Consider the following 55,995-nt stretch of genomic DNA (forward strand, 5'->3'; position numbering starts at 1 on the left):
TCGAGCAGCAGGATGTCCGGCTTCTGGATGAGCAGGCGGGTGAGCGCGATGCGGCGCTTCTCGCCGCCCGAGAGGTTGTCGACCGCCCAGTCCGACGGCGGGCAGCGCAGCGCTTCCATCGCGATCTCGAGCTGGTTGTCCAGCGTCCAGCCATCGACCGCATCGATCTTGGTCTGGAGCTCGCCCATCTCCTCCATCAGCGCGTCGAAATCGGTGTCGTCCTTGGGATCGCCCATCTCGGCCGAGATCGCGTTGAAGCGATCGACCATGTCGGCCACTTCGCGCGCGCCGTCCTTGACGTTCTCGAGCACGTTCTTGGTCGGATCGAGCTGCGGCTCCTGCGGCAGATAGCCGACGGTGATGTACTCGCCCGGCCAGGCCTCGCCCGAGAAATCCTTGTCGATGCCCGCCATGATCTTCATCAGCGTCGACTTGCCGGCGCCGTTCGGGCCGACGATGCCGATCTTGGCGCCCTGATAGAATTGCAGGTTGATGTTGTTCAGCACCGGCTTGGGAGCGCCGGGGAAGGTCTTGGTCATGTCCTTCATGACGAAGGCGTATTGGGCGGCCACGTGGCGGTCTCCGTTCGCAGGTCTGGGTATGCAGGAAGTTTGGCGGCGATGTAGCGAGCGGACGGTCAAATGGCAACGCGGCGCCGCTCGGGCCGCCTCAACTCCGCGCTCCCGTCCCCCTGCCTGTCGTCATTCCCGGCCAGGCGGGGAGCCAGGGTAGTTCTGGATACCCGGCAGGAATGCGCGCGGCCCGGCCGGGCACGCCTTTGCGAGCTCGGCGCACGCTCCCTTGCGGCTCCGGATTCCCGCCTGCGCGGGGATGAGGGGTCCCTGGCCGCCGCCGCGGCCACTCCATCTTGCAATGTAGGAACTTGTCTGCTGCGCTTCTCCGGCGCCTGGCAGGCGGTGGCAGGGCAATGCTCAACCAACTGGTTGAACGACCGCTGCATGGTCGTGGCCAGTCAACGGAGTCAATGAATTGCAAAACCAGTCGGTTGAATATCGGCCCGGCACGGCTTCGGAAACGCGGCGGAAACCTGCGCTGCATTGCCGAACGTTTCGGCTGCGGCTAGCGTCGCCGGCCATGACCAAGCGCATCCTGCTCGCGGCGGTGGCCGCCCTCGCCCTTCCCCTCCCCGCCCTGGCCCAGAGCGTCGCGCACGATCCGGCGGCGCTGCGCGATGCCGCGCTGAAGGACGATCTCGCCTGGGAGATCACCGAGGGCCTGACCACCGAGATCGGCCAGCGCCTCGCGGCGACCGAGGCGGAAGCGCGCGCCCGCGCCTGGGCGGTGAAGAAGCTCACCGCGCTCGGCTTCCGGAACGTGCGTATCGAGACCTACCGGATGCCGGTATGGGTGCGCGGCGCGGAGACCGCCGAAGTGCTCGGCGGATCGGCGCAGAAGCTGGCCATCGCCGCGCTCGGCAATTCGGGCTCGACCGGCCCCAAGGGCGTCGAGGCCGAAATCGCCTTCTTCCCCACCCTCGCCGATCTGCAGGCCGCGCCGGCAGAAGCAGTGAAGGGCAAGATCGTCTTCATCAGCAACGCGATGACGCCCACCCAGGACGGCTCGCAATATGGCTATTATGGCGGCGCCCGCCGTCTCGGCCCGAACCTGGCGGCCAGCAAGGGCGCGGTTGCCGTGCTGATCCGCTCGATCGGCACCGACCATCACCGCAACCCGCACACCGGCGTGACCAACTGGGCCAAGGACGTGAAGCCGATCGCCGCCGCGGCGCTCTCGCTGCCCGACGCCGATCAGCTCGAGCGGCTGCTCAAGCGCGGCCCGGTGCGGCTCAGGCTGCTGGTCACGCCCGAGTTCAAGGGTGAGGCCGAATCGGGCAACGTCATCGCCGAAGTGCCCGGCAGCGATCCCTCGGCGGGGATCATCGTGGTGGGCGGCCATCTCGACAGCTGGGACCTCGGCACCGGCGCGATCGACGATGCGGCGGGCGTGGCGATCACCACCGCCGCCGCCAAGCGGATCATGGACGCGGGCCAGCCGAAGCGCACGATCCGCGTCGTGTGGTTCGGCGCGGAGGAAGTCGGCGGCTTTGGCGGCGCGGCCTATGCCAAGGCGCATGCGAGCGAGCGCCACGTGCTCGCCCAGGAATCGGATTTCGGCGCCGATCGCGTGTGGAAGTTCGAAGTGAACCTGCCCGAAGGCGCCAAGCCGATCGCCGATCGCCTGGCCACCGTCCTCTCTCCGCTGGGCATCGCGCGCGGCCGCGGCACGGCGCATGGCGGCACCGATGTCGGGCCGATCATCAATACCGGCGTGGGCGTGATCGATCTCAGCCAGTCGGGCCTGCGCTATTTCGACTATCACCACACGCCCGACGACACGCTGGACAAGATCGATCCCGAGCAGCTCCGCCAGAATGTGGCGGCCTGGACGGCGATGCTGGCAGTGACGGCGAACGCGCCCGAGGATATCGGGCCGATCGCCAAGGGCGGCGGCGAGTGAGGGAACCTTGTGGCGGCCACGCGCATTGATGGCCGCCAATGGGCAAGATTTGGGCAAAAAAATGTCCTAAATTTTGCCATCGGGTGAATTTGCGATTGACGCATACGCAACGACCGCTATGCCAACGGTTCGCGACGGCAATCGGGCCGGCTGCGAAACGTTTGAGTTCCTCTAGGAGCACCACATGAAGAAGATCCTCATTGTTGCTGCGACCGCCGGCCTGATGTCGCTCGCGGCTTGCAACGGCGGCACCACCAACACCACCGCCGAGAACGTTGCCGACTCGCACGAGGCGAATGCCGCCGCGTACGAAGCCGCTGCCGACAACACCACCAACGCCGCTGCCGAGGCGACCCTCGAGAACGCCGCGAACGTGGAAGAGAACAAGGCCGACGCCGCCGCGGCGAACGCGCACTGATCTCCGTTCGGCGCCGGCCTCATGGCCGGACCGAGGAATAGGAAGGGCGCTCCCGGAAGGGGGCGCCCTTTCCTGTTGGGGGCCATCGCGCGCTCCGCTATGCCGGTGGGATCGAAGGGGAAGGATGGATGGGCGCAGTCGCAACGAGCCATGCCGGCGGGCCGGCCAAGCCGCAGCGCTGGTGGCGGATGCTCTATGTACAGGTGCTGATCGGCATCGTGGCCGGCGCGCTGGTCGGCGCGATCTGGCCGGATTTCGGCGCATCGCTCGAGTGGCTGGGCCTGGCCTTCGTCAACCTGGTCAAGATGATCATCGCCCCGGTGATCTTCCTCACCCTGGTGACGGGCATCGCCGGGGCCCGCGAGCTGGGCTCGCTCGGCCGGGTGGTGCTGAAGGCGCTGGGCTATTTCCTGTTCTTCTCCACCCTGGCGCTGATCCTGGGCCTTGTCGTCGCCCATGTCGTCCAGCCCGGCGCGGGCATGCACATCGATCCGCACGGCCTGAGCGAGGCCAAGGTCGCCGGCTTCGAGAAGCAGGCCCATGAGACCAGCGTCACCGGCTTCGTGATGGCGATCATCCCCACCACGCTGGTTTCGGCGCTCACCGCGGGGTCGATCCTCCAGGTGCTGTTCGTCGCCATCCTGTGCGGCATTGCGCTGGCGAGCATCGGCGAGCGCGTCCGCCCGCTGGTCGACCTGCTCGAACAGGCATCGGAAATGGTGTTCCGCATCGTCGCCATGCTGATGCGCGCCGCGCCGGTGGGGGCGTTCGGCGCGATGGCCTTCACCATCGGCAAATATGGCCTCACCGCCCTGCTCAGCCTGGGCGGGCTGGTGGCGACCTTCTATCTCACGTCGATCCTGTTCATCCTGGGCATGCTGGGCGTGGTCGGCTGGCTGGCCGGCTTCTCGATCCTCAAGCTGCTGCGCTATCTGAAGGCCGAGCTGCTGCTCGTCCTCGGCGCCTCTTCCTCCGAAGCCGCGCTGCCCGCGCTGATCGACAAGCTGGAGCGCGCCGGCTGCGACAAGGAAGTGGTCGGCGTGGTGGTGCCGGCCGGCTACTCGTTCAACCTGGACGGCACCAACATCTACATGACGCTCGCCGCGCTGTTCATTGCCCAGGCGACCGGCGTGCATCTGTCGCTCGGCGAGCAGCTTGTCCTGCTCGGCACCGCCATGCTCACTTCCAAGGGCGCGGCGGGCGTCACCGGCGCGGGCTTCGCGACCCTGGCCGCGACGCTGATGGTGGTGCCTTCGATACCCGTGGCCGGCATGGCGCTGATCCTGGGCGTCGACCGCTTCATGAGCGAATGCCGCAGCCTCACCAACTTCATCGGCAATGCCGTGGCGACGATCGTGGTGGCGCGCTGGGAGGGCCGGCTCGACCGCGAAGCCCTGCAACGGGCACTCGACGGCGGGGCCGCCCTCGTCCCCGCTCACGCCGCCATCGCAACCGATACGGACTGAAAGCGGGAAATGGTCGGGGTGAGAGGATCAGACTAAATATCTGGTAAATAAGAATAAAATCTGATACAAACTCCCACACAGGACCTGCACAGGCACGGCAAATCAAGGACTTACGCCGCCGATCTGCACGGTTTCTGCACAGCGGGGGTTTGAGCCATGGCGTTCATCACCGACAAGGAAGAGCTGAAAACCGGCCTCATCATCTTTCGGCGCGGCGACGTGGCGCACCGGAATTTCTATTGCCGGGTCAAGCTGCCGAAAGAGGATCGTTACAAGACGATCGCCCTAAAGACCTCGGATCGGCAGGAGGCACGCGACCGCGCTTTCGACCAGGACGCGGTCATCCGGCTGCCTCCATCCGGCATCCCGAACATCCTTGCCGCATTCGCATTCTGCTGATTCTGGCGAAGGCTGTAGGTTCCAGCCAGAGCGTCGCCGCAGGCGGCAATCGACATCGTGGCGAGAAACATCGCAGCGCCGCACACAAAATGAGACGCGCGTCGTTGATAGTCGGCCATAGATACTCCCTGTGCATGGCCGCCCGGCTGGCGTCGGGCGGTTGATCACGCGCGGCACAGGGACACGCGCCTCCCGTATTCCCTACGGGAGGTCTTTTATTTCGGGAGCCACCCGACATAGCGGGGTTCCCTATGCTGAGCGCATCGCGCTTCGCTGCCGGTGATCAAGCCGGTTGAGCGAGCCCGCTACATGAATCATTCGGGAGTCCGTGTCTAGGACCCAGCGGCCCTAAATCTCCCTGCTCATGTCAGTGCCCGTGTTTTTCTGTGCTGCGTGTTGCAGCCGAATTGCCCGGCCTTCCGGGTAAGATAAAGTTACCCGTGTTGCTTCATTGCTTGTGTTAACCATATGGGAGCGGGGCTTGTCACGGGAAGCGAATGTGCGGCTGGTGGTTGAGGCCGCCGCGAGGGCTGTCGGCTCGCAGGCCGCACTGGCACAGGAGCTTGGCGTGTCCGCGCCGACCATCTCCAAATGGCTGAGTGGGCGAACCTACCCGAATCAAAGTAACGTACAGAAGCTCTGCGCCATCCTCGCCATCGAGGCGCGGGACCTCGATCTCGATGAGGATGGCTTCAGGAGTCGCATGTTCGGATTACCCGTCTTTAAAACTGCCGATGTTTCCCTGCGCTCCCTGCGCGCCGTGGAGGACCACCGCGAAACCTGGTCCGGAAACTGGAAGGCCATCGAGGGGCCGCACCGCTTCATCTACGCGCAGAAGGACGGCAGCCTCGAGATCAGCGAAATCTCTTTCGTCGCGCTCCACAAGATGGGGATCGTCACGCGGATGCGGAATCTCAACACGACCGATGCGGGCAAGGTGCTTTCCTGGCAGTACGAGGGTTACACCTACATCATCAACGATTTCGGCTATGTCACATTGAGCCACGTGCCCGACGACCCGGCGAAGAAAGGGTCGGAACTCTTTTTCATGATTTTCCGGCTCTCGGCCGGAGCTGAGGGCGAACCCATGTTCGGACACCTCCTCGCGCGCGGGACCAAGGGGCGCGAGCAGCGGTCGGCGACCTCACCTTGCGTCCTGCTGCCGCTTCGGGAATTCCCGGATCTCGGGCCTCTCATGGGGGCTTTCAAAAGCGATGACCCGCGTTTGGCTTCGGTCCTCACTAAGCCAGTGCGCGAGCATCTGCTGGGCTGAACCGGCCTCAAACGCTCCGATCATCTATAGCATGCGAAACGCCTGCCCGCTCATTCGAAACCCTTGCATCCGAAGCGCCTCCCCAATTCCTCTACCGGGTAGCGGCGGGTATCAGCGTCGGGGAGATCAATCAAAGGCAATAGTCCGCGAAGATATGCGCATGAAATTTCTGGCGCTGCAACACAGACTACTTGTCTATTACCTTGATGCGATACAGCAATCTCCAACGCGCCAAACTCTGTAAACCATTTATCCGGCCTTCGCCTATCGCACCTGTATTCATAAGACATATTTAAAATATTCTTATATGCAGACTCTGATACCACGATATTCGTTTGAAACCCTCCCCTCTCTATATCGATCTCATGATCGGAGATATAGATAATCGGAAGAGGTTTATCGCTAGGTCCGGTAGACTGAATTCTTACCCAAGTCTCCTTCTGGTCCTTGACTTCAAACAGATTCTTATCGATTTCATTGAAATTCGATAGAATCATCGCCACTATCATAGCTATCTTCATCACTTTGCCTGCGAAATAGCGTTGCGTTGAAAGGCACTGGGCGCAGTGATCGTTAGCCCAGCTATGTCGGCTTGATGAGAATTGGGAAACGAAAATCCATAGTTAAACGTTATCTGCTCTTGATAACCCGCCGATCCACTACGAACAATGAGAGACAATTCGTATGTTTTGGACAGTCCCGATATAGGGTTCATTCCGGGCGCATCCGTGAAAACTCTCCCATTCTGTATTTGAGGGTAGGCAGAAAAGTCGCTTGAATTATAGTATGTTGGACCAGAGTCCACCCTTCTCTCCGTGACCTTTCCGTCTTGCGCAACGGTAATGGTCTGCGTCCAGTTGGCGTCGCCCTTTCCGCTGTAGGTCAATTTGATACCAATGATACCAGTTCCCGAGCGATCTCGGCCATACTCGTTCACAGTTACCGTGCCACCATTATCTACGCGGATAACATTTCCGGTATTAACCTGTGCTCCAAGGCATTCGGATGTGGGATTGTTTATACAAGACTTTATTTGGTTCGCGTCCTTTGAGGAAATTCCAGGAAACGCATACGCTATTGCCGAGTCGATTTTGGCATTTCGGTAGCCGTCAGCCGCGTTCGAAGCTGCCGGGTTTGTGCTGGTGCATGCGCTCCCGGCAGGACAGCCACCGAAAAGCCCAAACGTCCCCGATGGGTCGCCCTTGTTGACAGGATCGCCTCCTACATAACTGTACCAATTTAGCCCGTCACCATATCCAATCGGATCCGTCTGCATGAACCGCCCAAGCGTTGGCGAGTATAGGCGAGCCTTGTAATAATATACGCCAACCTCGGGCAGCCAAGCCTGGCCCGTATAGCCGAACTTTGCGGCAAGCATTCCCGAAGGCACACCAAACTCGTCATATCGATTGATGCTGACCGATGCGGCCGTCCCGTCACTCTCCGCGACAATGGATCCGCGCTCGTCAGCATGTAGCCACCGGCGCGCCGTGGTTCCGGAGCCTGCATACCATATCAGCGGCTCATCAGCGCCCAGCCCTGACACATAGCGATTAGTCATCGCACCAGTGCTATCATATTCGGCGATACGGTTGACCCCGTCATAGAGGAATTTGGACGTTACCGTACCCGCCACCTGATAGAGCCGAAGCGCAGGATCGTAGCCTAGCGTCACGCCGGGCGCGCTCGTAAGCAGATTCTCCGAGTTGTAGGCATAGAGATTGGCACCCGATTGGGTCAGATTGCCGCGTCCGTCATATGCCAAGCCGGTCCCTCCGGCCGTCGTGACCTGATTCAGCCCGTTGTTCGTATACGGTCGATCCACATTGTAATGACCGTCCCAGGAATAAAGGTCATTCGAGCGCGAGTTGGTTACAATCTGGTTCGCCGCATTATAGCCAAACGCTAGGGTCAGATCACTGGACGCGCCGAGCAAATCCTGGGTCAAAGAGGACAGTCGCGAAATATCGTCATAGACATAGCTCGTTGTTGCGCCGTTGCCGCGCGTCAGCGTCGCGCGGCGCCCGAGATCGTCATAAGCAAAACTCGCAAGAACGCCGACTCCAGAAGTCGCCCCATTCTCGCGGATCGCGGTTACTTCACCAGTTACCTGATAATCATAGGTGACATAGAAACTATCGGGCCAAGTCATACGTGTGCGGCGGCCGGCAACGTCATACTGGAAAGCCACGGTGCCAAGTGGACCGGCTTCGCTAGTCTGCCGGCCCAGCGCGTCGTATCCGAAGCTCAACGCATTGCCAGGCTGACTCGCTCCCGTCATCCTGCCAAGCAGGTCGTAATTGTAGGTCACCTCGGGTTCGGTGCCAGGCAGTGTCTTGGTCGTTAGTCGGTTGAGGTTATCGTAGGTATAAGAAATGGTCACCCCGTCACGCAATCGACGCGCGACCACGTTGTTCGCGGTATCGTAACTGATCTGCTCATAATCGGTTGTCGAACTGACTCCCGAGCCCTTTAAGGCTGCCGGATAACGTGTCTTGATCATCCGGTCGACGCCGTCATATTCGTACGTCGTCTTGTTGCCTTCGGCATCCGTGACTGTGGCCTTCCTACCGTTGTCGGTATAGGTCGTAGTCACCTCGTCAGCTTGGTCAGCCGTGCCATAGGCAGTTTGTAGCTTGGTTGCACGATTGGCGGCGTCGTACGTCATCTTGGTGATACGATCGGGCCCGAAGGAACCGGCCGTGGTCGAAGTACAGGCCGATGTCGGCAAACTGGCCCAAGCGGCGCTGTTCATCCGCACCGCCGAGCAATCCAGGCGCCCGGCTGCATCATAGCTATATTGCTTGACCGCGTAGCCGCTGCCACCCGACCTGAGTACTTCTGTCAGCTTGCGATCACGAGCATCGTAGGTGACGGCGACAGCCTGAACGGGCACGAATGCGGTCCAGGCTCCATCGCTTTGATCGACAACCGTCCCCGTTTCGACCAGTGTTACGCGCCCCTTGTCGTCATAGGTGTTGCGCACCGCCCGCGGCTTGCGGGCGCCCGCTCCATCGGGATCAGGGCTGATCACCCCGATCAGTTGCCGGGCAGCGTCGAAGCGATAGCGTGTCGTGTCGGCTGTACCGGAAAGCGGACCGTCAACGGCGATGGCGTTGCCGCTGCTGTCATATGTAGTCGTTGTCGTGGTGCTGAGCGAATTATCGCCCGCTTTCGTCATTACGGAAACCGGCAACAGATTGTTGCCCGTGCCCGCGCTCTGCGGGCCATAATCTATGATGGTCTTCACTTCGTCCGCAGTACCCGCACAGTTCGTGCCGGTCTGGCATTTCGAGATAGATACCACACGATAGACGGGCTCGCCCGATGCCACGATCCCGGAGCCATTGTTGAAATATGCCTGAAGTGCCGCGTAGGTGTACCGCGTCTGCGGACGGGCAGCGCCCCCTGCTGCCGGAGGCGCGGTTACGGTGAGCACCCCACCATGCGTCGTGTCATAGGTGTAGTTTGTGACGTTGCCGCGCTCATCGGTGGTGGTGATCGGCGCGTTGCAAGTCACGTCGACGCAGGTTCCAGGGTAGCTCGCCGACGTCACGATATCGGCAATGCCCGACCCTGGTTTCGCGACACTACGCTTTTCGGTGACGTTACCCCGCCCGTCATAGGTGAGCTGGGAATAATTACCTTCGGGCTGGGTGATGCGAGTTGTACGACCGCTTCCGTCATACTGGAAACTTGTCGTGCGGCCCGTCGCATCTGTCACGCTCGTCATGCGCTGAAGCGCGATGTCGAAAGTGTATGTTGTGGCATGCGACAGGGGATCCGCGACTGTCACCGTGCGCACGTTGCCCGCATCGCTTGAGCTGTAAGTTGTGGTTCCGTCCGCAGTGGTGATACTCGCCACCCGCCCTGAACTATAGGTAAGGGTCACATCCTCGCCGGTACTGCCCGGCCGCGTGATACCAAGCATCTGAGGGCCATTGGTACGATATACCGCGACGCGACCGAGCGCATCCGTGGCAGTGCCGTAAGAATAGCCTCCGCTCGCCGCAATCGTGAAAGCCACAGTTGGCGTTGGGCCATCTACCGCCGCATTCACCAATTTACCGCCGGTTCGCGTGAGCCAGCTCGCCGAATTCCCCGGAAGGTCATATAGAAGTTCATCGGCAGCATATATCATCTGGATGATATATCCTTGGCTATTACGAATGGATCCCAAGCGATATGCCGTAGCCTCACTTATGCATATCGAAGGGTCATTCGTTTTCGTCTTTGTGCAGTACACACCGGAGTCATAGGCGTAAGTCAGCTTCTCCCCGGAAGGAGACTGGATACTGGTCAGGGCCGCCTCGCTATTCACATAGGAAAGCTGGCCGGGCAATTTTGTGAACCGGGCGATCGTGCCGTCGGATGCGGTATAGGTATACACGCTGGTTGTACTGTTGAAGCTCAGCGCCGCGCCGTTGCCCTCGGTCGGCACATAGGTCGAGCCTGAGAGATTGAATCGATCTACCTTCGAGCCGAAGCTTACGGTGACGAGAGCGCCACTCTTGGTCAGGTACCCTGTCGCCGTGTCGTTCCAGCCGCCCCCACGCCAGAACCAATTGTACGAGATTCCAGCATTGGAATTCCCCATCGAGATTCCGGCAGCGTCAATGTTGAAGGTGCCGAGAAAGAGGTCGACACCATTCCCGTCGACCGACTGACGCACCGGCGCGGTCTGCGCGAAAGCGGGCGTGATCAGGCCGGAGACAAGGACGGTGCCAAGTCCCAGAAGAGCAAGACGCGCGCGACGGCGCGCGCTCACTGCGGTAGTCGAGTGAGTCACAGAATCCCTCCAAAATTATCGATTGCCCGCAGTCGGTTGAGCGTCGAGCACTCTGGGTCAGGGTGAAGGGTTGGGCGAACCAGTAACTTTCACATTGGTCCGGTTGTTGGCCTTGTCATGGGTGTATTCAGCTTTGACGCCGTTGTTCACCGTGCCCGAGCGCTCGACCTTCACCAGCCGGCCCTTGGCGTCATAGGTATAGGTGACGGTCTCCGAAGCCTGCACCGACGAAGTGATCATCGCAGCCAAGCCGAGGCCAATGAGGAACCTCATGCGCATATCCCCCCATTTTGGCTTGAGGGAATCGAAGACGCCCCTTGCAAGCTAGCCGAATATTCATGAGAGTCCGCACCTTGCCAATACCAGAAATGCGCTGCGCCAATTTATCCATTTTGGATGTTATTCTATTCTAAGCCACGTCATCACCCATCGCGAAGCATAGAGCGAACGCAATGCCGATGGTGGCGTTGTGCAATTTAGGCGGTTGAAACTAGACGGCCTACCTCGCAACCCTATTGCCCATTCTGTTGCAAGCTTTGTCCACGACCACCGCGATCTATCTGGACGCCGTGGGCGCGGAGGAACGGGCCTTCGCCGAACGCATGTGGGGTTAGAGAGGGCGGCTCGGCTGTGCCGACCGGGCTCTAGCGCCTTCGGCGCCGGAACCGCCAAGGCGTTTCCGCCCTGCGGGTGACGATCCCTGCCGCAGCTTGGGGCTTCGCCCCCGGCGCGCTGCGAAGCGCCTTCCGCCCAGCTTCCTCCGCTTCGCTCCGTGCAGCCGGTTCCCCGCGAAGGCGCTTGCTCCGCTTGCACCCCCAGTCTCGCCGACGGGCAGCGGTTGCTGTGCGCAACCGTGACCCAAGGAGGAGACCATGCAAACCGACCTGATCCAGACCCAAACCGACGACCGGCCCCGCATCTATGTGGCCTGCCTCGCCGCCTACAATAACGGCATCCTCCACGGCGCGTGGATCGATGCCGATCAGGAACCATGGGCGATCTGGGACGCGATCCGCGCCATGCTGGCGGCCTCGCCCATTCCGGGGGCGGAGGAACATACCATTCACGATTACGAGGGCTTCGGGCCGGTGCGGATCGCGGAATACGCAGGTATAAGCGAGGTCGCGACGCTGGCCGCCTTCATCGCCGGGCATGGCGATCTGGGCGCGGCCCTGCTGGATCACTTCGGAGGCGATCTGGACGAGGCGCGGGAGGCCATCGCCGACCGCTATCACGGCTGCCACGCCAGCCTTGCCGCCTATATGCAGAAACTGATCGAGGAGACGACCCCGATCCCCGAAAGCCTGCGCTTCTATATCGACTACGAGGCCATGGCCCGCGATGCCGAGCTGAGCGGCGACTTCTTCACGATCCGGCTCGCATATGGCGAGGTCCATGTGTTCGAGGGCTGCTGAGATGGACATCCAGACCCATCGCTTCAAATGGCGCGGTATCGAGATCGAGGCCGTCTACGATCCCCTCAAATGGGGCATGACCGCCCATCTGGCCATCCGCAGCCTGAACCCCGAGCGGGCACCCTTGCCGATCACCGCGACCGGCTACCGCTCGCATTTCCATACGCCCGGCACCATCGAGGCCCATGGCGGCGATGTGGTGGCGCAGGTCATCGCGTGGCTCGATGAGGAAGCGGGCAAGCCCGCGTGGCGGGTCTATGCGGATCGCGCGCGGCAGGGGGAGCTGTTCTGATGGCGGGGCCACCAGAACAGCACCGACCGGGATAAGAGCCGCCGTCGCTTGAACTCATGTTCAGCTGACGGGAAAGAGAATCGCCTTGGTCGCTAGGGAAATTCAGCGCTGATGCAGCCAGCGGGTTTCGCGTAGCCCGTGCAAAAAAGTTCTGCACAATTCCTACACAGGCAATTTATTGCCTAATTTTCTATTTAAAATCAACCTGTTATACAGATCAAATATAATGGTCGGGGAGACAGGATTCGAACCTGCGACATCTTGCTCCCAAAGCAAGCGCGCTACCGGGCTGCGCCACTCCCCGACGCGGATTGCGGCCCTAGGCGCAAGACGCACCCGACACAAGACCGCTGCTGGTGGGCCCGGCAGGACTTGAACCCGCAACCTAGCCGTTATGAGCGGCCAGCTCTAACCAATTGAGCTACAGGCCCCCAGCAAACCGGCCCTAGCGGAACCTCAGGCCGGGCCGCAAGTCGCTGTGACGATCTGATCCACGGATGCCGCCCGCACGCCCAGCCGGTCGAGCAGGGCGAGCACCTCGTCCCACCAGCGCAGGAACGCCGCCAGATCCGCCGCGGTGCGCACATAGGGCGTATGGCCGGGCTCCACCGAAGGCGAATGAAAGGCGAAGTTGAGCAGCCGCAGCCCCTCTCCCACGGCGACGCGAATCGCTTCCTTGGCTTCGCCCAGCGGCATGTCTTCCGGCGTGAGCGACACGCGGGAAAGCAGGCCCAGACGCGACGCGATGCCGATCCCGTGCGGGAACCGGCCCAGGCTGCGGTGCAGCCTCGCCCCGCCACGCCGCATGCGGCCGGTGAAGACCGTGGTGAAGGGCAGCTCGATCAGTTCGCCCAGGCGAAAGGCATGATTGGGCACCGCGAGGAAATCGGGCCCGCCCTCCCCGGAATAATCATAGGCCGAGCGCATCGAGCTATCGATCCGATAGCCGAGCCCGGCAAGCAGAGCCGGCGTCTCCGGCCCGATTCCGTAACGACCGGCGCGATAGACCAGCGGACGGCGCCCGAAGGCGCGCTCCACCGCATCGGTGAGCACCACGAGCTTGGCACGCTGCAGATCGACCGGAAGATTACCCGTGAAGCTGTTGAACCCGTTCACTTCCTCGCGGTGCGGAGGATTTACCCAGGGATGGAGCTGCGTGCCGATCGCCGAGCAGCCATCCTGCATGACCTCGCGCAGCACGTCGATGGCGAGCGGCGAGGTCGCGATCGGATAGTCGACAAGATAGGTGAGCGGCACGCCCGCCGCGGCGAAACGTGCGTGCACCGGGGGCAGCGCGGCCATGTGCCGCGTCCCGTCCGCATCGGAACTGAGCGGCGCGCCCCAGTCAAACTCCTCCTCGGTGTCCACGAAGATGGTGAAGCGGGTGCCGAAATCGTCCGGCCATTGCAGGCGCGCGCGCGGATCGGGTGCGGGCACGCGATAACCGCCGCGATCTGGAGCGTCGCCCCCCACTTCAGCTTAGATGTGCCTGGCCCACCTGCTCGTTTACGGCGGCCGGAAGCCGCAAAGTCAAGCTCTCGCGGCCGATGACGAGCCCGCCACCCAGTTCGCGGGAGAGGTTCCGCGCGAGCCGAAGCGCGAAACCGGTGCCCAGCAACGTCGTGTCCTCGCGCTCGTCATCGATATCGAGCACCGAATCGCCGGGATAGTCGGCAAGCGCCTGGGGACGATCGATCGTGATCGACACTGCCTCGGCAGTCTCCAGCGCCATGTGCACGCCGATCCGCTCCCCCTGCCCGCTGGCCGATACGAGCGTCGCGAGAAGGCGCGCGAGCAATCGCTCGATCGCGCGGCGATCCCCGGTGACGGAAAGATCGGCGATCGGCAGCGCGATCACCGAGCCGCGCAGCTCGGCCAGTGGCGCAAGGTCGTCGGCGATCGTCGCGAGCACGGGCCGCAACGCGATCTGGCCAGGCACCAGCGAGAGCGCGGCACTGTCGATGCGCGCGGCGAGATCGAGATCATCGATCGCACCCAGCAATTCGCGCGCCTGCGAACGGATCACCTGCGCCCGGTCGCGATAGGCATCACCCACCGGGCCGAGCATCTGTGCCTCGATCATCTCCGCGAAGCCCGCGATCGCATTGGTCGGCGTGCGCAGTTCATGCACGAGCTGCCGGAGCGAATCGGCCGGCATCGCCGGTGCCGGCGCGGTGCGCAGCGGCTCGGCCCGCTCGTCGACGCGCGGCCGGCGAGCCGTGCCGCGATAGCCGGTGAAACGGCCATTGCCAGGATCGAAGACGGGGATCGCCGAAATCAGCCAGTCGCCCGCCGCATCCGATTCGCCTTCCACCGAGAGGCGGGCATTGGAGAAGCCGGCGCGGCGACGGAAAGCACCCGCGGCGACACCATCCACCCGCGACGCCTCCGATGCGCCGGGAGCGGCCTGGCTATCGAGCGACACGCCGATCAACGGCGCGCGGCTGACGCCGTCGACCCAGCGGATCATGCCCTTGGCATCGGTCTCGAAGCGGAAATCATCGACCGGGCGTGGCGCGGGCGGATCCTTCGGGCCGGTTTCCTCGCGATGGCGCCAGAATGCGTCGATCCGCGCCACGACATCGGCGATCTCGAAGGTGCCGTCATGGTCGCCCGCAGCTTCTGCCGCAATCTGCCGCACTTCTGCGGCCAGGCTATCGCTATGCTCCATGGCCGGACCCTGCGCGCCTGCCTCCGGCAGCGCAATCGCTTCGGCGGAAGCGCCTGACTCGCCTGTCCCGGATTGGACCGGGTGGATCGGAATTTGGAGCTCTTCAGCCACTTGCGTTGCCGGAACGGTGATCGACGGCGCGACGCCGGCGAGCGCGACGAAGGAAAGGTCCTCCATTTCGGGCGCAGCGGCCGCAACCTCGGACTCCGGATCGCCCACCGGCACGGGCTCGACAAATGCCTCCGCCTCTTCGAGGCCGGCGCCCGCCGGGCCGAGATCCCCGGCCGCCAGCTCCTCCGCCGCGTCTGCGGCCGGGACCGCCATGGGCAGGCGGCCCAGCAATGTGGCGAGGGTCGCCTCATGCGCCGGCAGGCGCTGGGGCGTGGTGGAGCTCCAATAGACGAGCGGCTTGCTCCCGGCTTCAGGCTCCAGCTCGGCTTCGGGCTCGGGCTCGGGCTCGGCTTCGGGCACGTCCGCGGCAACGTCCTCGCCGCGCTCGGCCGGAGGCTCGACCGCCTCGACCTCGACTGCCACCGGTGCCGGCTCGGCCGGGCGCGCATCGACGACCTCGGACCAGTCGACTGTCATCACCTCGGCCACCGCTACCGTTTCCGCTTCGGGAACGGCGGGTTCGACCGGCGCCTCCTTCACCGTCTCGTCGGGCAGCACGAAATCGATCGGGCCGAAACTGTCGAGCGCACGGCGCACCGCCGGGCTGAGGTCGCGCCGGTTGCGCAATATCGCGCGCGCCGCGGGCGCGAGTTCGGGCAGCAGCTGGATCCACTCGACCGAGTTCATCCGCGCGCTACGCAGCACGGGGAGCGCCACCTGGAGCTCGTCGAGCGCAAACAGACGCACGAGCGGCGGGGGCGGATCGGCATGTTCGAGTGCGCGGGCGCTGGCGGCGCGAACCGGCAGCGGCACGGATTCGCGAATCGTGCGAAGCACGCCCATCGCGCGATTGCCGGCAGCGGCACGGCGGCGGCCGATCAGGTCGACGAGCTGGCGCCAGGCGGACTGGACGCCATAAGGCGAGCCCAGGTCCGAGGCGAGCACCGTCTCCAATGTATCGTCGAAGCGCAACGCCTGCCTACCCTTGCCCGGCACCACAACGCGCGCCGTAAGGAATCCTTAACTCGCGAAGCGCCGGTTCGGAACTGTCGATTTCGGCACGTCGCATTGTGGGACAATTGCGTTGCGGCGTAATAATATTATGTCTAAACGCAACACACGGAAACGAATCAAAAGATAGAAGGAACATAAATGCGATTCGACGATATCGACATACGGATCCTCGGCCTGTTGCAGGACAATGGCCGCATGACCAATGTCGAGCTTGCCGAACGCGTTGGGCTGACGGCGCCGCCCTGCCTCAGGCGGGTGCGGGCTCTGGAGCAGCAGGGGGCGATCACCGGCTATCATGCCGCGCTCGATCCGGCTGCGCTGGGCTACAACCTCACCGTGTTCGCCATGGTGAGCCTGAAGAGCCAGGCGGAAGCAGACCTGCGCGCCTTCGAGCAGATGATGGCGGATATTCCCGAAGTCCGCGAATGCCACATGCTCAACGGCGAGATCGATTTCATCCTGAAGATCGTCGCCCCCGACCTGCAGAGCTTCCAGCATATCCTGACGACGCGGCTCACTCCGGCACCGAACGTCGAGCATGTGAAGACTTCGCTCACCATCCGGACGTCCAAGGCGCTGCCCGGGGTGCCGGTCGCCTGATACGAAAAGGGGCGGCATCGCTGCCGCCCCCTCCCTGTTCGGCATGAAGCCGCGCTCAGCTGAGCGGCGGCGTGTCGAGCGAGACCTGCCAGAGCAGCGCGACGTTGACGTACGGGCCGGTCTTCACCGCCTGGAACGCCGCTTTCGCCTCTTCCTTGCGGCCCAGGCGCTGCAGCGCGATGCCACGGTGCAGGTTGATCTCATTGGTATCCGCGCCGCCCTTGGCGAGCGCCGCGTCATAGAGCTCGAGCGCGCGGACATTGTCGCCGGCGGCGAGCAGCGCGTCGGCATTGCCGGCGCCGCCCTGCTTGGCCAGCGTGTCGAGCGGCGGGCTGCTCTTCACGCCGGCCTGGGCCGCCGTGTAGGTGCGGTTGCCATCGGCATCGGTCGTCGGCAGCTTGCCGTTCTTGCGGCCTTCCTCGATCACCGAGATCGCTTCCCACGGCAGGCCCGAGGACTGCGCCGCATAGGCATAATCGGCATAGTCACCGCGATCGGCCAGCGAGTTCGTGATGCGGCGAAGGCGGTAGAGATCGATGCGCTCGGTCTTGGCGGCGCGATCCGTGCCCTTGGCGCCCTGGCCGAGCACTTCGATCGCCCAGCGCCAGTTCTTCACCGCCGGATAGTCCTTCAGATAATAAGCGAGCCAGTCATAGGTCGCCTCGCGATTGCCGCTGGCGGTCACCTTCGGGATGGCGAACTGATACCAGGCTTCCGGCGCCTTCTGGCCCGTCGACTTGGCGAACTCGATGGCGTTACGCGCTTCGGCGGCCGCCTCGGCATTCTTGCCGGTGGCGGCATAGGAATTCGCCAGCATCAGCGGGATGTCGACATTCTTCTCGCCCAGCTGGCGGGCCTTGGTCATGTAGGTGATGACATCGGCGTGCTTCTTCTGCGACGCCGCCGCCTTGCCGAGCAGGAAGTTCAGGCGGGCATTGTAGGGGCCCACTGCGTCCGGCGCGCTGCGCGGGCTGGCCACCAACACCTGCAGCGGCGCGATCTGCCCTGCCTCATTGCCGCGGCCCAGCTCGAGCTGGAGACGCATCGAGGCCGCGAAGAACTTCTCGTCGTCATTCTTCGCCGCTGCCTCGGCGGCTGCGATCTGCGGCTCGGCGGTCGCCCAGTCCTTGGCCTTCACCGCGGCTTCGGCGGCGGCGGCGGGCTTGCGAAACTCGTCGCTGACCTGAAGCTGGTTCGCGGCCGGGGCGTTCTTGTCATCCTTCTTCTTCTGCGCGGCGGCTGGAGCCACCGTCAGCGCAGTGGTGCCCAGCGACAGCACGGCGGCCAGCGCGAGCTTGGAAGCGAAGTTCATGCGAAACTCTCCTAAACGGGGAAAGGGCGGGGCTTTCGGCGCACCTCTAGTTGCCCCACACGCGCCGTTCAAGCCGATCCCCGTCGCGGATGCCCGTTCTGCGATGAACGCCATTTTAACGGCCACGCCCTCCGTGAGGCAACGGAGGCTCCCGCCCGCCCGTCCCGTCCCGGGAATCCAACGGCCCGCCCCACAATTCGAACGCCTCGTCCGCAAATTTTGGTTGATGTGCGTTAACCCTGTGGATAAGCCTGTGGACGGTACGAGTAACTCGTTGCGTTGGAAGGGGTAAAATGAGTTCCCTGTATCTTGGGTGTGCGCTTTGCGAAGTCGATGCGGACGGCAATGTCCTGCTTGCCGACACCATGGCCAGGGCGCTGGGCCTTCCCGCCCCCGAAGAGCCGCTGTTTCTGTCCACGCACGAGCGCGATCAGTGCCTGGTCGGCTATGCCAGGTCGCATCTCCAGGAGATTCGCACGCGCACCGAACGCTGGCGCCTGGCCGACGAGGACGCCGGTCGCGATGCGCAACAGCATCACCAGCGCATGCGCCGGCTGTTCGGCATCGTCGAAGTCGCGCCGCGCAGCGAGCGGGGGCTGACGCTTCCGGCAGTGATGCGCCATCTCGGCCGGATCGAGAGCATGGCGCTGATCGTCGGCACCGGCGACCGGTTCGAGATCTGGAACCCGCGGCTCGCGGTGACCCATGTCGACGGTCGGTTCCGCGAGCTCGCCAGCTGGCAGGTAACGCATCGCCACTTGCCCCGCGCCGGCTCGCGCCGCGCGCGCCCGGCTCGCCGCTGATGGGCGCGCTGCGCTGTCGGCTGCTCGGCCATGCCGCGATGCCGACGCACTATCGCAGCGGCGAGAGGGAATTCTCGCTGTGCATCCGCTGTGGCGACGATCTTCTCCGCGCGACCGGAGCCGAGGAATGGGAAGAGATTCCTGCCGGACAGAAGGTGGTCTGGCGGCGGCGCGACCGGGGCGGGAGCGCCGCGGCGGTTGCCGAGCGCATGGCCCTGCCCCCCGCCCCGCGTCGCCATCGCCCGCGCAACGCAGCGCCGGTCGAGACTCGCGGTCAGCGGCGCGCCCGCCCGCGCCGCGCCGGCATGACCATGCTGCTGGGCCTCACCGGCCGCTTCGTGATGGCCAGCATCTTCGATCGCCTGCGCCGCCCGGCCCGACCCGCGCTACCGCCGATGCCGCTGCTGCCGGCACCGGGCCGGATTACAGCAGCTTCTCGATCTCGGGGCCAATCGCGTCGGGGCTGGTAGTCGGCGCGAACCGCTCGACCTTCGTCCCGGTCCGGTCGACGAGGAACTTGGTGAAGTTCCACTTGATTCCCTTCGAACCGAGCACGCCCGGCGCGGCGCGCTTCAGCGCATCGAACAGGGGCGCGGCATCGGGGCCGTTGACGTCGATCTTGGCATAGACCGGGAAAGTCACGTCATAGGTGAGCGAGCAGAAGCTGGCGATTTCCTCCGCATCGCCCGGCTCCTGCGCGCCGAACTGGTTGCAGGGAAAGGCGAGCACGGAGAAGCCGCGGTCCTTGTACGCGCGGTGCAGTGCCTCGAGCCCGGCATATTGCGGGGTGAAGCCGCATTTGGAGGCGGTGTTGACGATGAGCAGGACTTCGCCGGCGTGATCGGCGAGCGTGGTCTCCTCGCCGCCGGGCTTGCGGACGGGAATGTCGGTGATCGCGTTCATGCGGCCTCTCCTTCGTAGCGGGCCATCAATAACTCGATATTGCGGCGAACGCCGGGCCATTCCTGCGCGAGGATCGAATAGACCACGCTGTCACGCATATGACCCTTCAGGATCAGATGGCCGCGCAGCACGCCGTCCATCCGCGCGCCCAGCCGCTCGATCGCGCGGCGCGAGGCCTGATTGAGGAAATCGGTGCGGATCTGCACGCAATTCACCTCGAGCACATCGAAGGCATGGCGAAGCAGCAGGTACTTGGCCTCGGTGTTGAGCCCGGTGCGCTGGACACGCGGCGCATAGAGCGTGCCGCCGATCTCGACGCGGCGATGCCCCTCGCTCATCCGCAGGAAGCGAGTGGCGCCCGATATCCGCCCCTCGGCGTCGAGCACGGTGAAGGGCAGCCCCCGGCCCGCCGCCGCTTCGTTCTCGATCCGGTCCATCCAGGCGTCGATGCTGGCCTCGTCCGGCACCGTCGTGTGGAAAAGATGGCGGAGCCCGGCAAAGGCCAGGAGCAGATCGGCGCGATCCGCGCGGTCCATCGGGCGCAGCGTGACGTGACGTCCGCTGAGCGTCGGGATCTCGCGCCAGGCGGTCATCTGTCGATCCTGGTGATCGGACGATCGAAGCGCCCCGGGCGCTCCATCGACCAGGATATGAAATCGACGCGCCCGAGCGCATCCTTCTCGGGCAGCATGCCGACACCGAAGCTGTCGCGCGGGAACCGGCTGTCCGCGCTGTTGTCGCGATTGTCGCCCATTACGAAGAGGTGCCCGGCGGGAACGACGACGGCGGCGAAATCGTCCTGGGGTGTCGCCTGCTGATCCAGGATGGCATGCGGCTGCGCTTCCCCCGGGAATTGCTCCAGCAGTTTCCGGGCGGGCACGCCCGGCTCGCCAGCGATTTCCGTGCCGATCTGCTTCTGCGGCACCGGCCTGCCATTGATCGAGACGATACCGCCCGCCAGCGCGACGCTGTCGCCGGCAAGGCCGACGACGCGCCCGACATGCATCTCCTCACCCAATCGATAGACGATGACCTCGCCCCGTGCCGGTCCCTTCGGGCCGATGTCGCGCGGAGAGAATCGATCGCCGATCTGCAACGTAGGCTGCATCGATTGGGAGGGAATGTAGAGCGAGCGGAGCTGGCGCCCGGAGTCGAAGGCATGCCGCGCCACCGGCCAGGCAAACCAGGCACCTGTTGCCAGCACGAGCGCTCCGAGCCCCAGGGTGATCGGGATCCAGCGCTCGCGATGCTTCACTCCAGATGCCCCTCGTGCAGCCGCACCACGCGATCCATCCGCGCGGCGAGGCGCTCGTTGTGCGTGGCGATCAGCGCAGCCGAACCCTGGGTGCGGACCAGGCCGAGAAACTCGGCCAGCACCTTGTCCGAAGTCACTTCGTCGAGATTGCCGGTGGGCTCGTCCGCCAGCACCAGCGCCGGCTTGTTGGCGAGCGCGCGGGCAACGGCGACGCGCTGCTGCTCGCCGCCCGAAAGCTGGCTCGGCCGGTGCGTCAGCCGATGCCCGAGGCCCAGCGCGGTGAGCAGTTCCTCGGCGCGCTTGTCCGCATCGGCACGCAGCGCCCCGTGGATCATCTGCGGCAGCACGACATTCTCGAGCGCGTTGAAGTCGGGCAGCAGGTGATGGAACTGATAGACGAAGCCCAGATGGTCGCGGCGCACCGCGGTGCGGCTCGGGCTGTCGAGCTGGGCGGCTTCCTTGCCGACGATGCGGATCGATCCCTCGAACCCGCCCTCGAGCAGGCCCACCGCCTGGAGCAGAGTCGACTTGCCCGAACCCGAGGGGCCGAGCAGCGCGACGATCTCGCCCGGCTGCACCGCGAGATCGATGCCGCGCAGCACCTCGATCGTCTCGCCGCCCTGGCTGAAGCTGCGCTTGAGGCCGTGCGTCTGCAGGACCGGCCCGGCGCCGTTCGCGGCGCCCCCCTCGGGATTATTCATAGCGCAGCACCTGCACCGGATCGGTGCTCGCGGCCTTCCAGGCCGGATACAGCGTGGCGAGGAAGCAGAAGATCAGCGCCATCACGCAGATGCCTATCGTCTGGAATGGATCGGTCTTGGCCGGCAGCTCGGTCAGGAAGCGCATTTGCGGATCCCAGATATTCTGGCCGGTCACCAGCCCGATGAACTTCACCACCGCCTCGCGGAAAGTGATGAAGAGGAAGCCCAGCACGCCGCCCGCCGCCACGCCCAGCGCGCCGATCGTGGTGCCCACGGTCACGAAGATGCGCATCAGCCCGCCCCGCGTGGCGCCCATCGTGCGCAACACCGCGATGTCCCGCGTCTTGGCGCGCACCAGCATGATCAGCGACGAGACGATGTTGAAAGCGGCGACCACCAGGATGATCGACAGGATAGTGAAGGAGACGGTGCGGTCCACCGCCAGCGCCTCGAACAGCTCGGAGTTCATCATCCGCCAGTCGGTGATCTGGCCGACGCCGCTCACCTTGTCGTTCAGCGGCTGGAGGATCTGCGCCACCCGGTCCGGATCGACGGTTTCCAGCTCGATCATCGAAACGCCGTCGCCGAGCAGCAGCAGCGTCTGCGCGTCCTCGATCGGCATGACCGCGAAGACCTTGTCGTAATCGTACACGCCCACTTCGAATATCGCGGCGACTTTGTATTTCACGATGCGCGGCATGGTGCCGAAGGGCGTCGCCGCCCCGGCGGGGTTGAGGATCGATATCTCGCTGCCCACCGTGGCCCCCAGCGATTCCGCCAGGCGCGAGCCGATCGCCACCTGCTCTCCGCCCGGCTTCAGGCTCTTGAGCGATCCGACGACTTCCTTGCCCTTGAGCGTGGGATTGCTGAGGATGTCCTCCATCCGCATGCCGCGCAGCTGGATGAACTCGGCCCGGCCATTATAGGTGGCGAAGAGCGGCTGCTCGATCAGCGGCGTGGCGCTGGTGATGCCCGGCGTCTTCCTCGCCTCCTCCAGCACCCCGCGCCAGTTGCGCAACTGGCCGCCATAGCCCTGGACCACGGCATGGCCGTTCAATCCGGTGATCTTGTCGAACAGTTCGGCGCGGAAGCCGTTCATCACGCTCATCACCACGATCAGCGCGGCGACGCCGAGCATGACGGCGACAAGGCTGAATCCGGCAACGACGGCGATGAACGCCTCGCTCCGCCCGGGCAGCAGGTAGCGGCGGGCGATCATCCGCTCATAGCGTGAAATCAGCAGCATGCGGGTCTTGTAACTCGCCGAGAAAACAGGTCTCCGGCCGATCTAGGGCAGATGGCGGCGAATTCCTACTGCGAACCGCTATGTTGCCGATTCAACACAGGGTGAGACCAATCTGCGCCTACCCCTTGTAATGCCAGTGACAAAGCGGGTGCGGACGCTTAGCAAAACTCCTGTCGAAGCGCAGGCGAAAGGCCGTGGTTCGGGGAGGCTCCAAGCCCCGCTCGTAGGCAAGTACGAGTGTGCGGGCTGGGCCTGACAAAGGGGGCTGACGAGCATTCGTCACGCAGGCGCCCGGATCGGAAACGGTCCGGGCGTTTGCCGTTTCCGGCCCCTGGAAATCCGGCGTTTTTCAGCGCGGCTCCGAAAGCGGACGATAGCTCGCCTGTTGCTCCGGCGTCGGCAGGCTCATGATGTGCGTGACTACGCCCGGATGCAACGGCGCGACGAATTGCAGGCCGGCCGCAGCGCGATTGCTCCAGACCACCCTGGCGGGCAGCGGCTTGAAGCCGGGCAGCCGCAACACCGTCTCCATTCCCAGCTCGAGCAGGAAGCCCGTCTCGAGCCGGCAGCCCAGGCGCGAAATCTCCACCAGGCGCACGTCCTGGAAACAGAAACGCGATTCCTTCACCGCCACGGCAATCGATACCGGCCAGCGCATCGCCTCACGCCGGTCCACGCCCTGCGTAATCTTCAGTCCTCTTCGATCACCACGCATTCCCCAACCCCAACTCAGATCCCCTACCCAACCAAGATCGGCTTGCCGCAACGCAGACCGTTCACGCGCACGTCCGCCTGCCCGACGCTCACCCCCAGCAGCCCGGTGAGATCGCCCAGCAGCGAATCCAGCGGCGCCGCCGCCCCCTGAAGCACCGTCCCCACCGCGGAAGTGACGAGCGACAGATTGATCCCGAGCCCCAGCGTGTTCACCTGCAGATCCATGTCGCGCACCAGCGATGCCGCCACCCCGGCGGCGATGTCGTTGGTCGACACGGTGTGCGTCTTGCCGGCGGCGATCTCCTGCGCCGTGAACGTCACCTGCTGCGCGCCCGCGCCGCCCAGATTGACGTTCGACTGGCCCGTCACCTCGGCCAGCAGCAGCACTTTCACCAATGTCGTCCGGCGGGGCGTGATCGCGGCGTTGAAATTGCCCAGCGCCGCAGTGTCGACATCGCCGATCGCCACTTGTCCCGCCGAGGTGGTGACGTCGAGACCGACCGTCGCAGTCGCCGGCGTCGGGCACGAGATGCTCCGCAGCGATGCCTCGGCCTTGGCCAGCTCGACGAAGAGCGGCAGATGGATCGAAGCCGCGCCCAGCAGGCCCGAACCGCCCACCTTGGTATCGACATAGAGGCGAGTCTGGGCGGTACGCACCTTGACGCTGCGGTCCTTGGCCACGGCGAGCCAGGGCGATTGCGCCGGCCGTTCGCCGATCGCCAGCGAAACCTTGGTGGAAAGCAGCCCCGGGACGCCCGCCGCCAGATCGAGATCGACCTGGCGCTTGCCCGTGGCGGTCTGAAGCATCTCGCGCACGAGTGCATAGCCATCGGCCTTGATCGGGCGCGCCGGATCGGTCTTGGTCTCGCCGGACAGCGGACCGAGGTCGATCAGCTTCGAGAGCTGCACCGTGACCGGCGGCACGCGCGCGGCAATGCCCCGCAATGCCGATTGCGCGCTCGCATTCCCCGTCGCGGCCGCCATGGCACTGAGCGCCTTGGGCAGGCTGACATCGGTCGCGAGCGTCTCGCCAAAGGTCAGGCCTTGAAGATTGGCCTGGGTACGCAACGCATCGATGAAGGCAAGGAGATCGACATCGGCGCTCACCAGCCCCTGCGCATCCATCACGTTGAGGTTGAGATCCGTGCCGGCCAACCCGGAGAGCAGCTGGCCGGGCAGCCCGCCGCTTACCGACGCCAGCCGCGAGCCGATCGAGAAGGAGGCGAGATCCACCCGCGCCGCCGTCGCCGTCACCGACACGCGCGCCGTCGGGTGCCCGGTGAGGAACTTGCCGAAGAACAGCGGCACGTCGCGGCCCATGGTGAGGCGAATGGCGTTGCCGTCGCCAGAGGCGATGAAGCGGGCGGACGGCGCCACCGTGCTGTCGGCGGAATAGGTGCCGCGCTCGAGCTTCTCGATACTCGCGTCATTCGCCTGGTTCGCCGCCATTGCCTGGCGCGCCGCGGCGTCCGCCGCCTGGCTGTTCGCCGCGCTCAGCGCCGCTGCGTCCGCCACGCCCTGCAGCCGCCGCTTCTCAAGATAGAGCGAGCCGGTATCGACCGCGAACGCCGCCGATCCCGCCAGCATCACGAAGCCGCCGGCGAAGATCATGGTGACGTTGCCACCGCGATCGCGCCTGAAACGGCGCAACACGGACAGGATGGCCATGGCGCGCCTCATGGAGGAGTCAGCGTCACCGTCGAGCTGCGCTCGATCACCTTGCTGGGCAGCGGCACCAGCTTGATCGAAAGCAGCGGATCGTTCGACGCGTCATAGGAGAGGTGGACCGTCAGCGTACGCCCGTCATCGTCGATGAGCGTGTCGACGCGATCGGGATTGAGCGTGCCGGTCTTGCGCAGATTGGCGTCCAGAGCGGTGCGGGCCAGGGCGGCGCGCTCATTGGGGTCAAGACCGCCGATCGCCGCGCGCGCCGCCTCGTTCGCCGCCTGCTGCACGCTGTTGGCGCAAAGGAACCAGCCGCCATAGGTGACGATCCCGCAGATCAGCATCAGCAGGATCGGCAGCGAGAACGCCATCTCGATAGCGGCGGCGCCGCGCCGTTCGCGCCACAGCCGGAGGCCGGCACGGAGCGGCTTCTTGGCCAAGCAAGGCGAACGCAGACACATGCGCGATTCTTCGCACATGAGAGCTTCCAAATCGCTCGCGTCGCCGCTGGCGGTATATCCGGATTTTCAGTAAACCTCGGCCATGAAGGCGCGAACCCGGGGCCGCCCGGATCGGGACGATCCCCTTGATTTTTAACACCATTTTCGACCTAGGCGGTCTTGATTTGTGTTAACTTTGTTGTATTCTACATGTCAAACTGAAATTGAGCAAATTACGCAATTCTCGAATCTACAGCGGTCGCAACGTAAAAACTGCCGTCGTCCCAAAATCGTTCGAGAGCATTCAACTATGCAACGCTCATCAGTGCAGACTGTTTCATCAGCTGAACTTACGCGCAATTTTGCATATTGGCAGGATCGCGCCATGCACGGCCCCGTCACGATCACCTATCACGGACGCCCCCGCTACGTGCTGCTCGCGGCCGAGAGCTGGGACGCCGAACAGGGGAGCGGCGAACGGGACAGCACCCATCGGGAACTCGAATATCAGTTTCTCGTCGAGCATATGGACGGCGGGTTGCTGGTGATCGATCCCGAGTTGAAGGTCACCGATGCGTCGAGCGCCGCCGCGCTGATCCTGGGGCGCACGCCCGCCGCGCTGATTGGTTCGCCGGCCACCGATGCCTTGCCGGCATCCACCCATGCCACCCTGGTTTCCAGCCTGCGCCATGTGCTGCGCAGCGGCGAGCAGGCCCAGTTCGACCTGGCGCTCGACGAGGAGAGCGGCACGCGGCTGCGCATCCGCGCCTTTCCCTGGGTGGAGGGCGTCGCGCTGCTGGTACGGCTAAGCTACGAGGGCGACGAGGAAGCCAGGCTGGCCGAGCAGACCGCGCTCGAGAAGGCCCGCGCGGCGCATGGCAGGATCGAGGTGATCCGCCTGACGGTGCGCGGCACGGTGACGATGGTCGAGGCCGAATTCGCCCGGATGGTCGGTCTCGCAAGGGAACGCATCCTGGGGCTTCGCTTCGTCGATCTGCTCGCGGTGCGCGACCGCACCACGGCCCGCGACGCGATCGAGCGGGTCCTGAGCGGCCGTTCCGAGGCGGAGGCATTCGATGCGCGACTGCTGTGCGGCGGCGCGGAGGAGCTCGGCGCGCGCGTCTCGATCGCACCGCTCGCCAGCGGCTATGCCGTGGGCGGAGCGATCGTGATCGTCACGCTCGATCCGAGCGCGGAAACCGTTCAGTAACAGGACGGGCGCTGCAGCGCCGCGGTCCGCGAGATCGAGCGCTTGAACGTTCCCACCACCTGGTTGGTGAGCCCATCCGTGTGGTTCCCCACCGCGCTCAGGCGGCCGCAGGAAAGCGTCACCCCTGCCCAGGTGACGGCCCAGCCGATGCGCGGGTTGCCGATATTGCCGCCCTCGAGCGTGACATTGCCATGGATCTCCGCGGGTGCGCCGCCCGCGATCTGGACGCGGGCCGCATCGTTGATCCGCTCGGCCCAGCCTGCATCCCCGCCCTCGCCCGGCCGCAGATCGATGCGCGCCGGCGAGGCGGAACTTCGCCTCGCCTGCCCGACGACCTGCTCCTCGGGCATCACGACGCCGCCGGGGCGGCCGCTCACCGCGGCGGAGACCATCGCGCTCACCTGCTTCACCCCGGTGATGTCACCGCGCACCGCCACGCCGAGCAGCACCGTGATCACGCCGAGCACCAGCGCCGCCCGGACGCCATTGGGGATGGTGAGCCGCGAGAGCACCAGCACGGAGATGCAGAGCGACGCGATCAACGCGACATTGGCATAGCCCGACGGCGTGAAGGCGGCGGAGTTCACCCAGATCAACCCGCCGCAGATCTGACAGGCAGAGGCCAGCGTGGCGAGCAGGCCCGCATTGCTGAAACTCGGCAAGGATCCCGTGGCTACACGCATGATCTTCCCAATATAGGAGATCGGGATACTTGATGTTGGTTAAGCTTGGCTCAAATTGTCCGGTGCAAATCGACAGGAAAAGAAGGGAGGCGGTGCGGGCGCCGCCTCCCCTCCCCAACCTCCCCCGGCCATGGCAGGAGGTCAGTCTCGCAAGGTTCAGAAATTCTTGCTGATCGTCAGGCCATAGGTTCTCGGATCGCCCGGCTGACCGACGATCAGGCCGGTGCTGCCCGACTGGACCGAAAGCAGCTCGAAATACTGCTTGTCGAAGACGTTGCGGACCCAGCCATAGACGTTGAGGTCCGAACGCCGCCAGCCGAGGCGGACATTGGACAGCGAATAGGCATCGATCCAGGTATAGGCGGAAGGCGACGGGTTGGACGAGAATCTCGAGCGCCAGTTGCCGTCATAGCCCAGATAGACATTGCCGTCGCCCAGGGGCTGGCGCACCTCGCCGCCCCAGCTGAGCGACCATTTCGAGATGCCCGGCAGCACCTGGCCCGAAATGTCGCAGAAGGCGGGGCTGCGGCCGCCGGGCGTCCCCGCCGGATCGGTCACGCCGCCGGGCGCAGTCGCGGCGCCGCCGGAAAGCTCGGGCGGGCACGGCGCGTTCTTGAAGTCGGTATATTTGGCGTCGGTATAGGCGCCGTTGAAATAGAGGTTGAACCGCTGGCTCGGGCGCGCCGCCAGGTCCCATTCGAACCCGCGCACCCGCACCTTGCCGGCATTGGCGAGATAACCGCGGATCACGTTGATCGCGTTGTTGTTCACCGTCGCCTGATAGTCCTTGATCTCGGTCCAGAAGGCGGCGGTGTTGAAGGTCACCCGGCGATCGAGGAACTGGGTCTTGAGCCCCACTTCGAAGTGATCGACCTTTTCGGGCTTCACGGTCTGGGTGGAGAGGTCGACTCCGGTGCTGGTCGAATTGAGCGGCAGGCCGGAGAGGTTGATGCCGCCCGACTTGAAGCTGCGCGCATAGGTCGCATAGGCGTGGATGTCGCGCGACAGGTCATAGGAGACAGTAATGTCGCCCGAGACGTTCCAGTCGCTGAAGCGCGGGCTGTAGCGCTGCGGCGCCAGCGTGTTCAGCTGGTCCGCAGTCGCCGTGCCGTTCGCCAGCAGCGCCGCGACATTGTCCGCCGTCGCGACATAATTGTAGCGCGCGTTGTGAATGCTGACGACGGCCTCGTAGAAACCGGACTTCTTGTCATAGTTCACGCGCAGGCCGGGCTGGATATGGAGGCCGTCCACCGGCTGCCAGTTGAGCTTGCCGAACAGCGCGAAGCTGGTGTTGTCGAAGTTGATCGTGTTGGTCGAGGTCAGCCCGTTCAGCACCAGCGGATTGCAGGCCGCAGCCGTCGCCGTCGCGCACCCGGTGGCCCCGAGCGGAACATTGCCCGGATTGAGCAGCCAGCGGCTCGCCGCCGAACCCTGGACCTGCGAGCCCTGGGTGTTGATGGTCTGATGGAAGAAGAACGCGCCGAGCGTGTAGTTCAGCCGACCATCGCCGTTCGAGCTCAGGCGGAATTCCTGGCTGAACTGCCGCTGCTGCGACGGATTCTGCGAGACGGTGGTGATCGGCAGACCGGTGAAGTCGCGGTCGTTCTTCGGCTGCCAGTCCCAATAGCGCCAGGCGCTGACCGAAGTCAGAGTCGCCGGGCCGAGATTCCAGTTGGCGACCAGCGAAGCGCCGCCGATTTCCTGCTGCGACTTGATCGCCGCATCGAGATCGGTCTTGCGGTCGAACGGATCGGTGCTCGGCGGCGTATAGCCGAACGCCGCCGCCAATGCCGCATATTGGCGGGAGAGCGGCCGCTGGGTAGCGCCGACCCGGGCATAATATTGCACGCAGCACAGCGGATTCTGGAGGTTCCAGTCGCCTGCCAGCGTGAAGTCGAGATCGTCGTTCACCTTCCAGAGGAGCTGGCCGCGGAAACTGCTGGTGCGCTGCTTGTGGAGATCCTCGCCGGTGCGGACATTCTCGATCGTCCCCTCGCGGCTGGTGACCGCGCTGGAGATGCGGATCGCGAGCTTGTCGCTGAGCGGACCCGAGACCGAGGCCTTGGCCGAGATCAGGTCGTAGTTGCCCAGGCTCAGCTCGACCTTGGTCTCCGGCGTGAAGCTGGGCGCCCGGGTGGTGATGTTGATCGCGCCGGCAGTGGTGTTCTTGCCATAGAGCGTGCCCTGCGGCCCGCGCAGCACTTCCACGCGCTCGACATCGACGAAATCGAACGTCGAGGCGCCGATGCGGCCAATGTACACCTGGTCGAGATAGAAGCCGACGCCCTGCTCGATGCCGTCATTGGTGAGGCCGAAGGGCGCGCCCAGGCCGCGGATGTTGATCGCCGAGTTGCGCGGGTTGCTCGAATAGAATTGCACCGCCGGCAGCGAAGTCTGGAGGCGGTTGAGATTGGTCGCGCCGGTCTGCTCGATCGCCGAGCCGCCGATCACCGACATGGCGATCGGCACGTCCTGCGCCTTCTCTTCGCGGCGGCGCGCGGTGACGACGATCTCGCCGCTGCCGCTCTCCTGTGCCGGCCTGGCCTGCTGCTCGTCCTTGGCGCTCGCGGCGACCGGATCGTCGCGCAGCGCCCCGGCGGGCGCCGGCGCGGCACTGGCCAGAAGCAGTAGCGAAAGCGAAGCAAGGCTCATCATCATCCCCTTTGGCCGTGTTGCGCTTAATCTCCACTCATTTAATGGATATTAGCGAACAAGGAGATGTTTAGCGATGCCTAGCCTGGGTTGCCCGGCGCCGGCGGGCCTCGTTCCGGCGCACCTTGAAAGCCATGCGGTCCAACACGATCTCAACTCCAGGCGGCGCCCAGCAGGGGCCGCCGGCCGGGCGTCGCGGCTCACCGGATGCCAGGCACATCGATCAATTCGCTTCGCATGGAGGTCTTGATATGCGTCAGTTCGATTTCACTCCCTTCCGCCGATCGACCATCGGGTTCGACCGGTTGTTCGACCTGCTCGAGGCCAGCGCCCGGGCCCAGGCATCCGAAAACTATCCCCCGTTCAACCTCGAGCGCGTTGCCGAGGACCGCTACCGGATCACGATCGCCGTCGCCGGCTTCAAGGCCGATGAGATCGACATCACCGCGCAGCAGAACCTGCTGCTCGTGGCCGGCAGGCGTCGCGAGGAGAATGAGAACAACCAGGGCGCCTATCTGCACCTGGGCATCGCCACCCGCAGCTTCGAGCGCCGCTTCGAACTGGCCGACTTCGTTCGCGTCGAAAGCGCCGACCTTGCCGACGGCTTGCTGGTGATCGAGCTGGTGCGCGAAGTGCCCGAGGCGATGAAGCCCAAGAAGATCGCGGTGAATGCCGGCGGCCAACCGCGCCCGATCGCGCACCGCGAGGCCGACGCGGCCTGACGGACCGGCCAGGGCTCGCGACGTCTTCCTCCCTTTGGACGTCGCAGCGGGGGGCGCTCGGACCCTGGTCCGGGCGCCCTTTGTCGTTGGGCGGTGGACTCCGGAACAAGCCCGGCAAGGACTGAGGCGAATGGATGTCGCCGGAATCCGCAGGCGATGCGATCAACAAGAAAAGAGGGGAGAGCTTTCGCCCTCCCCTCTCCAATGCTCGCACTGACAATATAGCGCGACGCGACTAGTTTTTCAAATTTCAAATCTCTTTTCTTATATGAATTATCAGAACGAAGCCCAGTCGTCGGCGCGGGTGAGCGCGGAGACGGCGGCGGCAGGCAGCGGCTTGACCGGCGACACATAGCCGGGCGCGACCTTCTCGCGGATATCGGTGGCGGGGGCAGCCGGGCGGCGCGCCGGCGCCTGGCCCGCCCCGATGTTGAACGCCGAAGCCTGTTCCGAGAGGAGCTGGACTTCCGAGCTCAGGTTACGCGAGGCAGCCGAGGTCTCCTCGACCATCGCGGCATTCTGCTGGGTCGCCTGGTCCATGGTGCCGATCGCCACGGCGATCTGGGTGACTGCCGAGGATTGTGCCTCATTGTCGGCGGCGATGTTGGCGAGCAGGTCGTGCACTTCGTCGACATCCCCCGAAATGGCGACCAGCGCGCCGTCCACCTTCTGCACCATCGCCACGGCATCGACGATATCCGCCTGAGTCGCGGTCAGCTGGTCGCGGGCGCGGCCGGCTTCCTCCTCGGCGCGCATCGCCAGCGCCGAGACGAGATCGGCGACCACCGCGAAGCCGCGGCCCGCCTCGCCGGCGCGGCCCGCTTCCACCGCCGCGTTCATCGCGAGCACCCGGGTCTGGAAGGCGATCTTGTCGAGGCCCTCGATCACCGAATCGATGCCCTTGGCGCTTTCCGACACGCGAGTCATCGCCTGGACGGCGTCGTCGGCGACCGAACGGCCGTCGCCGACCGTCGCGATTGCCTGATTGGCGCGCGAGAGCGTGCTGCCCGCCGCCTTGGCGGTCGCCTTGAGCCGGTCGTCCATCTGGCTGATCGCGGCCGAAGTCTCCTCGAGCGACGCGGCATTGCTCTCGGTGCGGCGGGCCAGGTCCTCAGAGGCCTGGGCGATCTCGCCCGAGCCCGTGCGGATGCTCGCCGCACCCTCGACGACCGAACCGATCAGGGTGCGCAGCGCATTGAGCGCCGAGTTGAAATTGGTCTTGAGCGCGCCGTATTCGGGCGCGAACGCGCTCGATATCTCGGTGGTGAGATCGCCCTTCGCCAGATTGTCGAGCCCCGTGGTGAGCTCGGTGACGACGTGCTGCTGCTCGGCATCGGCGACCAGCTTCGCCGCATCGGCCTTTTCCTTGGCGACCGCGGCGTCGCGGAAGACGAGCACTGCCTTGGCCATGCCGCCCACTTCGTCCTTGCGGTCGGTGCCCGGCACCTCGATCCTGTTCTCGCCACCGGCCAGGCGACCCATCAGCGTGGTCATTCCCTCGATCGGCCGCGCGATCATCCGGGTGAGCAGCCAGCCGAGCAGCACCGCCATGGCGATGCCGAACGCGCCGCCAAAGGTGAGCGCGGCCACCGCGCCGGCACGGGCATCGGCTTCCACCTTCTTGGTCGAGGCCACGCGCTCCGCCTGGATCTGGCTGATCTCGCCCATCACTTCGCGAATCGCGCCGAGCTGCTTGACGCCGGCGAGCTGCTGCGCCTCGGCCTGGGTCGCCGGGTTGCGAGCGAGCGCGATCATGTTGTCGAGCTTGCCGTCGAGTTCGCGGACCGCGTTCATCAGCTTCTCGAGCCGTGCCCGCTGCTCGGGGAGCTTGGTGTCGCGCCGGAAGGCGTCGGCCGCCTCGTCGATCTTCTTGCGGGCATCCTTGTAGGTGACCAGGAAATCCGCATTCCGCAGGATGACATAGGCGCGGACGGCACTCTGCTCCTCGAGGACCTGCGTCATGATCTGGTCGGCGCTGGCAGTGACGTCGAACGCGCGCTCCTTGTCCTCGGAGGCGGTTCCGACCGTCTGCAGGCTCGAGAAGAGCAGCCAGCCGATGCCGGCAAAGATGCAGACGAGCGTGACGAAGGCGACCGCAAGTTTCCGCGGTATCGGCATATCCTGAATAATCATCAATTCCCTCCCTGCCGGACCGGGGGGCCGGCATCCGAAACTATTTTTCGGGCCAGACGCGAGAAGCCTGCGAGCGGAGGGCATTTCGATCTAATCCCAACCCTCGTAATAGGAGAGGGCCGGACCAATCGAACCAAATCGGAGGAATATATTTTGCCAGTTTGTGTCCAGGGGCGATCCTGGACTTCCCCGTAGCGGGAAACTACCGCGATGCCGGCCCGAACAGCCAGGGCTTTGCATAGCCGGAGGGCCGGGCGGCACCGTCCAGCCGCTCGACGCGCAGGATCCGGACCGGCTGAAGGATCATCTGGTCCTTCATCGCATCGCGGCCGCCGCCGGTGGGGAGCGCGAGGATGCGCTTCACCACGTCCATGCCGGAGATCACCTTCCCGAACGCCGCGAAGCCGCGATAGGCCCCGCGCGCATCGAGACCGGGATTCGGCCCGACCATGATCGAGAAGTTGCAATTGGCGCCGTCGGGATTGGGGCCATGCGCCATCGAGACGGTGGCGTCGAGGTGGCGGATGCCGGTCTGGCTGGTCGGTTCGAGCAGGACCGAGGGCAGCATGCGCCGCGCATCGGTGCCGATGCCGCCCTGGACGAAGCCCTGGGTCGGCGCACCCTTGCGCCGGGCCGATCGATAGAATTGCGTGCCGTCGAGCCGGCCATCGTCGACATAGGCCATGAAGTTGGCGACCGTCTTCGGGGCGCGCTTCGCATCGAGCGCGAGCGTGATGTTGCCCGCCGAAGTGACGACGCGGACACGGACCGTGGCGGGCTCCTGCGGCGCGGCGGCGGCAATGAGAAACGGGGCGAGAACGGCGAACAGGATACGCATGGGCCGCTCGCTAATCGATGCGGGCAGGAATTTGGAGGGGGTTTCGACGCGAAGCGCCTCGAAACCCGGCATGCGCCATACCCTCCTGCGCCGGGCCCGCGGGGTTGGCGATGGGCAATGTTGATTCGCGCGACGACGCTACGGCGCGACGAAGAAGATCTTGTTCACGCGGAGGCGCGCCGGCAACACTCTTCACATCGGAGACCAGGTAATTCCTGCCGCTGACGCGTCACACCCCAACCGCGAGCGCAACATCCTCGCGCCGTGGCGTCGTAGCGCGAACAAAAGGGCCGGGCACCCGGCCCGGCCTTTCGCGTATCGATGCAGTCGGGATCAGACCAGCCGGCTCTGTCGCACCGCCGCCTGGATGAAGCTGGCGAACAGGGGATGCGGATCGAAGGGCTTCGACTTGAGTTCCGGGTGGAACTGCACGCCGACGAACCAGGGATGGTCCGGCCGCTCGACGATCTCGGGCAGCGAACCGTCCGGCGACATGCCCGAGAAGACCAATCCGCCCCGCTCGAGCACCGGCTTGTAGGCGGTGTTGACCTCGTAACGGTGGCGATGGCGCTCGCTGATCTCCTCCGCTCCGTAGATCGAGGCGACCACCGAATTGCCCCCGAGCTTCGCAGGATAGGCGCCGAGACGCATCGTGCCGCCCAGGTCGCCGCCCGCCTCGCGCGTCTGCAGGCCTTCCGAAGTCATCCACTCGGTGATCATGCCCACCACCGGCTGCTCGGTCGGGCCGAACTCAGTGGTGGAGGCGTCGGCGACGCCGCCGGCCCGGGCGCCCTCGATACAGGCCATCTGCATGCCGAGGCAGATACCGAAGAACGGCACGCTGCGCTCGCGGGCGAACTTCACGCCGGCGATCTTGCCCTCGCTGCCGCGCTCGCCGAAGCCGCCGGGGACGAGGATGCCGTGCAGCGGCTCGAGCGCCGCGGTGATCTCTTCCTCCTTGTCGTGCTCGAACAGCTCGGCGTCGAGCCAGCGGATATTGACCTTCACCCGATTGGCGATGCCGCCATGCGTGAGCGCTTCGGTGAGCGACTTATAAGCGTCGGGCACGCCCATATATTTGCCGACCACGCCGATCGTGACTTCGCCCTCGGGATTGAGGACCCGGTCGACGATCTCTTCCCAGCGGCTGAGGTCGGGCGAGCCCTGGACGTCGATGCCGAAGGCCTTGAGCACTTCGACGTCGAGGCCCTCGGCATGATATTGGAGCGGCACGCCGTAGATGCTCGGCGCGTCGAGCGCCGGAATGACCGACGAGGCGGGCACGTTGCAGAACAGCGCGATCTTGGCGCGGTCGCTCGCCGGCAGCGGCTTCTCGCTGCGGCAGACGATGACGTCGGCATGGACGCCGAGCGAGGCAAGTTCCCGGACGCTGTGCTGAGTCGGCTTGGTCTTCAGCTCGCCGGCGGCCGCGATGTACGGCACCAGGGTGAGATGGACGCTGACCGACTGGTTGCGGCCCAGATCATTGCGAAGCTGGCGAATGGCTTCGACGAACGGCAGCGACTCGATGTCGCCGACGGTGCCGCCGATCTCGCACAGCACGAAATCGAGATCCTCGGTATCTTCCTGGGCGAACGCCTTGATCGCATCCGTCACGTGCGGGATCACCTGGACGGTAGCGCCCAGATAGTCGCCGCGGCGCTCGCGCTCGATGATCGTCTTGTAGATCCGGCCCGAGGTGATGTTGTCCGACTGGCGCGATGCGACGCCGGTGAAGCGCTCGTAATGCCCCAGGTCGAGATCGGTCTCGGCGCCGTCGTCGGTCACGTACACCTCACCATGCTGGTGCGGCGACATCGTGCCGGGATCGACGTTGAGATAGGGATCGAACTTGCGGATGCGGACCCGATAGCCACGAGCCTGGAGCAAAGCCGCGAGGCTCGCCGCCATGAGACCCTTGCCGAGCGAGGAGACCACGCCGCCGGTGATGAAGATATACCGCGCCATGGGAGAAAACGCCTAACGTGAATGGGCGCACACCGGCAAGCGTGCGACTCACGCCGGTGCGCAGATTTTTTGTGGACAGGCCCCGGATGCGCAGGGCCGGCGAAGATTACTGGGCCAGCGGAACCGCGCTGTTGCCCTGCGTCGACGACGGCGCGGCCGGAGCCGTGCTGTTGCCCGGGGCGAACGGCACCGCGCCGCCCGGAGGCGCCGTGGTCGGCACCGCCTGCGGCGCCGCGGCCGGCGCGGCGCGCTGGAGCGAGGCGTCGATCGTCGCGCCGTGGCGATTCGCGGCCAGGAACGCGAGCAGGATCGACATGGCGATGAACGCCGTGGCGAGGATCGCGGTGGTGCGCGTCAGGAAATCCGCCGCGCTGCGCGCCGACATCAGGCCCGAGGGGCTGCCGCTCGAGGTGAGGCCGCCGCCCTCCGACTTCTGCAGGAGGATCACGCCGACGAGACCCGCGGCGATGAAGGCCTGGACGATGAGCAGGAAGGTGAACATGAAATGCGCGGACCTCTTGAAGAAAGGCGGCACATAGGGGAGCCGCCCGCTCCGATCAACCGTTGGAAGGCCCAACCGGCCACGCCGGTTCAACAAAGCCGTAACATTTCGCATCCGGACTGAAACCGGATCGGTTCACGCGCGTTATGAGCTTCAGCCCCGGCGTATCGGGGGCAAAACAACAGAGTAGATGCCGTGAACGCAATGACCGACAGCTCGCTTTCTTCGTGGAAGAACACGCTCGTCGACTATGTGCGATCGGGCGAACCGGACCTGACCAATCGGCAAATGGCGCTGCTGATGCTCGTCTATCTGGATCCCGGCCCCCATACCGTGCGCGGATTGGCCCGGGCTTTGAACGTCTCGAAGCCCGTCGTCACGCGTGCCTTGAATCGTCTGGGCACGCTCGGCTATCTGCGCCGTCAACGCGACGATACCGACAAGCGGAACATCTTCGTCGCAAAGACCGCGGAAGGGGCAGAGTTTCTTGCAGAATTCGGGCATTTCCTCACTGGCCAGCACATCGAGCCAGTCGCCCGCAGGGCCAGCGCGTAAGCGTTTCTCGCTGAAGGGCCGTTCGGTTCCCATCGATCCCAGGGTCGATGCCGTTCGTCGCGACCTGGCAGACGTACGTCTGGCGGATCGGGTGTTCGCACCCCATTATGCGGCGCCTATGCCCCGCATCATCGCCTCGCCCATAATGCTCCATGCCGGCCCCAAGCCCGATTCGGAAACCCTCGCCCAGCTTTCGGCGGGGGATTCGTTCGAAGTGCTCGAATTCGCCGGCGACCATGCCTGGGGCGTCGCGCCCGGGCACAAGCTGGTCGGCTATGTGCCCGCCGCGATGCTGGAGCGCCCGGCGGCATGACGATTCGGGTCTTCATCGACGGCGCCGTGGGCACCACGGGCCTGGAAATCCGCGAGCGGCTCGACGGCCGCGACGGGATCGAGCAGATCATCCTGAGCGACAAGGACCGCAAGGACGCCGCGAAGCGCGAGGATGCGCTCAATTCGGCGGACTTCGTGATCCTTTGCCTGCCCGATGACGCCGCGCGCGAGGCGGTGGAGATGATCAGGGCCGCCAAGGTCCGCGTGATCGACGCCTCGAGCGCGCATCGCGTGGCCGATGGCTGGTCCTATGGCTTTCCCGAACTGGAGCCCGGCCAGGCGGCCCAGATCGCCGAGGCGGCGCGAGTTTCCAATCCGGGCTGCTATCCCACCGGCTTCCTCGCGCTCGTCCGCCCGCTGATCCGCGCAGGCCTGGTGCCGCACGACCATCCGCTGACCGTCAACGCGGTCTCGGGCTATTCGGGCGGCGGCAAGTCGATGATCGCCGAGTTCGAGGATGCGGACGCGCCGAATCACACCGGCACCGCGTTCCGCAACTATGGCCTCAACCTCGCGCACAAGCATGTGCCCGAGATGACCAAGCACGCCCGCATCGTCCATCCGCCGATCTTCCAGCCGGCGGTGGCGCGAACCTATCGCGGCATGCTGGTCGAGGTCCCCCTGCCCCTTCAGGCATTCACGCGCCGGCCGTCGCTGGACGCCATCGAGAATGCGCTGCGCGAGGCGTACAAGGATTCGCCGATCGTGCGCGTGCTGCCCGGCGACGCGGCGACGGTGCGCATCGAGGAGGATGCGGGAACCGACCGGCTTTCGCTGCGGGTCTTCGGCAATCCCGAGACCGGCCAGGCGCGGCTGGTGGCGACGCTCGACAATCTCGGCAAGGGCGCAGCCGGCGCAGCGGTGCAGAACCTCAACATCATGGCGGGGTTCGACCAGACCGCGGGGTTGGTGCTTTAGGGGCCTGTTTGGTTGTGGGCTTTGAGGAGGCCGGGCCCTTGGGTCCGGCCTTTTCTGTTTCCGGCGCGGCCAGAAAATTCCTCCCCGAGCTTGTCTCGGGGAGGGGGACCATTCGCATAGCGAATGGTGGAGGGGCCGGCGCGTAAGCGACGGTGCTTTCGTATCGAGGCTACACCGCTGCGTGCCGCAGCGGCCCCTCCACCACCGGCTTCGCCGGCGGTCCCCCTCCCCCAGCGAGCTGGGGGAGGAATTTTTGGAGGCCGATGGGGCACTGACAGATAAATCCGATCTCGGACATGGCGGGTTGCCACCGGTTACCCTATCTGGAGCGCTCCTCGCGGCCTTGATCTTTGCGCCTCATTGGTGTCTCGCGGGCCCGAAACGACGACAGAGAGGCGATCCATGCGACAGCCCGCGGGCAAATTGCTTTTGTTCGGTGCCACCGGCGACCTTTCCCAGCGGATGCTGCTCCCCTCGCTCTATGGTCTTCATGCCGACGGCCTGCTGCCCGAAGGGCTGACCATCACGGGCACCGCCCGCTCGGACTATGACGACGCCGGCTTCCGCGCATTCGCCCGCGAAGCGCTCGATCATTTCGTGCCGGCCGACAGGAAGGATGACAGCGCTGTCGGCAGCTTTCTCGAGCGGATCTTCTACCAGCGGCTCGATGCCTCGAAGACGGAAGGCTTCGCCGCGCTGGCCGAGAAGCTCGGCGACATCTCGAACGGGCTCGCCATCTTCCTGTCGACCGCGCCTTCGCTGTTCGGGCCCACGATCAAGGGGCTCGAATCCGCGGGGCTGACCGGCGCCAATGTCCGCATCGGGCTGGAGAAGCCGCTGGGCGTCGACCTCCAGTCGAGCCGCATCGTCAACGACATCGTTGCCGAGGCCTTTCCGGAGGATCGCACCTTCCGGATCGACCATTATCTCGGCAAGGAGACGGTGCAGAACATCCTGGCGCTGCGCTTCGGCAATTCGCTGTTCGAGCCGGTGTGGAACGCGCAGGGGATCGATCACGTCCAGATCACCGTCTCGGAGACGGTCGGCCTCGAAGGCCGCGCGGGCTATTATGACGATGTCGGTGCGCTGCGCGACATGGTGCAGAACCACATGCTCCAGCTGCTCGCGCTGATCGCGATGGAGCCGCCGGCCCGCTTCGACGGCACCTCGATCCGCGACGAGAAGGTGAAGGTGCTGCGCTCGCTGCGTCCGGTCGCCGGGGCCGATGTGCCCAACCTGACCGTGACCGGCCAGTATGGCGGCGGCGCGGTGAAGGGCGAGATCGTGCGCTCCTACGACACCGATCTGGAAAAACCCTCGGACACCGAGACCTTCGTCGCGATCAAGGCGCATGTCGACAATTGGCGCTGGCACGGCGTGCCCTTCTATCTGCGCACCGGCAAGCGGCTGGCGGAACGGCGCAGCGAGATCGTGATCCAGTTCAAGCCGGTGCCGCACTCGATCTTCGAGGACCGCGGCGGCGCGCTGAAGCCGAACGTGCTGGTGATCCGCCTCCAGCCCGAGGAGTATATCCAGCTGCTGGTCATGGCGAAGGAGCCCGGGCTCGATCGCGACGGCATCCGCCTGAAGGAAGTGCCGCTGAACCTGAGCCTGGAGCATGAGTTCGCCGGCACCCGCCGCCGCATCGCCTATGAGCGGCTGTTCCTCGACCTTATCGAGGGCGATCCCACGCTGTTCGTGCGCCGCGACGAGGTGGAAGCGCAATGGGCGTGGATCGACGCGATCCGCGAAGGCTGGAAGAGCGGCAATGTGAAGCCCAAGCCCTATGCCTCGGGCAGCTGGGGCCCGAGCGCCGCCATCGCGCTGACCGAGCGCGACGGCGTGACGTGGAACGAGTGAGTTGCCGTAAGGCAGTGCCGCGACCTTAACCGTCCCCCCCGCCTTCGCGGGGATGACGAACATGGGACATTTGGCGCGAGACGATCGTCGGGCAGTTCGGCATGACGATGGTTTTCGAGCCAGGACTACCCATCTGAAACGCAAGGAACGAACATGACGACCGAAATCGAATGGTGGGACTATGACAGCGCCGACGAGATGGCAGAGGCCGTCGCCGGCGACATCGGCTTCATCATCGAGAGCGCGATCGACGCGCGCGGCGCGGCGGTGATCGCGCTGGGCGGGGGCAAGACTCCGCTGCCGATCTACGAGAAGCTGGCCAGCGCCAAGATCGACTGGAAGCGCGTGACGATCATTCCCGGCGACGATCGCATCGTGCCGCTGGGCGACCCGCTCTCCAACGTCACCGCGATCGGCAAGATCTTCCTTCCCAAGGGCGCGCGGGTGATCCCGCTGGTGAGCGACAAGGCACCGGACTACAAGGCGGCGGGCCGCTCGGCCGATGCGCTGCTCCAGGACGTGCATTGGCCGCTGGATCTCTGCCTGCTCGGCATCGGCACCGACGGGCATTGCGCCTCGATCTTCCCGGGCCCGGATTTCGACGAGGCGCTGAACGGGCCGAAGGAGCGGCGCGCGCTGGGCGTGATGCCCGATCCCCTGCCGCCGGAAGCGCCGGTCGCCCGGGTGACTTTGTCGCGTGCCGCCATCGTCTCCGCGCGCGCACTGATGATCGCGATCACCGGCGAGGCGAAGAAGGAAGTGCTGGAAGCGGCGATCGAACAGGGCGCCTCGTCCAGCTATCCGGTCGGCCGCGTCCTCGCCGATGTCGAGCTGCCGGTGGACATCCACTGGGCGGCATGACGCCTTGACCGGCCCCCGGGCAAAGCCAGCCCGAGCGTCCGCCCCGCGGGCGCTCGGGGGAGCGGGGGCCCGGTCGCGATGTCGTTCGAGAGGCTCGGGCGCCTCGACAATCAGCCCGATATCGGGCCCCGGCCACCGCCGGGGAGCAGCCAGTACAAGCGGAATAGGCATATGACCCAGCTCCACACCGAAATCGCCGCCGTCACCGATCGAGTGATCGAACGCTCCAAGGCGCGCCGCCGCGCCTATCTCGCGCTGGTCGATGCCGAGCGCGAGTCGGGCAACGACCGGCCCAAGCTCGGCTGCGCCAACCTCGCCCATGCCTATGCCGGCACCGACGAGCAGCGCGACCAGCTGAAGGCCGGGCGCTCGATGAATATCGGCATCGTCACCGCCTATAACGACATGCTGTCGGCGCATGCGGTCTATTACCGCTATCCCGAGCAGATGAAGGTCTGGGCGCACGAGGCCGGGGCCACCGCGCAGGTGGCGGGCGGCGTGCCGGCGATGTGCGACGGCGTGACCCAGGGCTATCAGGGCATGGAGCTCTCGCTGTTCAGCCGCGACACGATCGCGCTGAGCACCGCGGTCGCCCTCTCCCACCGCACCTTCGAAGGCGCGGCGCTGCTCGGCATCTGCGACAAGATCGTGCCCGGGCTGGTGATGGGGGCGCTGCGCTTCGGCCATCTGCCGATGGTGCTGGTGCCGGGCGGCCCGATGCGCTCGGGCCTGGCCAACAAGGAGAAGGCGCGGATCCGCGAGCTCTATGCCGAAGGCAAGGTGGACCGCGACGAGCTGCTCGACGCCGAGATCGCCGCCTATCACTCCAAGGGCACCTGCACCTTCTACGGCACCGCGAACTCCAACCAGATGATGATGGAGGCAATGGGCCTGCACATGCCGGGCGCGGCCTTCGCCAATCCGGGCACCAAGCTGCGCCAGGAGCTGACCCGCGCCGCCGTCCACCGGCTCGCCGAGATCGGCTGGAACGGCGACGACTATCGCCCGATCGGCCATGTCGTCGACGAGAAGGCGATCGTGAACGCCGCGATCGTGCTGCTGGCGACGGGCGGCTCGACCAACCATCTGATCCATGTGCCGGCGTTCGCGCGCGCGGCCGGGATCACGATCGACTGGGACGATTTCGACCGGCTCTCCCGCGTGGTGCCGCTGCTGGCGCGCGTCTATCCCAACGGCTCGGCCGATGTGAACGGCTTCGAGGATGTCGGCGGCCCGACCTTCGTGATCCGCGAACTGCTCCGCGCCGGGCTGATGCATGCCGACACGCTGACCGTCGGCAAGGGCGGCATGGCGGACTATGGCCGCAAGCCGGAGATGGCCGGCGACGAACTGATGTGGGTCGATCACGGCACCGAGAGCGGCGACGACACCATCCTGCGCACCGCCGAGGCACCCTTCTCGCCCGAGGGCGGCTTCCGCATCCTCAAGGGCAATCTGGGCCGCGCCTGCATCAAGGTGAGCGCAGTGGAGCGCGAACGCTGGACGATCGAGGCGCCGTGCCGCGTATTCCAGGACCAGGCCGAGGTGCAGCAAGCCTTCAAGGCAGGCGAACTCGATCGCGACGTGGTGGTGGTCGTGCGCTTCCAGGGGCCCAAGGCCAATGGCATGCCCGAGCTGCACAAGCTCACCCCGCCGCTGGGCGTCCTCCAGAATCGCGGATACAAGGTCGCGCTGGTGACCGACGGGCGAATGTCGGGCGCGAGCGGCAAGGTGCCGTGCGCGATCCATCTCAGCCCCGAGGCACTGGGAGGCGGGCCGATCGGCAAGCTGCGCGACGGCGATGTGGTGCGGCTCTGCGCCGAGACGGGCGAGCTGAACGCGCTGGTCGAGGCAGCGGAATGGGACGCGCGCGCCCATATGGCGTCGCCCCCGCCGGCGATCGGCACCGGCCGCGAGCTGTTCGCGATGCTGCGCCACCATTGCGACGAGGCCGAGCAGGGCGCTTCCGCGATGCTGGCCGAAGCGGGGCTTTGAGCCAAAGCCGTCATCCCGGCGAAAGCCGGGATCTCGTGCGGCTCTTGTCCCACGCCTTCGCCTGAGATCCCGGCTTTCGCCGGGATGACGGAAATATCATGGGATGGTTGTCCTTTACTTCTGCGTCGCACGGGGGAAGAAGGGCGCAGCCGGGCATGGCAACGTTGACAGGCCCAGGCGGATGAGAGGATCAGGAGCCCGAATGGAAGTCGTCGCGGTCGATATCGGGGGCACGCACGCCCGCTTCGCCATTGCCGAAGTGGCCAAGGGCCGCGTGGTCTCGATCAGCGAGCCGATCACACAGAAGGTGGCGGAACATGCCAGCCTGCAGCTCGCTTGGCAGGCCTATGGCGAGGCGCTGGGCCGCGAATTGCCCAAGGCGGCGGCGCTGGCGGTGGCTTCGCCGGTGGGCGGCGACATCATCAAGCTCACCAACAACCCCTGGATCATTCGCCCTGCCCTGATCCCCGAGCGGCTGGGCGCCGACAGCTGGACGGTGGTCAATGATTTCGAGGCGATCGGCCATGCCGTCGCGCAGATGGGCGAGGAGCATTTCCTCCATCTGTGCGGGCCGGACGAGGCGCTGCCGGAAAGGGGATCGATCACCGTGTGCGGCCCCGGCACCGGCCTGGGCGTGGCCCAGGTCTTCCGCCACCGCGCCGGATATGACGTGATCGCCACCGAAGGCGGCCACAGCGATTTCGCGCCGCTCGACCCGATCGAGGATGCGCTCGTGAAGCGCCTGCGCAAGACCTATACCCGTGTCTCCAAGGAGCGCGTGGCGGCCGGCCCGGCGATCGTCTCGCTCTATGAGACGCTGGCGGAGCTCGAGGGCAAGCCGGTCCACCGGCTCGACGACAAGGCGATCTGGGGCCTGGCGCTGGAGGGCAAGGACGAGCTGGCAGTGGCCGCGCTCGACCGCTTCTGCCTGAGCCTGGGCGCCGTAGCGGGTGATCTGGCGCTGTGCCACGGCCCGAGCGGCGTCGTGATTGCCGGCGGTCTGGGCTTGCGCTTGAAGGACCATCTGTTGCAGTCGGGCTTCGGCCAGCGGTTCGTCGCCAAGGGCCGGTTCCAGGGCCTGATGTCTTCCATTCCGGTGAAGCTCATCACGCACCCGCAGCCGGGCCTGTACGGCGCCGCCGCGGCGTTCGCGCAGGAGCATGCCCTTTGAATATCGAAGCCATCATGAAGACCGCGCCGGTGATCCCGGTGCTCGTGATCGAAGACGCCGCCACGGCTCGGCCGCTGGCGGAGGCACTGGTGAAGGGTGGCCTGCGCGTGCTCGAAGTGACGCTGCGCACCGGGGCCGCACTGGAGGCGATCGCCGAGATGAAGAAGGTCGAGGGCGCGATCGTCGGCGCGGGCACGGTGGTGAACACCGAGCAGTTCGAGCAGGTGATGAAGGCCGATGCCGAGTTCATCGTCTCGCCGGGCCTGACCGACCGGCTGGGCGACGCCATCGTGCGCAGCGGCGTGCCTTATCTGCCGGGCGTGGCCAATGCCGGCGACATCATGCGCGGGCTCGACCTGGGGCTGGCGCATTTCAAGTTCTTCCCGGCCGAGACTTCGGGCGGGCTGAAGGCGCTGAAGGCGCTCGCCGCGCCCTTCTATCAGTGCAAATTCTGCCCGACCGGCGGCATCTCCGCCGCGACCGCGCCGGAATGGCTGGCGTTCGATCCGATCCTGTGCGTCGGCGGATCCTGGGTCACGCCCAAGGGCGCGAGCTACGCGCAGGTCGAGGCACTGGCGCGCGAAGCGGCGGCGCTGAAGGGCTGATCGCCCGGGACCCCGGCTTTCGCCGGGGTGACGGCCATATCGGAACGGGGCGAGCCACTGGGACGGAATGTCCCATTTCCGTTGCGGGCTATCCACACCACATAGCCGCCATGGAGAAGACCGGCACGCCCTCCCCCCATGCCATCGCGATGCGCGACGAGAAGCGGCGGGCGGCCGCGGAGATGGGGATCGACGATGCCTATGTCTCCGAGCTGGTCGAGCGCTTCTATGGTCGCGTGCAGGCCGATCCGGTGCTGGGCCCGGTCTTCGGCGCGCGAATCGCCGATTGGGAGCCGCATCTCGCCCAGATGAAGCGCTTCTGGCGCTCGGTCCTGTTCAGCAGTGGCGAATATCTGGGGCGGCCGATGCCGCTGCACCTCGCCATCCCGGGGCTCGACAAGCCGATGTTCGCCCGCTGGCTCGACCTGTTCGCCGCGACCCTGGCCGAGATCGGCGGCGGGGACGCCGCCGAGCATGTCCATGAACGCGCCCGGATGATCGCGAACAGCTTCCTGAACGGCATCGCCGTCCACCACCACGGCAAGCTTGGATTGGGGCCGGGCGAAGGCTTCGCCTGAAGCCGTGACCGAACCCTCTCGTCAGTTCTTGCCGGCCTTGGCCTCCGGGCGTGCCGGCGGGCTGCTCGAGGCCGCGGCGCGCAGCGCATCGTCATACCAGGTCGAGAGATCGCGGTGCATCTCCGGGAGCGTGTCCGGGTTCAGATACACCATGTGCCCGGCATGATAATAAGTGAAGCGGATGTTCTTCTGGAGCTGGGAATCCAGCAACATGTGGCTGACATCGAACTCCGCGCCGTAGAAGGGCGTGGCGAAGTCGAAATAGCCGTTGATGAACAGCACCTTGAGATAGGGATTGGTGCGCATCGTATAGGCGAGGTCGACGGCGCTGTCCGGCGCCAGATGGGTGCCGTCGCCCGGCGCGCGATGCTTCCAGTCCCATTCGAAGCCCGGGCCCCGCGCGCTCATGCGATAGGGCATGTCCGTCTTGTAGCCGAGCACGCGCGTCGCATAGTCCTGAAATGTCGCGACAAAGGCGCCCGAGACCGCGGTCGAGGCGGGATCATCCTCGGGGCTGTCGGCATTCGCATCGGTAACGTTCAGCAGGTAGCGCGAGTCGAGCCGGCCCACGGCGAGGCGACGATCCCGCAACAGCTCGGTCTGGAAGCGCGGCAGCGTGAGGCGCAGATCGGCGCGCAGGATATAGGCTTGGCCGATGCCGGTATATTCGGCCATCTTTGCCGCGACCGCGGCCTTTTCCTCCGGCGAGATCGTCGATCCCTTGGCCAGCGCCGCGGCATAGGGACCGCTGGTGAAGGCACGCACGTCGTCGAGGAAGGCGCCCAGGTCCGCCGGACGGTTCTGCAGGCGGTTGTGATACCAGGCCGTCGCCGCCATCGTCGGGAACAGGGTAAGATAATTCTGGTCGTAGCCCGGCTGGCGCACGCCATAGTTCATGATCGTCGAGAACTGGACGATGCCGTTGAGGCTGAGGCCGGCGGATTCGAGCTTGGCGGCGACCACCGGGTTGCGCAGCGTGCCATAGCTTTCGCCGAACAGGAATTTCGGGGAGGCCCAGCGGTTGAACTTGCTGGTGTAGCGCAGGATCGCGCGGGCGAAGCCATCGGCGTCCTGGTCGACGCCCCAGAAATCCTTGCCGGTTTTGTCGCCCAGCGGCCGCGACCAGCCGGCACCGATCGCGTCGACGAACACCATGTCGGTCTTGTCGATCAGCGAATGGGAATTGGGGCCGAAGCCATAGGGCGCGGGGCGGATATATTCGGGATTGGCGGTGGTCACGCGCACCGGCGCGAAGCTGCCCATGTGCAGCCAGATCGTCGGTGAGCCAGGGCCGCCATTGTAGAAGAAGGTAACCGGGCGCGGCCCCTTCCCCACCCCATCCCGGGTATAGGCGGTGTAGAAATAGGATGCGGTGGGCTTGCCCTCGTCATCGCGGACGGTGAGCGTGCCGGCGGTGGCGGTATAGGCGATGTTCTGCCCCGCCACCGTCACGGCGCCATGGCTGACCGCGCTGGCTTCCGCGACGGGCGGACGCGCCCATGCCGCCTCGGCCTCCGCCTTCAGCTGCTCGCGATAGCCCTGCCCCTTGGCGGCCGGCGGCTCGGCCTTGTCCTGTGCCCAGGCCGGCGCGGCGGTGGCAAGCAGAAGGCTGGGCAGGACAAGGCGATGCATGCGGCGATTCCCCGGTTTCGTAGCGATGACGAAACAAGGTTACACGCCGCGATTTGGGAGACAAGCGGGTGGGGGTGTCCTGCGGACACCTCCCGCCAGGGACGCGGCATGGCCGAATGCAGATCCCCCACTCCCTCTCCCACGGGTGGAGCGGGAAGGAAGATCGCATCCGGCGCGCGAGAATGATCGTCGCCAGCCTCCCCAACGGGATTGGACCCAGGGTCACGCGAGGCTTCCGCCTGAAGCCGCCGGCAATGCCCGCTCGGCGGCCACGCCGCTCGCGGCAAAGGCATCAGAAGGGATAGTCGCCTTCGCCTTCGCGGAACAGCGTTCCCGATTGGAACTCCACCAATAGCCGGGCTCGACTATCCACTATGCCCAGAATCAGCACCCGGTCCCGATAGAGACAGGGACCACCGACATAGCAGGGCACCCGTTCCGACAGCCTCTCAAGGAAACCGGGTACGGCGATCGCGATCGTCTGGCCATCCTCAAGCAGAAGCGTCGCATTGTCGCCAATGACCCGTAGCTCACCGCGCAGTTCGTGCACGGCCCGGATCACATCTCTCCCCGCGCCCGGCGGATCGCGTACCATTTCTGCACATTGGCGTTGTGCTGCTCGAGCGTGTCCGCGAACACGTGCCCGCCGGTGCCGTCCGCCACGAAATACAGCGCCGAAGAGGTCGCCGGATCGAGCACCGCGTCGATGCTCGCCCGGCCCGGATTGGTGATCGGGCCGATCGGCAGGCCTACCTTCTCATAGGTATTGTAATCGTTCTTCGCATGCACCTCGGAGAGGAGCGGACGGCGGCCGAGCGGCTTGCCCTTGGTGATCGGGTAGATGAAGGTCGGATCGGCCTGAAGCATCATGTTCTGGCGCAGGCGGTTCGAATAGACCGCGGCGACGGTGCGGCGCTCCTCGGGCTTGCCGGTTTCCTTCTCGACGATCGAAGCGAGCGTGAGCGCGTCGCGCGGATCGTTCACCGCGATGCCCGGCTTGCGCGCCTCCCAGGCCTTGGCGAGATAGGCTGCCATCGCCTTCTGCATGCGATCGAGCACCGACTGGCGGGTATCGCCGCGATTATAGGCATAGCTGTCCGGCAGCACCGTGCCTTCGACCGGCACCTGGATCTCGCCGGTGAGCTGGGGCGCCTTCATCAGCGTCTCGTAGACGAGGATCGACGGCGTGCCCTCGGGAATCGTGACGAAGCGCTGGAGGGTGCGGCCGCCCTGCATCATCTTGAGGATGTCGGACTGGCTGAGATGCGCCGGCACGCGATATTCGCCCGCCTTGATCGCATCCTTGCTGCCCAGCAGCTTGGCGAGCACGAGGAACTGGCGTGCCGAGCCGATCGCACCGGCCTTTTCCAGCTCGGTGGCGGCGCGCGACAGGCTCGCCCCTTCCGGGATCATCACCGTCAGATTCTGCTTCGCCGGCCCCGCCCCGCCCCAGAGCTGGAGCACGCCCATGCCGAGCGCGACCAGCACCAGGATCGCGACCAGCACGGCACAGCCGCCAAGCCGCTTGCGGGGCCTGGCGGGCGGTTCCGCCGGCGCTGGTGCTTCCTCAGACAGACTTCATCACCAGGCTGGCATTGGTGCCGCCGAAGCCGAACGAGTTGTTCAGCACCGCGCGGACCTTGCGCTGCTTGGCGATGTGCGGGACGAGATCGACGCCCGCGCAATTTTCGCTCGGATTGTCGAGGTTCAGCGTCGGCGGCACGATCTGGTCGCGCAGCGCCAGGATGCAGAAGATGCTCTCCACCGCGCCCGCGCCGCCCAGCAGATGGCCGATCGCCGACTTGGTCGAGCTCATCGAGAGGCCGCCGATCGCATCGCCGAACAGGCGGCGCACCGCGCCCAGCTCCAGCTCGTCGCCCAGCGGCGTCGAGGTGCCGTGCGCATTGATATAGTCGATGTCGCCGAGGTCGAGGCCCGACTTCTTCATCGCCATCTGCATCGAGCGGAAGGCGCCCGAGCCCTCGGGGTGCGGCGCCGTGACGTGATAGGCGTCGCCCGACAGGCCATAGCCGACGACTTCGGCATAGATCTTCGCGCCGCGGCGCTTGGCGTGCTCATATTCCTCGAGCACGACGATGCCCGCGCCCTCGCCCATGACGAAGCCGTCACGGTCCTGGTCCCAGGGGCGGCTGGCCTTGGCGGGGTCGTCGCGGAAACCGGTCGACAGCGCGCGCGCCTGGCCGAAGCCGGCGATGCCGATCGGACAGATCGTGCTCTCGGCGCCGCCGGCGAGCATGATGTCGGCGTCGTCCATCGCGATCATGCGCGCGGCGTCACCGATCGAGTGGGCGCCGGTCGAGCAGGCAGTGACCACCGCATGGTTCGGGCCCATCAGGCCGTATTTGATCGAGACCTGGCCCGAGATCAGGTTGATCAGGCGGCCATGGACGAAATGCGGGCTGACGCGCTTCGGGCCCTTCTCGGCCAGGACGAGCGATTCGCTCTCGATGCCCGGCAGGCCGCCGATGCCCGAGCCGATCGAGCAGCCGGCGCGGAAGCGCATCTCCTCCGGCATGTCGGTAAGGCCGGCATCCTCGATCGCCTGACCCGCGGCATCGATGCCGTAGACGATGAACGGATCGACCTGGCGCTGGACCTTGTGATCGACGCGCTTGCCCGGATCGAAGCCATATTCATGGTCCGGCCCCTTCACTTCGCAGGCATAGTTGCTCTGGAAATCGGTCGCGTCGAAGCGCGTGATCGTGCCCGCGCCGGACTTGGCGGCGATGATGTTCTTCCAGGCAGTCTCGACATCCGCGCCCAGCGGGGTGACGAGGCCAAGGCCGGTGACAACTACACGGCGCATCCGCTTTCTCCGTCAAACTTCTCGAAATTCACACATGAAAGCAGGCGAAATACCTGATTTCATGGCCAAAACAAAACGGCTCCCCGCCCAACTCTCTTCGAGCCCGGGACGGGGAGCCGCTGGATTCTCAAGCTCGGCCCATAAGGGCACGATCGCCCGGGGGCGATCAGCCCGCCTGGTGCTCGGAGATGTAGGAGACCGCGTCGCCGACGGTGCTGATCTTCTCAGCCGCGTCGTCGGGGATCTCGACGCCGAATTCCTCTTCGAACGCCATCACCAGCTCGACGATGTCGAGGCTGTCGGCGCCCAGGTCATCAATGAAGCTCGCCGTCGGCGAAACGTCGCCTGCATCGACACCGAGGTGATCGACGACAAGCGCAGTCACGCGGGTGGTGATCTCTTCCTGAGTGGCCATGGTCCCTGTTTTCCTTTGTAGCTAGGGGCTCAATATCGTTGGAACGCACCTAGATCGCACATGGTGTCGTTGCAAGAGGGTGCGCGTGGGTGCCGTTGCGGTCAGGCCTGCGAAAACTGCCAGGCCGCGTAGCGGACGGTGCTGAGGAACAGGAAATATTTGTTGAGCAGCGCCGCGTTGGCGCGCGTCTGCTTCGCTTCGTCGGTGACCGATGCGATCACCAGCTGCTGCATTTCCTCGGTGGTGAGCGGACGGTTGCGCGCATCCTCGGGCAGCGCGTCGAACCGGGTCTCGAGCTCGTTGGGATCGAATCCCTGGTCGACAACGGCCTTTTCGGCAATCGGCTGGCCGAGCTTGGCGAGCGTGTAGACCCGCGCGGCCTCCAGCGCCGCCTCGGACCATTTGTGCGCGTCGGCGCATTCCTTCGCGGCAATCGAGATGCCGCTGCCGACCGCCGGATCATAGGTGGGGCGCACCGCGGCGCCCTCCCCCATGTTGCGCGTGACGTCCTTGCCGATCTGCTCGGTCAGGGCCGGCTTGAGCTTGCCGATCACGCAATCGATCGTCGCGAGATCGGCGGCCTGGGCCGGGGCCGCAAGGGCTGCGGCCATGAGGGCCGCGATTCCGAAAAGACGCATAGACATCACACTCCAGGCCCCCGCCAGGCTCACAGCATCGCCATCCCGCCGTTCACATGCAAGGTCTGGCCGGTGACGTAGCTCGCTTCCTTGCTGGCAAGATAGACGACGGCGGCGCCGATGTCCTCGCCTTCGCCCAGCTTGCCCGCGGGAATGCGGCCGAGCAGCGCTTCCTTCTGCGCTTCGGGCAGCACGTCGGTCATCGCCGAGCGGATGAAGCCCGGGGCGACGCAGTTCACCGTGATGTTGCGGCTGGCCAGCTCCTGGGCCAGCGCCTTGGACATGCCGACCAGGCCGGCCTTGGACGCGGCATAATTGGCCTGGCCGGGGTTCCCGGTCGCGCCCACGACGGAGGTGATCGAGACGACGCGGCCGAATCGCGCCTTCATCATCGGCTTGGCGGCGGCACGGATCAGGCGAAAGGCGGCCTCGAGGTTCACGGTGATGACCTGTTCCCACTCCTCGTCCTTCATCCGCATCGCCAGATTGTCACGCGTGACGCCGGCATTGTTGACGAGGATGTCGAGCTGGCCGAGCGCCTCGACCGCCTGGGGCACCAGGGCATCGACCTGGGCCCTGTCGGAGAGATTGCAGGCGAGCGCGACATGGTCGCCGCCCAGGCTGGCGCGGAAGGCTTCGAGCTTCTCGGCATTGCTGCCCGACACGGCGAGCCGGGCGCCTTGTGCGGCCAGCGCCCTGGCGATCGCGGAGCCGATGCCGCCGGAAGCGCCGGTGACGAGTGCGGTCATGCCTGTGAGGTCGAACATCATTGGATTCCTTGATTTTGGTTCGCGCAACGACGCGACGACGCAACGGGGTTGTAGTTGTTGGCGAGCCGACGGACCCCTTCCATCAGCGTCGCGCCGCCAAAATTGATAAGCAGCCCAAGGGGCTGCTTCGTCAAACGAAGATAGGTGAGCAACTGCTTCGCGTGCGCTGGATTGAGACGCTCCACGGATTTGATTTCTATCAGCAACAAGTCATCGACGAGCAGGTCAATGCGAAACGCGGCATCGAACCGCAATCCCTCGAACTCGATGTCGATCGCCCTTTGTCGCGCGACGTTGTAGCCGAGCGCCGTCAGCTTGGCCCCCAAAATTGCTTCATAAACCGATTCGAGCAAACCCGGCCCCAGATCCCCATGCAATCGCACCGAGATGTCCAGCACGTCCGTTGCGATCCGCTCGATATCCTTCAAGCAACCCCCTCGTCGCGTCGTCGCGTCTTTGCGCGAACAAAACCTCCTTACAACGTCTTCGCCAGCGCCTCGATGTCGTCCATCGTCACCACGCTCACCGGTGCGGCGTCGGGGGCGATGCGCTTGACCATGCCGCCCAGCACCTTGCCGCCGAACTCGACATAGTCGGTCACACCCGCCGCAAACATCGCCAGCACCGATTCGCGCCAGCGGACCATGCCGGTCACCTGCTCGACGAGCAGCGCGCGGATCGTGTCGGGATCGGCGACCGGGGCCGCGGTGACATTGGCATAGACCGGCACCAGCGGCGCCCGGATCGAGACCGCCGCCAGCGCCTCGGCCATCGCATCGGCGGCAGGCTGCATCAGCGGGCAGTGGAACGGCGCCGAGACCGGCAGGAGCAACGCGCGCTTGGCGCCCATCTCCTTGGCGATCGGGAGCGCGCGCTCGATCGCCTCGCGGTGCCCCGAGATCACCACCTGCGACGGGTCATTGTCGTTGGCGACGGTGCAGACCTGCCCCTCGGCCGCGGCGTCCGCGATCGTCTGGGCCTTTTCGCGGTCGGCACCGAGGATCGCGGCCATTGCGCCGACGCCGACGGGCACCGCCGCCTGCATCGCATCGCCGCGGATGCGGAGCAGCTTCGCGGTGGTCGCGAGATCCAGGGCATCGGCGGCGCAGAGCGCGGTATATTCGCCCAGCGAATGGCCCGCGACGAAATCGGCCTTGTCGGCAAGGCGGATGCCGCCTTCCTTCTCGAGCACGCGCAGCACCGCGATGGCATTGGCCATGATCGCCGGCTGGGCATTGGCGGTCAGGGTCAGCTGATCCTCCGGGCCCTCGGCCATCAGCTGGAACAGCTTCTGGCCCAGCGCCTCGTCGACTTCCTGGAAGACTTCGCGGGCGGTGGCGCTCGCTTCGGCAAGGGCCTTGCCCATGCCGACGGCCTGGCTGCCCTGGCCGGGGAAGATGAAGGCGCGCATGTATCTCTCCTGTCGGCGGCGCTGCAATGGGGCCGCGCGTTAGAACCGCGCCCTGCCCGACGCAACCCCGGGGGCGCCGCGCGGAAGCTGAACGAACCCGCCGCGCTTGCGAAACATTGCGACCATTTCGCGCATCGAACGGGAAACACCTGCGACACGGCCTGCCCAGATTGCCTTCGACGCCAGAGCAATCCGGCGCCACCGACAAGAGGAGTGCAGTCATGAAGAAGTTCGTTCTCGCCGCCGTCGCCGCTTCGCTGGTCGCGACCCCGGTGCTCGCCGCCGCCCCGCAGCATGGCCGCCCGCCGGCGCAGCAGCAGGTGGTCGTCAAGAAGAAGGTCGTCGTTACGAAGCCGGGCTATCGCAACTGGCGCAAGGGCGAGCGCTTCGACAGCCGCTATGCCCGCAACTATCGCCAGATCGACTATCGCCACTATCGCGGCCTGAAGGCTCCGCCGCGCGGCTATCGCTATGTCCAGTCGGGCAATGACGCGGTGCTGGTCGGCATCACCTCGGGTATCATCGCGGCGGTGTTCGCCGGCGCGATCCGCTGAAGCAGAACCCGGGACGAGTGCACGAAACGGCAGGGCCATGCCCTGCCGTTTTACATTCGCGCGAAGAATCCGACTCCTCGTTTCGGCTCCGTTAGTGTTATGGTTAACGCGCGTCGACAGGGAGGAATGCAGGATGTTCAGGGCAGCAGCCCTCACGGCCCTTGCCGCGGCCGTGTTGATGCCATTCGCCACGATTGCGGCGGACCGCGACGATGGCGGTCTCGCCCCCGATTTCGAAGGCCAGGTCGCCTATTTCGGCAACTATACCGGCAAGACCTCGGTCACCGCCGACCTGCGCCGCCGCGAGCAGGCCCCCTGCCCCTATCCCGACCAGCGCTGCTATCAGCAGGTCGTCGGGGGCGGCGTGAAGGTGGTGCTCAGCTTCGACGGCGAGCACGTCACCGGCTTCTATTATTCGGTCGGCGGGTTCGAGGGGCCGAACGGGCTGCGCGAAGGCACGCTGATCGGCCGGCGCACCGCGGCGGGCTGCGAACTCTACGAGGCGGACGGCACGATGTGGCAGGCGACGACCTGCGGCGCCAAGGGCTTCCAGGGCCAGATCGTCTCGGTGCGCGGTATTCCGAAACAGTCCGAAGTGACCTTCTCCACCGTCGGCATGTTCGTGCGCGACACCGGCTGGATCACCAAGCTGGGCGAGGAAGAGGCGCGGCGCGACCGCCGGATCAACTGGCTGACCCAGCGGCTCGACGGGCCGGGATCGCCGGAAAGCCGCTTCCGCGCCGCGATCGAGCTCGACAGCTTCTCGCGCCATTTTCGCGGGATCGACATGGGCCGGGTCTCAGAGCCGGTGCGCTCGGGCAAGCCCCGGAAGAACCGCGAATGGTATCTCGACAGCAGCTATGCCCGGCCGGACGGCAGCACCGGCAACGTCCGGGGCGTAGTCTATAACGACCGGATCCGCTGCATCCAGTGGGACGACGAATCCTGCGGCCCGATCCATCCGCCGGCGGACTTCCCCAAGCCCCGACTCGACGATGACGGCGGCTGGCTCTCGCGCAGCCCGGCACCGATCGTGGCGAGCGACACCCGGCCGATGCCGCGGCCGCGGGGGAATGGCGAACGGTACTAAACGGGGCACCGGGGTACGGAGCTTGCAGTCTCGCTCAGACGCGGTCAGATTTCCGGAATGACGCCCGGCTGCACCTGAGGGAGAACCGATAACATGGCTACCCCCATGGTCCTGACCGCATTTGCCGCGCTGCTCCTCGCGCCCGGCACCGCGAGCCACGCCATTCCCAAAGCGGCCAGGACATCGGTGACCAGCACCGAAGTGCGCATTCCTTCCGAACCGGGAGTGACACTGGCGGGGACGCTGCGCCTGCCGGCGCGGAGGGGCCCCTTTCCCGTCGTCATCCTCCGGAGCGGCTCGGGTGTGCAGAAACGCGGCGCCTATCTCTCGCTGCAGCAGCGGCTGAACGCTGCGGGGATCGCGACGATCGACTTCGACAAGCGCGGCACCGGCCAGTCGACCGGCACCTTCACCGACACGATGCAGGAGATGGAAGCCGATCTTGCCGCCACGATCAAATGGCTCCGCCTGCGCGGCGACATCGACGGCAAGCGGATCGCGCTCCTGGGCCATAGCCTGGCCGCCGTGGCCGCACCGATCGTCGCCGACCGTGATGGCGGCCTGGCGGCTATCGTCTTCCTTGCTGGGCCGATCGGGGAAAGCGGGAGCATGTTCCTCAACAGCATGCGCGACCAGCTTGTCGAGAGCGGCCACTCCATCGACGCCACCAATCGAGTCACCGGAGCGACCCGTGCCTGGATGGAAGCCCGCCGTCGGGCGGCACCGAGCGACGCAGTCGCGCAAGGGCGGCGCGATTTGGTCGCGGCATTCGTGCAGGCGGGCTTTACCCCGAATGCCGCGGAAGGCGCGACCAGGACCCTCGACACCGCGCAGATCCTGTCGATGTACGAAGCTGCACCCGGACCGGCACTGGCACGCCTGCGCATCCCGGTTCTCGCCGTGCTGGCCGGTCGCGACCAGTCGCCCGACGCCAATGCCGCCGCGGCGATGGCGGTGCTGGCCGAGAATCCCGAAGCGCTGGTGGTCCAGGTACCCGGCGCCGGGCACCTGTTCATCTATCGCCCCGCCGACACGCCACCCAATATCACCCCACCCGGCGGCCGCTGGCTATTCCCCGAGACGCTGATCGCACACTGGCTGATCGACCG

The 55,995-nt window shown here is 65.5% G+C and carries 54 protein-coding genes and 2 tRNA genes (2 of these 56 only partly in view); 24 read left to right on the plus strand and 32 right to left on the minus strand.

The window, feature by feature from the left end:
- On the minus strand, positions 1 to 572 hold the 5' portion of the coding sequence (gene ettA, locus ACIQCS_RS13445) for an energy-dependent translational throttle protein EttA (protein ID WP_345851719.1). The gene continues 1,108 nt to the left of window position 1, outside the view; 572 of the gene's 1,680 nt are visible here — the first part of the coding sequence; its start codon is at positions 570 to 572; the stop codon falls past the left edge of the window.
- A 523-nt stretch (positions 573 to 1,095) separates the two neighbouring features.
- Between ettA and ACIQCS_RS13450 the strand changes: the two genes are divergently transcribed.
- The 5 genes from ACIQCS_RS13450 to ACIQCS_RS13470 all read left to right on the plus strand — a co-directional run bounded on the left by ACIQCS_RS13450 (position 1,096) and on the right by ACIQCS_RS13470 (position 6,034).
- Positions 1,096 to 2,478 (plus strand): M20/M25/M40 family metallo-hydrolase, encoded by a 1,383-nt coding sequence (locus ACIQCS_RS13450; protein WP_345851718.1) that lies wholly within the window; start codon positions 1,096 to 1,098, stop codon positions 2,476 to 2,478.
- A 184-nt stretch (positions 2,479 to 2,662) separates the two neighbouring features.
- Entirely contained in the window at positions 2,663 to 2,896 is a 234-nt protein-coding gene (locus ACIQCS_RS13455) for a hypothetical protein (protein WP_137864791.1), read from the plus strand.
- A 128-nt stretch (positions 2,897 to 3,024) separates the two neighbouring features.
- Positions 3,025 to 4,362: a C4-dicarboxylate transporter DctA gene (dctA, locus tag ACIQCS_RS13460; protein WP_345851717.1), complete on the plus strand. Its 1,338-nt coding sequence runs from the start codon at positions 3,025 to 3,027 to the stop codon at positions 4,360 to 4,362.
- Between the two features lie 156 nt (positions 4,363 to 4,518).
- Positions 4,519 to 4,761: a hypothetical protein gene (locus tag ACIQCS_RS13465; protein ID WP_196781394.1), complete on the plus strand. Its 243-nt coding sequence runs from the start codon at positions 4,519 to 4,521 to the stop codon at positions 4,759 to 4,761.
- A 499-nt stretch (positions 4,762 to 5,260) separates the two neighbouring features.
- Entirely contained in the window at positions 5,261 to 6,034 is a 774-nt protein-coding gene (locus tag ACIQCS_RS13470; protein WP_294051518.1) for a helix-turn-helix transcriptional regulator, read from the plus strand.
- Positions 6,035 to 6,084: 50 nt separating this feature from the next.
- Here ACIQCS_RS13470 and ACIQCS_RS13475 read toward each other — a convergent pair whose 3' ends face one another.
- From ACIQCS_RS13475 to ACIQCS_RS13485, 3 genes are read right to left on the minus strand one after another with little or no spacing between them, the layout of a single operon-like run.
- Positions 6,085 to 6,555 carry a hypothetical protein gene (locus ACIQCS_RS13475; protein ID WP_294051520.1) on the minus strand — a complete coding sequence of 157 codons (471 nt, stop codon included), beginning with the start codon at positions 6,553 to 6,555 and terminating at the stop codon, positions 6,085 to 6,087.
- A complete protein-coding gene (locus ACIQCS_RS13480) occupies positions 6,555 to 10,823 on the minus strand; it encodes an RHS repeat-associated core domain-containing protein (RefSeq protein WP_401531114.1) in 4,269 nt (1,422 codons plus the stop codon). Before ACIQCS_RS13480 ends, ACIQCS_RS13475 begins: the two co-directional genes overlap by 1 nt.
- 57 nt (positions 10,824 to 10,880) lie before the next feature.
- Positions 10,881 to 11,096 (minus strand): hypothetical protein, encoded by a 216-nt coding sequence (locus ACIQCS_RS13485; protein ID WP_294051524.1) that lies wholly within the window; start codon positions 11,094 to 11,096, stop codon positions 10,881 to 10,883.
- Positions 11,097 to 11,695: 599 nt separating this feature from the next.
- Here ACIQCS_RS13485 and ACIQCS_RS13490 point away from each other — a divergent pair.
- The gene (locus ACIQCS_RS13490) at positions 11,696 to 12,238 is read left to right on the plus strand and encodes an antirestriction protein ArdA (protein WP_294051526.1); all 543 of its coding nucleotides are present in this window, start codon (positions 11,696 to 11,698) and stop codon (positions 12,236 to 12,238) included.
- Position 12,239: 1 nt separating this feature from the next.
- On the plus strand, positions 12,240 to 12,530 hold the full coding sequence (locus ACIQCS_RS13495) for a hypothetical protein (protein WP_294051528.1): 291 nt from the start codon (positions 12,240 to 12,242) through the stop codon (positions 12,528 to 12,530).
- Positions 12,531 to 12,757: 227 nt separating this feature from the next.
- Here ACIQCS_RS13495 and ACIQCS_RS13500 read toward each other — a convergent pair.
- From ACIQCS_RS13500 to ACIQCS_RS13515, 4 genes are all read right to left on the minus strand, one after another.
- Positions 12,758 to 12,834, minus strand: a tRNA-Pro gene (locus ACIQCS_RS13500).
- A 50-nt stretch (positions 12,835 to 12,884) separates the two neighbouring features.
- Positions 12,885 to 12,961: transfer RNA gene (locus tag ACIQCS_RS13505), tRNA-Ile, on the minus strand.
- 25 nt (positions 12,962 to 12,986) lie between these two features.
- Entirely contained in the window at positions 12,987 to 13,967 is a 981-nt protein-coding gene (locus ACIQCS_RS13510; RefSeq protein WP_345851711.1) for a polysaccharide deacetylase family protein, read from the minus strand.
- Between the two features lie 37 nt (positions 13,968 to 14,004).
- Positions 14,005 to 16,284 carry a histidine kinase dimerization/phospho-acceptor domain-containing protein gene (locus ACIQCS_RS13515; protein ID WP_345851710.1) on the minus strand — a complete coding sequence of 760 codons (2,280 nt, stop codon included), beginning with the start codon at positions 16,282 to 16,284 and terminating at the stop codon, positions 14,005 to 14,007.
- A gap of 180 nt (positions 16,285 to 16,464) precedes the next feature.
- Between ACIQCS_RS13515 and ACIQCS_RS13520 the strand changes: the two genes are divergently transcribed.
- The gene (locus tag ACIQCS_RS13520; RefSeq protein WP_345851708.1) at positions 16,465 to 16,926 is read left to right on the plus strand and encodes an Lrp/AsnC family transcriptional regulator; all 462 of its coding nucleotides are present in this window, start codon (positions 16,465 to 16,467) and stop codon (positions 16,924 to 16,926) included.
- Between the two features lie 55 nt (positions 16,927 to 16,981).
- Here the strand turns inward: ACIQCS_RS13520 and ACIQCS_RS13525 are convergent, their stop codons facing one another.
- Positions 16,982 to 18,238, minus strand: a complete 1,257-nt coding sequence (locus tag ACIQCS_RS13525) for a hypothetical protein (RefSeq protein ID WP_345851707.1) — start codon at positions 18,236 to 18,238, stop codon at positions 16,982 to 16,984.
- A gap of 293 nt (positions 18,239 to 18,531) precedes the next feature.
- On the opposite strand from ACIQCS_RS13525, the gene ACIQCS_RS13530 reads away from it, so the two are divergent.
- Both ACIQCS_RS13530 and ACIQCS_RS13535 read left to right on the plus strand, forming a co-directional pair.
- Positions 18,532 to 19,041: a hypothetical protein gene (locus ACIQCS_RS13530; protein WP_345851706.1), complete on the plus strand. Its 510-nt coding sequence runs from the start codon at positions 18,532 to 18,534 to the stop codon at positions 19,039 to 19,041.
- On the plus strand, positions 19,041 to 19,511 hold the full coding sequence (locus tag ACIQCS_RS13535) for a hypothetical protein (RefSeq protein ID WP_345851705.1): 471 nt from the start codon (positions 19,041 to 19,043) through the stop codon (positions 19,509 to 19,511). The genes ACIQCS_RS13530 and ACIQCS_RS13535 overlap by 1 nt, the downstream gene beginning before the upstream one ends.
- On the opposite strand, the gene ACIQCS_RS13540 is transcribed toward ACIQCS_RS13535, so the two are convergent.
- From ACIQCS_RS13540 to ACIQCS_RS13575, 8 genes are all read right to left on the minus strand, one after another.
- Positions 19,465 to 19,944, minus strand: a complete 480-nt coding sequence (locus ACIQCS_RS13540) for a glutathione peroxidase (protein WP_345851704.1) — start codon at positions 19,942 to 19,944, stop codon at positions 19,465 to 19,467. The genes ACIQCS_RS13535 and ACIQCS_RS13540 overlap by 47 nt on opposite strands.
- Positions 19,941 to 20,537 (minus strand): GNAT family protein, encoded by a 597-nt coding sequence (locus ACIQCS_RS13545; protein ID WP_345851702.1) that lies wholly within the window; start codon positions 20,535 to 20,537, stop codon positions 19,941 to 19,943. Before ACIQCS_RS13545 ends, ACIQCS_RS13540 begins: the two co-directional genes overlap by 4 nt.
- Positions 20,534 to 21,199: a signal peptidase I gene (gene lepB / locus ACIQCS_RS13550; protein WP_345851700.1), complete on the minus strand. Its 666-nt coding sequence runs from the start codon at positions 21,197 to 21,199 to the stop codon at positions 20,534 to 20,536. The genes ACIQCS_RS13545 and lepB overlap by 4 nt, the downstream gene beginning before the upstream one ends.
- Positions 21,196 to 21,900: an ABC transporter ATP-binding protein gene (locus ACIQCS_RS13555; protein WP_345851697.1), complete on the minus strand. Its 705-nt coding sequence runs from the start codon at positions 21,898 to 21,900 to the stop codon at positions 21,196 to 21,198. The genes lepB and ACIQCS_RS13555 overlap by 4 nt, the downstream gene beginning before the upstream one ends.
- Entirely contained in the window at positions 21,893 to 23,143 is a 1,251-nt protein-coding gene (locus tag ACIQCS_RS13560; RefSeq protein WP_345852102.1) for a lipoprotein-releasing ABC transporter permease subunit, read from the minus strand. Before ACIQCS_RS13560 ends, ACIQCS_RS13555 begins: the two co-directional genes overlap by 8 nt.
- Before the next feature lie 352 nt (positions 23,144 to 23,495).
- Positions 23,496 to 23,822, minus strand: coding sequence for a PilZ domain-containing protein (locus tag ACIQCS_RS13565; protein WP_345851695.1), 327 nt, complete (start codon positions 23,820 to 23,822; stop codon positions 23,496 to 23,498).
- A 62-nt stretch (positions 23,823 to 23,884) separates the two neighbouring features.
- On the minus strand, positions 23,885 to 25,528 hold the full coding sequence (locus ACIQCS_RS13570) for a pilus assembly protein TadG-related protein (protein ID WP_345851693.1): 1,644 nt from the start codon (positions 25,526 to 25,528) through the stop codon (positions 23,885 to 23,887).
- Between the two features lie 8 nt (positions 25,529 to 25,536).
- Positions 25,537 to 25,986, minus strand: coding sequence for a TadE/TadG family type IV pilus assembly protein (locus ACIQCS_RS13575; protein WP_401531121.1), 450 nt, complete (start codon positions 25,984 to 25,986; stop codon positions 25,537 to 25,539).
- A gap of 364 nt (positions 25,987 to 26,350) precedes the next feature.
- On the opposite strand from ACIQCS_RS13575, the gene ACIQCS_RS13580 reads away from it, so the two are divergent.
- Positions 26,351 to 27,175: a PAS domain-containing protein gene (locus ACIQCS_RS13580; RefSeq protein WP_345851689.1), complete on the plus strand. Its 825-nt coding sequence runs from the start codon at positions 26,351 to 26,353 to the stop codon at positions 27,173 to 27,175.
- Here ACIQCS_RS13580 and ACIQCS_RS13585 read toward each other — a convergent pair.
- Together ACIQCS_RS13585 and ACIQCS_RS13590 are read right to left on the minus strand one after the other, a co-directional pair.
- The gene (locus ACIQCS_RS13585) at positions 27,169 to 27,858 is read right to left on the minus strand and encodes a hypothetical protein (RefSeq protein ID WP_401531123.1); all 690 of its coding nucleotides are present in this window, start codon (positions 27,856 to 27,858) and stop codon (positions 27,169 to 27,171) included. The two genes, ACIQCS_RS13580 and ACIQCS_RS13585, sit on opposite strands and share 7 nt — an antisense overlap.
- 156 nt (positions 27,859 to 28,014) lie before the next feature.
- A complete protein-coding gene (locus ACIQCS_RS13590) occupies positions 28,015 to 30,510 on the minus strand; it encodes a TonB-dependent receptor (RefSeq protein WP_345851687.1) in 2,496 nt (831 codons plus the stop codon).
- Positions 30,511 to 30,761: 251 nt separating this feature from the next.
- Between ACIQCS_RS13590 and ACIQCS_RS13595 the strand changes: the two genes are divergently transcribed.
- Positions 30,762 to 31,232 carry an Hsp20 family protein gene (locus ACIQCS_RS13595; RefSeq protein WP_345851686.1) on the plus strand — a complete coding sequence of 157 codons (471 nt, stop codon included), beginning with the start codon at positions 30,762 to 30,764 and terminating at the stop codon, positions 31,230 to 31,232.
- Between the two features lie 276 nt (positions 31,233 to 31,508).
- Here ACIQCS_RS13595 and ACIQCS_RS13600 read toward each other — a convergent pair whose 3' ends face one another.
- The 4 genes from ACIQCS_RS13600 to secG all read right to left on the minus strand — a co-directional run bounded on the left by ACIQCS_RS13600 (position 31,509) and on the right by secG (position 36,673).
- Positions 31,509 to 33,365 carry a methyl-accepting chemotaxis protein gene (locus ACIQCS_RS13600; protein WP_345851685.1) on the minus strand — a complete coding sequence of 619 codons (1,857 nt, stop codon included), beginning with the start codon at positions 33,363 to 33,365 and terminating at the stop codon, positions 31,509 to 31,511.
- Between the two features lie 202 nt (positions 33,366 to 33,567).
- Entirely contained in the window at positions 33,568 to 34,203 is a 636-nt protein-coding gene (locus ACIQCS_RS13605) for a peptidylprolyl isomerase (RefSeq protein ID WP_345851683.1), read from the minus strand.
- 333 nt (positions 34,204 to 34,536) lie between these two features.
- Positions 34,537 to 36,171 carry a CTP synthase gene (locus ACIQCS_RS13610; protein ID WP_345851682.1) on the minus strand — a complete coding sequence of 545 codons (1,635 nt, stop codon included), beginning with the start codon at positions 36,169 to 36,171 and terminating at the stop codon, positions 34,537 to 34,539.
- Positions 36,172 to 36,277: 106 nt separating this feature from the next.
- Positions 36,278 to 36,673, minus strand: a complete 396-nt coding sequence (gene secG, locus ACIQCS_RS13615; RefSeq protein ID WP_345851680.1) for a preprotein translocase subunit SecG — start codon at positions 36,671 to 36,673, stop codon at positions 36,278 to 36,280.
- A 204-nt stretch (positions 36,674 to 36,877) separates the two neighbouring features.
- Between secG and ACIQCS_RS13620 the strand changes: the two genes are divergently transcribed.
- The 9 genes from ACIQCS_RS13620 to ACIQCS_RS13660 all read left to right on the plus strand — a co-directional run bounded on the left by ACIQCS_RS13620 (position 36,878) and on the right by ACIQCS_RS13660 (position 45,549).
- Positions 36,878 to 37,228: a MarR family transcriptional regulator gene (locus ACIQCS_RS13620; RefSeq protein WP_086129485.1), complete on the plus strand. Its 351-nt coding sequence runs from the start codon at positions 36,878 to 36,880 to the stop codon at positions 37,226 to 37,228.
- A 118-nt stretch (positions 37,229 to 37,346) separates the two neighbouring features.
- Complete coding sequence (locus tag ACIQCS_RS13625; RefSeq protein WP_345851678.1) at positions 37,347 to 37,541, plus strand: SH3 domain-containing protein; 195 nt, start codon at positions 37,347 to 37,349, stop codon at positions 37,539 to 37,541.
- The gene (gene argC, locus ACIQCS_RS13630) at positions 37,538 to 38,479 is read left to right on the plus strand and encodes an N-acetyl-gamma-glutamyl-phosphate reductase (RefSeq protein WP_345851677.1); all 942 of its coding nucleotides are present in this window, start codon (positions 37,538 to 37,540) and stop codon (positions 38,477 to 38,479) included. Before ACIQCS_RS13625 ends, argC begins: the two co-directional genes overlap by 4 nt.
- 402 nt (positions 38,480 to 38,881) lie before the next feature.
- A complete protein-coding gene (zwf, locus tag ACIQCS_RS13635; RefSeq protein WP_345851676.1) occupies positions 38,882 to 40,339 on the plus strand; it encodes a glucose-6-phosphate dehydrogenase in 1,458 nt (485 codons plus the stop codon).
- A 153-nt stretch (positions 40,340 to 40,492) separates the two neighbouring features.
- Positions 40,493 to 41,200, plus strand: coding sequence for a 6-phosphogluconolactonase (gene pgl / locus ACIQCS_RS13640; RefSeq protein WP_345851675.1), 708 nt, complete (start codon positions 40,493 to 40,495; stop codon positions 41,198 to 41,200).
- 171 nt (positions 41,201 to 41,371) lie between these two features.
- Complete coding sequence (gene edd / locus ACIQCS_RS13645) at positions 41,372 to 43,195, plus strand: phosphogluconate dehydratase (protein WP_345851673.1); 1,824 nt, start codon at positions 41,372 to 41,374, stop codon at positions 43,193 to 43,195.
- A gap of 202 nt (positions 43,196 to 43,397) precedes the next feature.
- Positions 43,398 to 44,366: a glucokinase gene (gene glk / locus ACIQCS_RS13650; RefSeq protein WP_345851671.1), complete on the plus strand. Its 969-nt coding sequence runs from the start codon at positions 43,398 to 43,400 to the stop codon at positions 44,364 to 44,366.
- Between the two features lie 14 nt (positions 44,367 to 44,380).
- Positions 44,381 to 44,971 carry a bifunctional 4-hydroxy-2-oxoglutarate aldolase/2-dehydro-3-deoxy-phosphogluconate aldolase gene (gene eda / locus ACIQCS_RS13655; protein ID WP_345852100.1) on the plus strand — a complete coding sequence of 197 codons (591 nt, stop codon included), beginning with the start codon at positions 44,381 to 44,383 and terminating at the stop codon, positions 44,969 to 44,971.
- Between the two features lie 110 nt (positions 44,972 to 45,081).
- Positions 45,082 to 45,549, plus strand: coding sequence for a group III truncated hemoglobin (locus ACIQCS_RS13660; protein WP_345851669.1), 468 nt, complete (start codon positions 45,082 to 45,084; stop codon positions 45,547 to 45,549).
- Between the two features lie 21 nt (positions 45,550 to 45,570).
- Here the strand turns inward: ACIQCS_RS13660 and ACIQCS_RS13665 are convergent, their stop codons facing one another.
- From ACIQCS_RS13665 to fabD, 9 genes are all read right to left on the minus strand, one after another.
- Positions 45,571 to 47,181, minus strand: coding sequence for a S10 family serine carboxypeptidase-like protein (locus ACIQCS_RS13665; protein ID WP_345851667.1), 1,611 nt, complete (start codon positions 47,179 to 47,181; stop codon positions 45,571 to 45,573).
- A gap of 292 nt (positions 47,182 to 47,473) precedes the next feature.
- Positions 47,474 to 47,743 carry a hypothetical protein gene (locus ACIQCS_RS13670; protein ID WP_401531129.1) on the minus strand — a complete coding sequence of 90 codons (270 nt, stop codon included), beginning with the start codon at positions 47,741 to 47,743 and terminating at the stop codon, positions 47,474 to 47,476.
- Entirely contained in the window at positions 47,740 to 48,651 is a 912-nt protein-coding gene (mltG, locus tag ACIQCS_RS13675) for an endolytic transglycosylase MltG (RefSeq protein WP_345852099.1), read from the minus strand. Before mltG ends, ACIQCS_RS13670 begins: the two co-directional genes overlap by 4 nt.
- Before the next feature lie 97 nt (positions 48,652 to 48,748).
- The gene (fabF, locus tag ACIQCS_RS13680; protein WP_345851662.1) at positions 48,749 to 50,008 is read right to left on the minus strand and encodes a beta-ketoacyl-ACP synthase II; all 1,260 of its coding nucleotides are present in this window, start codon (positions 50,006 to 50,008) and stop codon (positions 48,749 to 48,751) included.
- 166 nt (positions 50,009 to 50,174) lie between these two features.
- Positions 50,175 to 50,423 (minus strand): acyl carrier protein, encoded by a 249-nt coding sequence (locus ACIQCS_RS13685; RefSeq protein ID WP_086129474.1) that lies wholly within the window; start codon positions 50,421 to 50,423, stop codon positions 50,175 to 50,177.
- A 101-nt stretch (positions 50,424 to 50,524) separates the two neighbouring features.
- The gene (locus ACIQCS_RS13690) at positions 50,525 to 51,034 is read right to left on the minus strand and encodes a hypothetical protein (protein ID WP_345851661.1); all 510 of its coding nucleotides are present in this window, start codon (positions 51,032 to 51,034) and stop codon (positions 50,525 to 50,527) included.
- A 56-nt stretch (positions 51,035 to 51,090) separates the two neighbouring features.
- A complete protein-coding gene (fabG, locus tag ACIQCS_RS13695) occupies positions 51,091 to 51,828 on the minus strand; it encodes a 3-oxoacyl-[acyl-carrier-protein] reductase (protein WP_345851660.1) in 738 nt (245 codons plus the stop codon).
- Positions 51,828 to 52,259, minus strand: coding sequence for a GxxExxY protein (locus ACIQCS_RS13700; RefSeq protein ID WP_345851659.1), 432 nt, complete (start codon positions 52,257 to 52,259; stop codon positions 51,828 to 51,830). The genes fabG and ACIQCS_RS13700 overlap by 1 nt, the downstream gene beginning before the upstream one ends.
- 47 nt (positions 52,260 to 52,306) lie before the next feature.
- On the minus strand, positions 52,307 to 53,242 hold the full coding sequence (fabD, locus tag ACIQCS_RS13705) for an ACP S-malonyltransferase (RefSeq protein WP_345851658.1): 936 nt from the start codon (positions 53,240 to 53,242) through the stop codon (positions 52,307 to 52,309).
- A 221-nt stretch (positions 53,243 to 53,463) separates the two neighbouring features.
- Between fabD and ACIQCS_RS13710 the strand changes: the two genes are divergently transcribed.
- From ACIQCS_RS13710 to ACIQCS_RS13720, 3 genes are all read left to right on the plus strand, one after another.
- On the plus strand, positions 53,464 to 53,796 hold the full coding sequence (locus ACIQCS_RS13710) for an RcnB family protein (protein WP_345851656.1): 333 nt from the start codon (positions 53,464 to 53,466) through the stop codon (positions 53,794 to 53,796).
- A 133-nt stretch (positions 53,797 to 53,929) separates the two neighbouring features.
- A complete protein-coding gene (locus ACIQCS_RS13715; protein ID WP_401531133.1) occupies positions 53,930 to 54,886 on the plus strand; it encodes a hypothetical protein in 957 nt (318 codons plus the stop codon).
- Between the two features lie 93 nt (positions 54,887 to 54,979).
- A protein-coding gene (locus tag ACIQCS_RS13720; protein WP_345851654.1) for an alpha/beta fold hydrolase crosses the window boundary here: on the plus strand, positions 54,980 to 55,995 show its 5' portion. Its footprint extends 28 nt past the window's final position; 1,016 of the gene's 1,044 nt are visible here — the first part of the coding sequence; it begins with the start codon at positions 54,980 to 54,982; its stop codon lies beyond the right edge, outside the window.

The sequence above is a fragment of the Sphingomonas sp. NPDC092440 genome, from assembly GCF_044754985.1.
GTDB lineage: Bacteria > Pseudomonadota > Alphaproteobacteria > Sphingomonadales > Sphingomonadaceae > Sphingomonas.

Bases quoted from the DNA above. Each gene is read 5' to 3' on its own strand.
- ACIQCS_RS13520 (WP_345851708.1), top strand. From the start codon at position 16,465: ATGCGATTCGACGATATCGACATACGGATCCTCGGCCTGTTGCAGGAC.
- ACIQCS_RS13715 (WP_401531133.1), top strand. From the start codon at position 53,930: ATGTTCAGGGCAGCAGCCCTCACGGCCCTTGCCGCGGCCGTGTTGATG.
- ACIQCS_RS13590 (WP_345851687.1), bottom strand. From the start codon at position 30,510: ATGAGCCTTGCTTCGCTTTCGCTACTGCTTCTGGCCAGTGCCGCGCCG.
- ACIQCS_RS13665 (WP_345851667.1), bottom strand. From the start codon at position 47,181: ATGCATCGCCTTGTCCTGCCCAGCCTTCTGCTTGCCACCGCCGCGCCG.
- ACIQCS_RS13485 (WP_294051524.1), bottom strand. From the start codon at position 11,096: ATGAGGTTCCTCATTGGCCTCGGCTTGGCTGCGATGATCACTTCGTCG.
- fabD (WP_345851658.1), bottom strand. From the start codon at position 53,242: ATGCGCGCCTTCATCTTCCCCGGCCAGGGCAGCCAGGCCGTCGGCATG.
- ACIQCS_RS13690 (WP_345851661.1), bottom strand. From the start codon at position 51,034: ATGGCCGCAGCCCTTGCGGCCCCGGCCCAGGCCGCCGATCTCGCGACG.
- ACIQCS_RS13540 (WP_345851704.1), bottom strand. From the start codon at position 19,944: ATGAACGCGATCACCGACATTCCCGTCCGCAAGCCCGGCGGCGAGGAG.
- fabG (WP_345851660.1), bottom strand. From the start codon at position 51,828: ATGTTCGACCTCACAGGCATGACCGCACTCGTCACCGGCGCTTCCGGC.
- ACIQCS_RS13455 (WP_137864791.1), top strand. From the start codon at position 2,663: ATGAAGAAGATCCTCATTGTTGCTGCGACCGCCGGCCTGATGTCGCTC.
- ACIQCS_RS13545 (WP_345851702.1), bottom strand. From the start codon at position 20,537: ATGACCGCCTGGCGCGAGATCCCGACGCTCAGCGGACGTCACGTCACG.
- ACIQCS_RS13600 (WP_345851685.1), bottom strand. From the start codon at position 33,365: ATGATTATTCAGGATATGCCGATACCGCGGAAACTTGCGGTCGCCTTC.
- ACIQCS_RS13585 (WP_401531123.1), bottom strand. From the start codon at position 27,858: ATGCGTGTAGCCACGGGATCCTTGCCGAGTTTCAGCAATGCGGGCCTG.
- ACIQCS_RS13625 (WP_345851678.1), top strand. From the start codon at position 37,347: ATGCCCCGCATCATCGCCTCGCCCATAATGCTCCATGCCGGCCCCAAG.
- ACIQCS_RS13495 (WP_294051528.1), top strand. From the start codon at position 12,240: ATGGACATCCAGACCCATCGCTTCAAATGGCGCGGTATCGAGATCGAG.
- ACIQCS_RS13570 (WP_345851693.1), bottom strand. From the start codon at position 25,528: ATGGCCATCCTGTCCGTGTTGCGCCGTTTCAGGCGCGATCGCGGTGGC.
- ACIQCS_RS13595 (WP_345851686.1), top strand. From the start codon at position 30,762: ATGCGTCAGTTCGATTTCACTCCCTTCCGCCGATCGACCATCGGGTTC.
- dctA (WP_345851717.1), top strand. From the start codon at position 3,025: ATGGGCGCAGTCGCAACGAGCCATGCCGGCGGGCCGGCCAAGCCGCAG.
- ACIQCS_RS13465 (WP_196781394.1), top strand. From the start codon at position 4,519: ATGGCGTTCATCACCGACAAGGAAGAGCTGAAAACCGGCCTCATCATC.
- ACIQCS_RS13525 (WP_345851707.1), bottom strand. From the start codon at position 18,238: ATGAACTTCGCTTCCAAGCTCGCGCTGGCCGCCGTGCTGTCGCTGGGC.
- fabF (WP_345851662.1), bottom strand. From the start codon at position 50,008: ATGCGCCGTGTAGTTGTCACCGGCCTTGGCCTCGTCACCCCGCTGGGC.
- ACIQCS_RS13660 (WP_345851669.1), top strand. From the start codon at position 45,082: ATGGAGAAGACCGGCACGCCCTCCCCCCATGCCATCGCGATGCGCGAC.
- ACIQCS_RS13605 (WP_345851683.1), bottom strand. From the start codon at position 34,203: ATGCGTATCCTGTTCGCCGTTCTCGCCCCGTTTCTCATTGCCGCCGCC.
- mltG (WP_345852099.1), bottom strand. From the start codon at position 48,651: ATGGGCGTGCTCCAGCTCTGGGGCGGGGCGGGGCCGGCGAAGCAGAAT.
- ACIQCS_RS13685 (WP_086129474.1), bottom strand. From the start codon at position 50,423: ATGGCCACTCAGGAAGAGATCACCACCCGCGTGACTGCGCTTGTCGTC.
- ACIQCS_RS13555 (WP_345851697.1), bottom strand. From the start codon at position 21,900: ATGAATAATCCCGAGGGGGGCGCCGCGAACGGCGCCGGGCCGGTCCTG.
- secG (WP_345851680.1), bottom strand. From the start codon at position 36,673: ATGTTCACCTTCCTGCTCATCGTCCAGGCCTTCATCGCCGCGGGTCTC.
- pgl (WP_345851675.1), top strand. From the start codon at position 40,493: ATGACGACCGAAATCGAATGGTGGGACTATGACAGCGCCGACGAGATG.
- ACIQCS_RS13610 (WP_345851682.1), bottom strand. From the start codon at position 36,171: ATGGCGCGGTATATCTTCATCACCGGCGGCGTGGTCTCCTCGCTCGGC.
- ACIQCS_RS13580 (WP_345851689.1), top strand. From the start codon at position 26,351: ATGCACGGCCCCGTCACGATCACCTATCACGGACGCCCCCGCTACGTG.
- ACIQCS_RS13575 (WP_401531121.1), bottom strand. From the start codon at position 25,986: ATGTGTCTGCGTTCGCCTTGCTTGGCCAAGAAGCCGCTCCGTGCCGGC.
- zwf (WP_345851676.1), top strand. From the start codon at position 38,882: ATGCGACAGCCCGCGGGCAAATTGCTTTTGTTCGGTGCCACCGGCGAC.
- ACIQCS_RS13710 (WP_345851656.1), top strand. From the start codon at position 53,464: ATGAAGAAGTTCGTTCTCGCCGCCGTCGCCGCTTCGCTGGTCGCGACC.
- ACIQCS_RS13530 (WP_345851706.1), top strand. From the start codon at position 18,532: ATGAGTTCCCTGTATCTTGGGTGTGCGCTTTGCGAAGTCGATGCGGAC.
- ACIQCS_RS13535 (WP_345851705.1), top strand. From the start codon at position 19,041: ATGGGCGCGCTGCGCTGTCGGCTGCTCGGCCATGCCGCGATGCCGACG.
- ACIQCS_RS13490 (WP_294051526.1), top strand. From the start codon at position 11,696: ATGCAAACCGACCTGATCCAGACCCAAACCGACGACCGGCCCCGCATC.
- argC (WP_345851677.1), top strand. From the start codon at position 37,538: ATGACGATTCGGGTCTTCATCGACGGCGCCGTGGGCACCACGGGCCTG.
- eda (WP_345852100.1), top strand. From the start codon at position 44,381: ATGAAGACCGCGCCGGTGATCCCGGTGCTCGTGATCGAAGACGCCGCC.
- glk (WP_345851671.1), top strand. From the start codon at position 43,398: ATGGAAGTCGTCGCGGTCGATATCGGGGGCACGCACGCCCGCTTCGCC.
- ACIQCS_RS13620 (WP_086129485.1), top strand. From the start codon at position 36,878: ATGACCGACAGCTCGCTTTCTTCGTGGAAGAACACGCTCGTCGACTAT.
- ACIQCS_RS13450 (WP_345851718.1), top strand. From the start codon at position 1,096: ATGACCAAGCGCATCCTGCTCGCGGCGGTGGCCGCCCTCGCCCTTCCC.
- ACIQCS_RS13475 (WP_294051520.1), bottom strand. From the start codon at position 6,555: ATGAAGATAGCTATGATAGTGGCGATGATTCTATCGAATTTCAATGAA.
- edd (WP_345851673.1), top strand. From the start codon at position 41,372: ATGACCCAGCTCCACACCGAAATCGCCGCCGTCACCGATCGAGTGATC.